Source organism: Kitasatospora sp. NPDC059646 (assembly GCF_042734615.1).
GTDB lineage: Bacteria > Actinomycetota > Actinomycetes > Streptomycetales > Streptomycetaceae > Kitasatospora.
In genome coordinates this window covers 111417-168204 of sequence record NZ_JBHWDS010000001.1, presented here as the reverse complement: position 1 = coordinate 168204, position 56788 = coordinate 111417, and the positions used below count along the sequence as shown (strand labels likewise).

The 56788-nt window shown below is 73.8% G+C and carries 54 protein-coding genes (2 of these 54 only partly in view); 43 read left to right on the top strand and 11 right to left on the bottom strand.

The window, feature by feature from the left end:
• The 3 genes from metH to ACFV1L_RS00780 all read left to right on the top strand — a co-directional run.
• Positions 1-3287, top strand: partial view of a methionine synthase gene (gene metH / locus ACFV1L_RS00790; protein WP_380361662.1) — the 3' portion only. 217 nt of this gene lie to the left of the window's left edge; only the last 3287 of its 3504 coding nucleotides appear in the window; its start codon lies off the left edge, out of view; its stop codon occupies positions 3285-3287.
• 180 nt (positions 3288-3467) lie between these two features.
• Complete coding sequence (locus tag ACFV1L_RS00785; RefSeq protein ID WP_380361660.1) at positions 3468-4172, top strand: HAD family hydrolase; 705 nt, start codon at positions 3468-3470, stop codon at positions 4170-4172.
• Positions 4173-4524: 352 nt separating this feature from the next.
• The gene (locus ACFV1L_RS00780) at positions 4525-6123 is read left to right on the top strand and encodes an ABC transporter substrate-binding protein (RefSeq protein ID WP_380361658.1); all 1599 of its coding nucleotides are present in this window, start codon (positions 4525-4527) and stop codon (positions 6121-6123) included.
• Between the two features lie 66 nt (positions 6124-6189).
• Here ACFV1L_RS00780 and ACFV1L_RS00775 read toward each other — a convergent pair whose 3' ends face one another.
• Entirely contained in the window at positions 6190-6861 is a 672-nt protein-coding gene (locus tag ACFV1L_RS00775; protein WP_035868805.1) for a response regulator transcription factor, read from the bottom strand.
• Positions 6862-7728 (bottom strand): RecB family exonuclease, encoded by an 867-nt coding sequence (locus tag ACFV1L_RS00770; protein WP_380361656.1) that lies wholly within the window; start codon positions 7726-7728, stop codon positions 6862-6864.
• A 152-nt stretch (positions 7729-7880) separates the two neighbouring features.
• Here ACFV1L_RS00770 and ACFV1L_RS00765 point away from each other — a divergent pair, with 152 nt between their 5' ends.
• The 3 genes from ACFV1L_RS00765 to ACFV1L_RS00755 all read left to right on the top strand — a co-directional run bounded on the left by ACFV1L_RS00765 (position 7881) and on the right by ACFV1L_RS00755 (position 10882).
• Positions 7881-9080, top strand: a complete 1200-nt coding sequence (locus tag ACFV1L_RS00765) for a site-2 protease family protein (RefSeq protein WP_380361654.1) — start codon at positions 7881-7883, stop codon at positions 9078-9080.
• Positions 9081-9129: 49 nt separating this feature from the next.
• Positions 9130-10092 carry a tRNA (adenine-N1)-methyltransferase gene (locus ACFV1L_RS00760; protein ID WP_380361653.1) on the top strand — a complete coding sequence of 321 codons (963 nt, stop codon included), beginning with the start codon at positions 9130-9132 and terminating at the stop codon, positions 10090-10092.
• A gap of 265 nt (positions 10093-10357) precedes the next feature.
• Positions 10358-10882: a hypothetical protein gene (locus ACFV1L_RS00755; RefSeq protein ID WP_380361651.1), complete on the top strand. Its 525-nt coding sequence runs from the start codon at positions 10358-10360 to the stop codon at positions 10880-10882.
• 7 nt (positions 10883-10889) lie between these two features.
• On the opposite strand, the gene ACFV1L_RS00750 is transcribed toward ACFV1L_RS00755, so the two are convergent.
• Positions 10890-11177 carry a ferredoxin gene (locus ACFV1L_RS00750; RefSeq protein WP_380361650.1) on the bottom strand — a complete coding sequence of 96 codons (288 nt, stop codon included), beginning with the start codon at positions 11175-11177 and terminating at the stop codon, positions 10890-10892.
• Positions 11178-11402: 225 nt separating this feature from the next.
• On the opposite strand from ACFV1L_RS00750, the gene arc reads away from it, so the two are divergent.
• From arc to ACFV1L_RS00630, 24 genes are all read left to right on the top strand, one after another.
• Positions 11403-13169: a proteasome ATPase gene (arc, locus tag ACFV1L_RS00745; protein ID WP_380361648.1), complete on the top strand. Its 1767-nt coding sequence runs from the start codon at positions 11403-11405 to the stop codon at positions 13167-13169.
• 96 nt (positions 13170-13265) lie between these two features.
• Positions 13266-14777, top strand: a complete 1512-nt coding sequence (dop, locus tag ACFV1L_RS00740; RefSeq protein ID WP_380361646.1) for a depupylase/deamidase Dop — start codon at positions 13266-13268, stop codon at positions 14775-14777.
• A 96-nt stretch (positions 14778-14873) separates the two neighbouring features.
• Positions 14874-15092 carry a ubiquitin-like protein Pup gene (locus ACFV1L_RS00735; protein ID WP_380361644.1) on the top strand — a complete coding sequence of 73 codons (219 nt, stop codon included), beginning with the start codon at positions 14874-14876 and terminating at the stop codon, positions 15090-15092.
• 199 nt (positions 15093-15291) lie between these two features.
• Positions 15292-16137, top strand: coding sequence for a proteasome subunit beta (gene prcB, locus ACFV1L_RS00730; protein ID WP_380361642.1), 846 nt, complete (start codon positions 15292-15294; stop codon positions 16135-16137).
• Between the two features lie 32 nt (positions 16138-16169).
• Positions 16170-16919, top strand: a complete 750-nt coding sequence (gene prcA, locus ACFV1L_RS00725; RefSeq protein WP_380361640.1) for a proteasome subunit alpha — start codon at positions 16170-16172, stop codon at positions 16917-16919.
• A gap of 98 nt (positions 16920-17017) precedes the next feature.
• A complete protein-coding gene (pafA, locus tag ACFV1L_RS00720) occupies positions 17018-18379 on the top strand; it encodes a Pup--protein ligase (protein ID WP_380361639.1) in 1362 nt (453 codons plus the stop codon).
• A gap of 78 nt (positions 18380-18457) precedes the next feature.
• Complete coding sequence (locus ACFV1L_RS00715) at positions 18458-19444, top strand: FKBP-type peptidyl-prolyl cis-trans isomerase (RefSeq protein WP_380361637.1); 987 nt, start codon at positions 18458-18460, stop codon at positions 19442-19444.
• A 113-nt stretch (positions 19445-19557) separates the two neighbouring features.
• Complete coding sequence (locus tag ACFV1L_RS00710) at positions 19558-20832, top strand: FKBP-type peptidyl-prolyl cis-trans isomerase (RefSeq protein ID WP_380361635.1); 1275 nt, start codon at positions 19558-19560, stop codon at positions 20830-20832.
• Between the two features lie 59 nt (positions 20833-20891).
• Positions 20892-21263, top strand: coding sequence for an FKBP-type peptidyl-prolyl cis-trans isomerase (locus ACFV1L_RS00705; RefSeq protein ID WP_380361634.1), 372 nt, complete (start codon positions 20892-20894; stop codon positions 21261-21263).
• A 117-nt stretch (positions 21264-21380) separates the two neighbouring features.
• Positions 21381-22358 (top strand): helix-turn-helix transcriptional regulator, encoded by a 978-nt coding sequence (locus ACFV1L_RS00700; protein WP_380361632.1) that lies wholly within the window; start codon positions 21381-21383, stop codon positions 22356-22358.
• 26 nt (positions 22359-22384) lie between these two features.
• Positions 22385-23311, top strand: a complete 927-nt coding sequence (locus ACFV1L_RS00695) for a helix-turn-helix transcriptional regulator (RefSeq protein WP_380361839.1) — start codon at positions 22385-22387, stop codon at positions 23309-23311.
• A gap of 5 nt (positions 23312-23316) precedes the next feature.
• On the top strand, positions 23317-23547 hold the full coding sequence (locus tag ACFV1L_RS00690; RefSeq protein WP_051653673.1) for a hypothetical protein: 231 nt from the start codon (positions 23317-23319) through the stop codon (positions 23545-23547).
• A 13-nt stretch (positions 23548-23560) separates the two neighbouring features.
• Positions 23561-23716, top strand: a complete 156-nt coding sequence (locus ACFV1L_RS00685; protein ID WP_380361630.1) for a hypothetical protein — start codon at positions 23561-23563, stop codon at positions 23714-23716.
• Between the two features lie 204 nt (positions 23717-23920).
• Positions 23921-24169 carry a twin-arginine translocase TatA/TatE family subunit gene (locus ACFV1L_RS00680; protein ID WP_380361629.1) on the top strand — a complete coding sequence of 83 codons (249 nt, stop codon included), beginning with the start codon at positions 23921-23923 and terminating at the stop codon, positions 24167-24169.
• Between the two features lie 97 nt (positions 24170-24266).
• Positions 24267-25142 (top strand): twin-arginine translocase subunit TatC, encoded by an 876-nt coding sequence (gene tatC / locus ACFV1L_RS00675; protein WP_380361837.1) that lies wholly within the window; start codon positions 24267-24269, stop codon positions 25140-25142.
• 118 nt (positions 25143-25260) lie between these two features.
• Positions 25261-26409 (top strand): NAD(P)/FAD-dependent oxidoreductase, encoded by a 1149-nt coding sequence (locus ACFV1L_RS00670; protein WP_380361627.1) that lies wholly within the window; start codon positions 25261-25263, stop codon positions 26407-26409.
• Between the two features lie 2 nt (positions 26410-26411).
• Complete coding sequence (locus ACFV1L_RS00665; protein ID WP_380361625.1) at positions 26412-26720, top strand: (2Fe-2S)-binding protein; 309 nt, start codon at positions 26412-26414, stop codon at positions 26718-26720.
• A complete protein-coding gene (locus tag ACFV1L_RS00660; protein WP_380361624.1) occupies positions 26701-28116 on the top strand; it encodes an NAD(P)/FAD-dependent oxidoreductase in 1416 nt (471 codons plus the stop codon). The genes ACFV1L_RS00665 and ACFV1L_RS00660 overlap by 20 nt, the downstream gene beginning before the upstream one ends.
• 90 nt (positions 28117-28206) lie before the next feature.
• Entirely contained in the window at positions 28207-29145 is a 939-nt protein-coding gene (locus ACFV1L_RS00655; RefSeq protein ID WP_380361622.1) for a dihydrodipicolinate synthase family protein, read from the top strand.
• Positions 29146-29307: 162 nt separating this feature from the next.
• Positions 29308-30315, top strand: coding sequence for a proline racemase family protein (locus ACFV1L_RS00650; RefSeq protein WP_380361620.1), 1008 nt, complete (start codon positions 29308-29310; stop codon positions 30313-30315).
• 175 nt (positions 30316-30490) lie between these two features.
• Positions 30491-31870, top strand: coding sequence for an aldehyde dehydrogenase family protein (locus ACFV1L_RS00645; RefSeq protein ID WP_380361618.1), 1380 nt, complete (start codon positions 30491-30493; stop codon positions 31868-31870).
• 367 nt (positions 31871-32237) lie between these two features.
• The gene (locus tag ACFV1L_RS00640; protein ID WP_380361616.1) at positions 32238-33245 is read left to right on the top strand and encodes a proline racemase family protein; all 1008 of its coding nucleotides are present in this window, start codon (positions 32238-32240) and stop codon (positions 33243-33245) included.
• Positions 33242-34183, top strand: coding sequence for an ornithine cyclodeaminase family protein (locus ACFV1L_RS00635; protein ID WP_380361615.1), 942 nt, complete (start codon positions 33242-33244; stop codon positions 34181-34183). The genes ACFV1L_RS00640 and ACFV1L_RS00635 overlap by 4 nt, the downstream gene beginning before the upstream one ends.
• Positions 34184-34225: 42 nt before the next feature.
• The gene (locus tag ACFV1L_RS00630) at positions 34226-34897 is read left to right on the top strand and encodes a GntR family transcriptional regulator (RefSeq protein WP_380361613.1); all 672 of its coding nucleotides are present in this window, start codon (positions 34226-34228) and stop codon (positions 34895-34897) included.
• Positions 34898-34904: 7 nt separating this feature from the next.
• On the opposite strand, the gene ACFV1L_RS00625 is transcribed toward ACFV1L_RS00630, so the two are convergent.
• Entirely contained in the window at positions 34905-35504 is a 600-nt protein-coding gene (locus tag ACFV1L_RS00625) for a flavin reductase family protein (protein ID WP_380361611.1), read from the bottom strand.
• 65 nt (positions 35505-35569) lie between these two features.
• Between ACFV1L_RS00625 and ACFV1L_RS00620 the strand changes: the two genes are divergently transcribed.
• The gene (locus ACFV1L_RS00620) at positions 35570-36268 is read left to right on the top strand and encodes an ArsR/SmtB family transcription factor (RefSeq protein WP_380361609.1); all 699 of its coding nucleotides are present in this window, start codon (positions 35570-35572) and stop codon (positions 36266-36268) included.
• On the opposite strand, the gene ACFV1L_RS00615 is transcribed toward ACFV1L_RS00620, so the two are convergent.
• A complete protein-coding gene (locus ACFV1L_RS00615; RefSeq protein ID WP_380361607.1) occupies positions 36265-36963 on the bottom strand; it encodes an ABC transporter ATP-binding protein in 699 nt (232 codons plus the stop codon). The genes ACFV1L_RS00620 and ACFV1L_RS00615 overlap by 4 nt on opposite strands.
• 32 nt (positions 36964-36995) lie before the next feature.
• A complete protein-coding gene (locus tag ACFV1L_RS00610; protein ID WP_380361606.1) occupies positions 36996-38051 on the bottom strand; it encodes an ABC transporter permease in 1056 nt (351 codons plus the stop codon).
• Between the two features lie 179 nt (positions 38052-38230).
• Here ACFV1L_RS00610 and ACFV1L_RS00605 point away from each other — a divergent pair, with 179 nt between their 5' ends.
• The 3 genes from ACFV1L_RS00605 to ACFV1L_RS00595 all read left to right on the top strand — a co-directional run bounded on the left by ACFV1L_RS00605 (position 38231) and on the right by ACFV1L_RS00595 (position 41656).
• Positions 38231-39562, top strand: coding sequence for a sensor histidine kinase (locus ACFV1L_RS00605; protein ID WP_380361604.1), 1332 nt, complete (start codon positions 38231-38233; stop codon positions 39560-39562).
• Positions 39559-40203: a response regulator gene (locus tag ACFV1L_RS00600; protein ID WP_380361602.1), complete on the top strand. Its 645-nt coding sequence runs from the start codon at positions 39559-39561 to the stop codon at positions 40201-40203. Before ACFV1L_RS00605 ends, ACFV1L_RS00600 begins: the two co-directional genes overlap by 4 nt.
• Positions 40204-40687: 484 nt before the next feature.
• Positions 40688-41656 carry an alpha/beta fold hydrolase gene (locus tag ACFV1L_RS00595; RefSeq protein WP_380361600.1) on the top strand — a complete coding sequence of 323 codons (969 nt, stop codon included), beginning with the start codon at positions 40688-40690 and terminating at the stop codon, positions 41654-41656.
• On the opposite strand, the gene ACFV1L_RS00590 is transcribed toward ACFV1L_RS00595, so the two are convergent.
• Positions 41653-42498, bottom strand: coding sequence for an NAD(P)H-binding protein (locus tag ACFV1L_RS00590; protein WP_380361598.1), 846 nt, complete (start codon positions 42496-42498; stop codon positions 41653-41655). The two genes, ACFV1L_RS00595 and ACFV1L_RS00590, sit on opposite strands and share 4 nt — an antisense overlap.
• A 122-nt stretch (positions 42499-42620) precedes the next feature.
• Between ACFV1L_RS00590 and ACFV1L_RS00585 the strand changes: the two genes are divergently transcribed.
• The gene (locus ACFV1L_RS00585; RefSeq protein WP_380361597.1) at positions 42621-43013 is read left to right on the top strand and encodes a winged helix-turn-helix transcriptional regulator; all 393 of its coding nucleotides are present in this window, start codon (positions 42621-42623) and stop codon (positions 43011-43013) included.
• A 7-nt stretch (positions 43014-43020) separates the two neighbouring features.
• Here ACFV1L_RS00585 and ACFV1L_RS00580 read toward each other — a convergent pair whose 3' ends face one another.
• Complete coding sequence (locus ACFV1L_RS00580) at positions 43021-45150, bottom strand: alpha-galactosidase (protein WP_380361595.1); 2130 nt, start codon at positions 45148-45150, stop codon at positions 43021-43023.
• A gap of 161 nt (positions 45151-45311) precedes the next feature.
• Here ACFV1L_RS00580 and ACFV1L_RS00575 point away from each other — a divergent pair, with 161 nt between their 5' ends.
• The 5 genes from ACFV1L_RS00575 to ACFV1L_RS00555 all read left to right on the top strand — a co-directional run bounded on the left by ACFV1L_RS00575 (position 45312) and on the right by ACFV1L_RS00555 (position 51719).
• Entirely contained in the window at positions 45312-46466 is a 1155-nt protein-coding gene (locus ACFV1L_RS00575; protein WP_380361593.1) for an ROK family protein, read from the top strand.
• A 131-nt stretch (positions 46467-46597) separates the two neighbouring features.
• On the top strand, positions 46598-47875 hold the full coding sequence (locus ACFV1L_RS00570; RefSeq protein ID WP_380361592.1) for an ABC transporter substrate-binding protein: 1278 nt from the start codon (positions 46598-46600) through the stop codon (positions 47873-47875).
• A 3-nt stretch (positions 47876-47878) separates the two neighbouring features.
• The gene (locus ACFV1L_RS00565; protein ID WP_380361590.1) at positions 47879-48856 is read left to right on the top strand and encodes a carbohydrate ABC transporter permease; all 978 of its coding nucleotides are present in this window, start codon (positions 47879-47881) and stop codon (positions 48854-48856) included.
• On the top strand, positions 48853-49698 hold the full coding sequence (locus ACFV1L_RS00560) for a carbohydrate ABC transporter permease (protein ID WP_380361588.1): 846 nt from the start codon (positions 48853-48855) through the stop codon (positions 49696-49698). The genes ACFV1L_RS00565 and ACFV1L_RS00560 overlap by 4 nt, the downstream gene beginning before the upstream one ends.
• Positions 49699-49733: 35 nt before the next feature.
• Positions 49734-51719 (top strand): glycoside hydrolase family 5 protein, encoded by a 1986-nt coding sequence (locus ACFV1L_RS00555; RefSeq protein WP_380361586.1) that lies wholly within the window; start codon positions 49734-49736, stop codon positions 51717-51719.
• Positions 51720-51778: 59 nt separating this feature from the next.
• Here ACFV1L_RS00555 and ACFV1L_RS00550 read toward each other — a convergent pair whose 3' ends face one another.
• The gene (locus tag ACFV1L_RS00550) at positions 51779-52213 is read right to left on the bottom strand and encodes a hypothetical protein (RefSeq protein WP_380361585.1); all 435 of its coding nucleotides are present in this window, start codon (positions 52211-52213) and stop codon (positions 51779-51781) included.
• Between the two features lie 81 nt (positions 52214-52294).
• Here ACFV1L_RS00550 and ACFV1L_RS00545 point away from each other — a divergent pair, with 81 nt between their 5' ends.
• Together ACFV1L_RS00545 and ACFV1L_RS00540 are read left to right on the top strand one after the other, a co-directional pair.
• Positions 52295-52666 carry a VOC family protein gene (locus tag ACFV1L_RS00545; RefSeq protein ID WP_380361583.1) on the top strand — a complete coding sequence of 124 codons (372 nt, stop codon included), beginning with the start codon at positions 52295-52297 and terminating at the stop codon, positions 52664-52666.
• Between the two features lie 67 nt (positions 52667-52733).
• Positions 52734-53654 carry a hypothetical protein gene (locus tag ACFV1L_RS00540; RefSeq protein ID WP_380361582.1) on the top strand — a complete coding sequence of 307 codons (921 nt, stop codon included), beginning with the start codon at positions 52734-52736 and terminating at the stop codon, positions 53652-53654.
• Positions 53655-53790: 136 nt separating this feature from the next.
• Here ACFV1L_RS00540 and ACFV1L_RS00535 read toward each other — a convergent pair whose 3' ends face one another.
• A complete protein-coding gene (locus ACFV1L_RS00535) occupies positions 53791-54264 on the bottom strand; it encodes a carboxymuconolactone decarboxylase family protein (RefSeq protein ID WP_380361580.1) in 474 nt (157 codons plus the stop codon).
• 218 nt (positions 54265-54482) lie between these two features.
• Between ACFV1L_RS00535 and ACFV1L_RS00530 the strand changes: the two genes are divergently transcribed.
• On the top strand, positions 54483-55499 hold the full coding sequence (locus ACFV1L_RS00530; protein ID WP_380361578.1) for a nitronate monooxygenase: 1017 nt from the start codon (positions 54483-54485) through the stop codon (positions 55497-55499).
• Between the two features lie 424 nt (positions 55500-55923).
• On the opposite strand, the gene ACFV1L_RS00525 is transcribed toward ACFV1L_RS00530, so the two are convergent.
• Positions 55924-56788, bottom strand: the 3' portion of a protein-coding gene (locus ACFV1L_RS00525) for a DUF6183 family protein (RefSeq protein WP_380361576.1). It continues 248 nt past the right edge of the window; the window shows 865 of its 1113 coding nt (coding positions 249-1113); its start codon lies beyond the right edge, outside the window; it ends in the stop codon at positions 55924-55926.

Sequence of the window (56788 nt, the reverse complement as noted above, 5' to 3'; positions counted from 1 at the left end):
CGGTCGGCGTGGACTGCGTGGAGACCAACACCTTCGGCGCCAACCACTCGGCGCTCGGCGAGTACGACATCTCCGACCGGATCCTCGAACTGTCCGAGGCCGGCGCCCGGATCGCCCGCGAGGCCGCCGACGAGTTCACCGCCGGGGACGGCCGCGCCCGCTGGGTGCTCGGCTCGATCGGCCCCGGCACCAAGCTGCCGACGCTCGGCCACATCGCGTTCGAGACCGTCCGCGAGGGCTTCCGGCAGAACGCGGCCGGCCTGATCGCGGGCGGCGCCGACGCGCTGCTGATCGAGACCAGCCAGGACCTGCTGCAGACCAAGGCCGCCGTGCTCGGCTGCAAGGACGCCCTCGCCGAGGCGGGCCTGAACCTGCCCGTCCTCGCCCAGGTGACGGTGGAGACCACCGGCACCATGCTGCTGGGCTCCGAGATCGGCGCGGCGCTGACGGCGCTGGAGCCGCTCGGCATCGACCTCGTCGGCATGAACTGCGCCACCGGCCCGGCCGAGATGAGCGAGCACCTGCGCTACCTGGCGAAGAACGCCCGGGTCGGCCTGTCCTGCATGCCGAACGCGGGCCTGCCGGTGCTCACCAAGGACGGCGCGCACTACCCGCTCAGCCCCGAGGAGCTCGCCGACGCGCACGAGGCGTTCGTCCGCGACTACGGCCTGGGCCTGGTCGGCGGCTGCTGCGGCACCACCCCCGAGCACCTGCGCCAGGTGGTCGAGCGGGTGCAGGGCCTGCCGGTCACCCCGCGCGACCCGCAGCCCGAGCCGGCCGCCGCCTCGCTGTACCAGAACGTGCCGTTCCGGCAGGACACCTCGTACCTGGCGATCGGCGAGCGCACCAACGCCAACGGGTCGAAGAAGTTCCGCGAGGCGATGCTCGCCGGCGACTGGCAGGCCTGCGTGGAGATCGCCCGCGAGCAGATCCGCGAGGGCGCCCACCTGCTCGACCTGTGCGTGGACTACGTGGGCCGCGACGGCGTCGCCGACATGCGCGAGATCGCCTCCCGGCTGGCCACCGCCTCCACCCTGCCGATCGTGCTGGACTCCACCGAGCCGCCGGTGCTGCGGGCCGGCCTGGAGGCGCTCGGCGGCCGCGCGGTGCTGAACTCCGTCAACTACGAGGACGGCGACGGCCCCGACACCCGGTTCGGGAAGATCGCCGCGCTGGCCCGCGAGCACGGCGCCGGCCTGATCGCGCTCACCATCGACGAGGAGGGCCAGGCCCGCACCGCCGACAAGAAGGTGGCGATCGCCGAGCGGCTGATCGAGCAGCTCACCACCGAGTACGGCGTCGAGGAGTCCTCGATCCTGGTGGACTGCCTGACCTTCACCCTGGCCACCGGCCAGGAGGAGTCCCGCCGCGACGGCATCGAGACCATCGAGGCGATCCGCGAGCTCAAGCGCCGCCGCCCGAACGTGCAGACCACCCTCGGCCTGTCGAACATCTCCTTCGGCCTCAACCCGGCCGCCCGACAGGTCGTCAACTCGGTGTTCCTGCACGAGTGCGTGGAGGCCGGCCTGGACTCGGCGATCGTGCACGCCGCGAAGATCCTGCCGATGAACCGGATCCCGGAGGAGCGGCGGCAGGCCGCCCTGGACCTGGTCTACGACCGGCGCGCCGAGGGCTACGACCCGCTGCAGAAGCTGCTCCAGCTGTTCGAGGGCGTCTCCGCCGCGTCCGCCGCCGCCTCCAAGGCCGAGGAGCTGGCCGCCCTCCCGCTGGAGGAGCGCCTGCAGCGCCGCATCATCGACGGCGAGCGGAACGGCCTGGAGGCCGACCTGGACGAGGCGCTGACGACCCGTCCGGCGCTGGAGATCATCAACGACACGCTGCTGTCCGGCATGAAGGTGGTCGGCGAGCTGTTCGGCTCCGGCGAGATGCAGCTGCCGTTCGTGCTGCAGTCCGCCGAGGTGATGAAGGCCGCGGTGGCCCACCTGGAGCCGCACATGGAGAAGTCCGACAGCGAGGGCAAGGGCACCATCGTCCTCGCCACCGTCAAGGGCGACGTCCACGACATCGGCAAGAACCTGGTCGACATCATCCTGTCCAACAACGGCTACAACGTCGTCAACCTCGGCATCAAGCAGCCGGTGTCGGCGATCGTCGAGGCCGCGCAGGAGCACAAGGCCGACGTGATCGGCATGTCCGGCCTGCTGGTCAAGTCCACGGTGATCATGAAGGAGAACCTGCAGGAGCTGAACCAGCGCGGCCTGGCCGCCGACTTCCCGGTGATCCTCGGCGGCGCCGCCCTCACCCGCGCCTACGTCGAGCAGGACCTGCACGAGATCTACGACGGCGAGGTCCGCTACGCCCGCGACGCGTTCGAGGGCCTGCGGCTGATGGACGCGCTGATCGGCGTCAAGCGCGGCGTCCCCGGCGCCGCCCTGCCGGAGCTGCGCAAGCGCCGGCACGCCCGGGTCGAGGTCGAGGAGCCGGAGGAGGCCAACCTCGGCCAGGTCCGCTCCGACGTGGCCGTCGACAACCCGGTGCCGGCCCCGCCGTTCTGGGGCGACCGGATCGTCAAGGGCGTCCCGTTCCAGGACTACGCGTCCTGGCTGGACGAGGACGCCCTGTTCAAGGGCCAGTGGGGCCTCAAGGGCGGCCGCTCCGGCGGCCCGACCTACGAGGAGCTGGTGGAGACCGAGGGCCGGCCGCGGCTGCGCGGCTGGCTGGACCGGCTGCAGACCGAGGGCTGGCTGGAGCCCGCCGTCGTGTACGGCTACTACCCGGCCAACTCCAAGGGCGACGACCTGATCCTCTACCGCGAGGACGGCTCCGAGCTGACCCGGTTCACCTTCCCCCGCCAGCGCCGCGGCCGCCGCCTCTGCCTGGCCGACTTCTTCCGCCCGGAGGAGAGCGGCGAGCGCGACGTGGTCGGCCTCCAGGTGGTCACCATGGGCAACCGGATCTCCGAGGCCGCCAACGAGCTGTTCGCCGGCAACTCCTACCGCGACTACCTCGAACTGCACGGCCTGTCCGTGCAGTTGGCCGAGGCGCTGGCCGAGTTCTGGCACGCCCGGGTCCGCTACGAGCTCGGCTTCGGCGACGAGGACCCGCAGGACGTGCGCGACATGTTCGCGCTCAAGTACCGCGGCGCGCGCTTCTCGCTCGGCTACGGCGCCTGCCCGAACCTGGAGGACCGCACCAAGATCGCCGAGCTGCTGAAGCCCGAGCGGGTCGGCGTGATCCTCTCCGAGGAGTACCAGCTGCACCCCGAGCAGTCCACCGACGCCATCGTGATCCACCACCCGGAGGCCAAGTACTTCAACGCCCGGTGACCGCCGCGCGGGAGAACTTCAACGGCAGATCATCCGTTCGCCTCGCCGGCGCCCGGTGCAATCCGCCCCGGCGGGCGTATTCTTGATGATCCTGAACGGGCCGGTCCGCTCACCAGCGGGCCGGCCTGTGCCATCCCCGGACGCAGTCGGTCCGGACGACCACCCGGAAGGACGGCGCGCATGACGACGGTCTCGACACCGGTCCGTGTCGGCGGAGACGGCGACGGCAGCGGCCTTCAGGCCGTCCTGCTCGACATGGACGGCACGCTGGTGGACACCGAGGACTTCTGGTGGCAGGCCGAGGTCGACCTGTTCGGAGAACTCGGCCACCGGCTCACCGCCGAGGACCGCACCCACGTGGTCGGCGGACCCATGACCCGCGTCATCGACTACCTGCTCACCCGCACCGGCGCGGCGATCCACCCCGACGACCTCGGCGCCCAGATCAACCGGCGCTTCATCGACCTGCTGGCCGGTGGCGTCCCGCTCATGCCGGGCGCCGAACGCCTGCTGAACACCCTTGCCGCGCACGGCATCCCGGCCGCCCTGGTGTCCGCCTCGCACCGGCACGTCATCGACATCGTGCTGCGCAGCCTGGGCGCGCAGAACTTCGCCTTCACGGTGGCCGGCGACGAGGTGCCGCGCACCAAGCCGTTCCCCGACCCGTACCTGGCCGCCGCCGCCCACCTGGGCGCCGACCCGGCCCGCTGCGTGGTCGTCGAGGACACCCCCACCGGCGTCGCCGCCGCGGAGGCGGCCGGCTGCCCGGTCATCGCCGTCCCGTCCATCGCCACCGTCGAACCCGGCCCCGGCCGCCTGGTGCTGCCCTCGCTCGAACACGTCGACCTGGACGTGCTGCGCACCCTCGCCGGCACCCGGGTGTGACCTTCGTCTCCTCCGTGCGGTTTCCCGGTCTCCCTCCGCGTCCAGTGGTATGCGGACGGTGGCCGACGCCAGGTGTGAAAACGGGCATTGGCTGACAACTCGTCGACTACCGGGGGGTAGCACTCCGCTCGCCGTTCACCCACCGTTCGAACGGTCGGTGATCGACCCGGTGCGATGTGGCACGCTACAGAGCGATCAGACGCCCTCCCGCGCCGCCGCCCACCGCCGTCGACCCCGGCAGGCGGGCGCCCGCGCGGTTGTACCGGCCCGTGCCCGGCCGCCCCATCCCGGCGGCCGGGCGGGGGCTCCTCCGGCGCGAGCCGGCCGCACGCACGAAGGAAGACCACCCCGCATGACTACGCCCAACCGCCTGGCCGTGCTCAGCTGCGCCGCGCTCGTCGTCACCACGGCGGCCGGCTGCGCGTCCGTGGAGAAGGTCGCCAACGGCGGCGACAGCGGCGCCGCGATCACCCTGGGCAGCACCAACGGGACCACCGTGCTGGACCCGGCCGGCGCGTACGACATCGGCTCCTGGCTGGTGCTCAACAACTCCTTCCAGTCGCTGATGGCCTTCCCGCCCGGCGCGACCGTGCCGCAGCCGGACGCCGCCGAGTCCTGCCAGTTCACCGGCAGCGACACGATGACGTACAAGTGCACGCTGAAGTCCGGCCTGAAGTTCACCAACGGGCACCCGGTGACCGCCGAGGACGTCAAGTTCTCGATCGAGCGCACCAAGAAGATCAACGACCCGAGCGGCCCGCTGCCGCTGCTCTCCACCATCAAGTCGGTGGAGGCCTCCGGCGACCTCGACGTCACCTTCCACCTGGAGACGCCCGACGCGGTCTTCCCGGCGAAGCTCGCCTCCCCGGCCGGCGCGATCGTCGACCACCAGGTCTTCCCCGCGGACAAGCTGCTCGCCAACGACAAGCTGGTCGGCTCCGGCCCCTACAAGGTCGACGCCATCGAGAACCGCGGCACCGCGCCCGCCAAGATCACCCTCTCGCCCAACCCGACCTACCGGGGCAGCGCGACCAAGCCCGAGAACAGCAAGTTCTCCGTCCGCTACTACGAGAAGCCCGACGACCTGAAGGCCGCCCTCGACAAGGGCGAGGTGGACATCGCCGACAACGGCCTCGACCCCGCCACCGCCGCCCAGGTCAAGTCCGACTCGCAGGCCGGCAGCGGCAGCCTGAAGGTCGCCGAGAGCGACAGCGCCGAGGCCTTCTACCTGGTCTTCAACACCAAGGACGAGACCGGCGGCAACCAGGCCGTCCGCCAGGCCGTCGCCCAGCTGGTGGACCGCAAGGCGCTCGCCCACGACGTGTACGCCGGCACCGTGCTGCCGCTGTACTCGGTCGTCCCGGCCGGCGTGGTCGGCCACAACACCGCCTTCTTCGACAAGTACGGCGAGCCGGACGTCGCCAAGGCCAAGCGCATCCTGACCGCCGCGCACATCACCACCCCGGTCAAGCTCACCCTGACCTGGTCGCGCTCCCGGGCCGGCGCCGCCGAGCTGGAGAACGTCAAGAAGCAGCTGGACGCCAGCGGCCTGTTCCAGGTGACGGTCCAGCAGGAGCCCGACTGGAAGTCCTTCCTGGCCGGCTGGTCGAACAACAGCTACCAGGCCTACCTGATCGGCTGGACCCCCGACTACGTCGACGCGGACGACTACATCAGCCCGCTGGTGGTCGGCGGCGGCGCGTTCCACAACAACTGGGACAACCCGCAGATCAGCACCAAGCTGGTGCCGGACTCGATCAAGCTCACCGACCGCACCGGCGGCGGCGCCTACGCCCAGATCCAGAACATCCTGGCCGACGCCGTCCCGATGGTCCCGCTGTACCAGAACAAGTCCTTCTACGTGTACAAGGCCGGCGTCACCGGCGTCGACGCCACCGTGGACAACACCAGCCGCTTCCGCTTCTGGCAGATCGGCCGCACCAAGAAGTGACGGCCGCCCGGCAGCCCGACGGCCCGCCACCCCACCGGGGGTGACGGGCCGTCGGCCGTTCCGCGCCTACAGCGCGCCGGGCCGCACCAGGCCGCTCTCGTACGCGTACACCGCCGCCTGCACCCGGTCGCGCAGCTGGAGCTTGGTCAGCACATGCCCGACGTGCGTCTTCACCGTCGTCTCGGAGACGAACAGCTCCGCCGCGATCTCCGCGTTCGACAGCCCGCGGGCCACCAGCCGCAGCACCTCCACCTCACGCTCCGTCAGCACCGTCAGCGCCTGCGGCGGCGCCTCCTCGCCGGACGGCAGCTTGGTGGCGTACATGTCCAGCAGGCGGCGGGTCACCGACGGGGCCAGCATCGCCGCGCCGTCCGCCACCACCCGGATCGCCTGCACCAGCTCCTCCGCCGGCACGTCCTTCAACAGGAAGCCGCTGGCGCCCGCGCGCAGCGCCTCCACCACGTACTCGTCCAGGTCGAAGGTGGTCAGCACCAGCACCTTCGCCGGGCCGCCGCGGTCCGGGCCGGCGATCCGGCGGGTCGCCTCCACGCCGTCCATCCGCGGCATCCGGATGTCCATCAGCACCACGTCCGGCTGCAGCGCGCGGACCTGGTCCAGCGCCTGCTGCCCGTCACCCGCCTCACCGACCACCACCAGATCGGACTCCGCCTCCAGGATCATCCGGAAACCGGTACGGAGCAGCGGCTGGTCGTCCACCAGCAGCACACGGATCGTCACCTACGACTCCTTGCGAGGATTGGTCAGAGAGGCCAGCGGCAGCGGGTACGGCGGGGGAGTGCCGCCGAACTCCGGGCAGCTGGACTTGTGGTCGCACCAGTCGCACAGCCGGTTGCGGGTCGCCGGGAACTCACCGGAGGCCACCGCCGCCGAGATCGCCTCCCACAGCGCCTCCAACTTCCGCTCCACGGCCAGCAGATCGGCCTCGTCCGGGTCGTACGTCACGACGTCCCCGCCGCCGCCTAGGTACACCAGCTGCAGCCGCTTGGGGACCACGCCCCGCCACCGCCACACCACCAGCGCGTAGAACTTCATCTGGAACATCGCCTTGCCCTCGAAGTCCCGCGAGGGCGCCCGGCCGGTCTTGTAGTCCACCAGCCGGACCTCGCCGGACGGCGCGACGTCGACCCGGTCGATGTAGCCGCGCAGCAGCAGGCCCGAGGCCAGCGCGGTCTCCACGTACAGCTCCCGCTCCACCGGGTGCAGCCGGGTCGGGTCCTCCAGCCGGAACCACTTCTCCACCAGCTTCTCGGCGTCGCCCAGCCAGCCCGCCAGCTTCTCCGGCTCGTCCGGGAACAGTTCGGCCAGCTCCGGCCGTTCCCCGAGCAGCCGGTCCCACTGCGGGGCCAGCAGCCCCCGGGCCCGCTCGGGAGTGCGCTCCGCCGGCGGATGGTCGAACAGCCGCTCCAGCACCGCGTGCACCAGCGTCCCCCGGGTCGCCGCCGCACTGGGCGGCTCCGGCAGCCGGTCGATCACCCGCAGCCGGTACAGCAGCGGGCAGGTCATGAAGTCGCCCGCCCGGGACGGCGACAGCCCGGTCGGCGCGGCGGCCGGACGGGCGGCGGGCGTGGGGTCGGTCTGCTGCATGCCCCGACCCTATTGCACCGCACGGACAGCACGGGCGAACGGGTCGAGAAGGTGGGTATGGGAAAGGCAGAGCGGGGTGCGCCGCCGATCCGGGGGAGAGATCACGTAGCGTACGAGGCACCAGAGGGTCGGCGGACGGTGAAGGGAGCACGGTGAACGACACCAAGGGGCGGGCACCCGGGAAGCCGGACTCGCCGAACGGGGCCGAACCGCCCCGGGGCGGCATCCTGATGGGCCGCCCGTTCGGCGTGCCCGTCTACGTCACCCCGTCCTGGTTCCTGGTCGCCGCCCTGATCACCTGGGTCTTCGGCAGCCGCCTCGACGAGGTGCTGCCCGGCCTCGGCGCCGCCCGCTACCTGCTGGCCTTCTCCTTCGCCGTCGCCTTCTACGGCTCCGTGCTGGTCCACGAGCTCGCCCACACCGTGGTGGGCCTGCGCTACAAGCTCGGCGTGCGGCGCATCCAGCTCCAGTTCCTCGGCGGCATCTCCGAGATCGAGAAGGAGGCCGACCGGCCCTGGCGCGAGTTCTGGCTCGCCCTCGTCGGCCCGCTGCTCTCGCTCGTCCTGGCCGGCGCCTTCTGGGCCGGCCTGCGCGCCGTCGAACCCGGCACCGTCCCCGCCGTGCTGCTCGCCGGCCTGATGATCTCCAACCTGGTGGTCGCCGCCTTCAACCTGCTGCCCGGCCTCCCGCTGGACGGCGGCCGGATGCTGCGCGCCGTCGTCTGGGCCGTCACCGGCAACCCCATGAAGGGCACCCTCGCCGCCGTCTGGACCGGCCGCGCCCTCGCCGTCGCCGTGGTCCTCGCCCTCCCCGTGCTCGGCTCCGCGCAGCAGCCGCAGCGCTCCACCGGCGAAGCCATGCTCGACGGCGTGCTCGCCGCCATCCTCGGCTTCATCATCTGGCAGGGCGCCGGCAACGCCCTGCGCAACGCCCGCCTCAAGGAGGTGCTGCCCGGCCTCAAGGTCCGCGACCTCGCCCGCCGCAGCATCGACGTCACCGCCGACACCCCGCTCGGCGAGGCCCTGCGCCGCGCCCACGAGGCGCACGCCGGCGCGATCGTGGTGGTCGACGGCCGCGGCGAGCCCGTCGCCCTGGTCAAGGAGTCCGCGGTCAGCGGCGTCCCCGAGCACCGCCGCCCCTGGATCGCCGTCTCCGCCGTCTCCCGCGACCTCGAACCCGGCCACACCCTCCCCGTCGACCTGGCCGGCGAACAGATCCTCGAAACCCTGCGCCGCGCCCCCGCCAGCGAATACCTGGTGGTGCGCGCCGACGGCACCGTCTACGGCGTGCTCTCCCTCGCCGACCTGGAGCGCCGCCTCGCGTCCGCCCTGCTCGGCCGGCCGACGGTCTGAACCGATCATGTGGTCGGGGCAGCCCTCCGGCTCCCGTAGGATGGCCCCCATGTCCGAACCGACCGGTGCTGCCCGCCGACGCGGGCCCTTCCAGGTCGGGGACCAGGTCCAGCTGACCGACCCCAAGGGCCGCCACTACACGTTCACGCTCCAGGCCGGGAACCAGTTCCACACCCACAAGGGTGCGTTCCCGCACGACGAGCTGATCGGCGCCCCCGAAGGCACGGTCGTCCGCACCACGGGAAACGTCCCGTACCTCGCGCTGCGCCCCCTGCTCCCCGACTACGTCCTCTCCATGCCCCGCGGCGCCGCCGTGATCTACCCCAAGGACGCGGGGCAGATCCTGGCCATGGCCGACATCTTCGCCGGTGCGAGGGTGGTGGAAGCGGGCGTCGGCTCCGGCGCACTCTCCACCTACCTGCTGCGCGCCGTCGGCGACACCGGCATGCTCGCCTCCTACGAGCGGCGCGAGGACTTCGCGGAGATCGCCCGCGGCAACGTCGAACGCTACTTCGGCGGCCCGCACCCCGCGTGGAAGCTCACCGTCGGCGACCTCCAGGACAACCTGGTCGAGACCGACGTCGACCGCGTCATCCTCGACATGCTCGCCCCCTGGGAGTGCCTGGACGTCGCCTCCAAGGCGCTCGTCCCCGGCGGCCTGATCTGCTGCTACGTGGCCACCACCACGCAGATGTCCCGCACCGTCGAGGCGCTGCGCGAACACGGCACCTTCACCGAGCCGCAGGCCTGGGAGACCATGGTCCGCACCTGGCACCTCGAAGGCCTCGCCGTCCGCCCCGACCACCGCATGATCGGCCACACCGGCTTCCTGCTGACGGCCCGTCGCCTGGCCGACGGCGTCGAGCCCCCGCTCCGCCGCCGCCGCCCCGCGAAGGGCGCCTACGGCGAGGACTACGACGCCGCGGAGCCCGAGCTGACGCTCGCCGAGCGGGCCGCGGTCCGCAAGGCCCAGCGAGAGGCTGCCGCGCACGACGGCAGGGACCTGGGCTAGAGCACGACTCGCGCGAGCGGTTGGGCGCGACGACAGGGGCGCGGGGAACCGCGCGAACGGCCGTGCACCGCCGGCAAGGCCGCGACCGGGGGCACGTCATTGCCCGCGGCGCGATCTTGCGGACGGGTGCCTTCCGCTTCGCGCAGCTCCCCGCGCCCCTGTCTTCGCGCCCGCCGGCATTCGCACCCCACCTGCTTCCCGGACCTGCCGTCCGGAGCGCCGCCCCCCGTGTGCGAAGATGCCCGGACGGAGAGGGGAGCGCGGGGTGCACGGACGGTCGGGGTTGAAGCACTGGGTGCTGGTCGCGGCGGGCTGCGCCGCCGTCGTGGGCGGGGCGCTGGGGGCGACCTCGGCGACCGGAGCCGTGGTGACGGCCCGTCAGGCGGACGCCGGGCCGCCGGAGGTGGACCTGGCGAAGGTCCAACTGCCCATGGAGTGCGGGCCCTTCCCGGTCGCGGTGAGCCTGAAGGCGGCCGCGGTGGTGGACGGCAGGGCGCTCGCGGTGCTCGCCGGGCACTGCCAGGCCGACATGGGCACCCCGCCGGACGAGGTGTTCGTGGTGGAGGGCGCCGCCGGCAAGCCGGTCCGGCTGCTCGCGGACCGGGACGGCTACACGCTGACCGAGCTGGCGATCCGCAGCGACGGCTCGATCCGCGGCGCGGCCCGCGGCTACTCCTCCGACGACGTGCCGCGCTTCGCGCCGGACGTCAAGGTCGAACTGGTGTGGACGAGGTCCGCGGCCGGCGGGTGGACGAAGGCGGAGACCCGCGCCCCCGCCCACACCGCCTGACGGGCGGTCAGTCCGCGTCGGGCCCGTAGACCTCGACGCCGTCCGAGGCCCGGCGGACGTGGATGCAGTCGCCCGGGCAGTCCTTCACCGAGTCGACCACGTCCTGAAGGAGCGTCAGCGGGACGGGCACCGTCTCGCCCGGCTGCTGCCGCAACTCGTCGTCCTCGCCCTTCACATACGCGAGTCCGTCGATGTCGAGTTCGAAGACCTCGGGCGCGTACTGCGCGCAGATCCCGTCGCCGGTGCACAGATCCTGGTCGATCCAGACTTCGAGTGCCTCGCCAGTCCCCGCCATTGCCCCTGCCGTTTCTGCTCCGGTTGCCCCGCATTCGGGGACATTCCTGTCACGATACATCCGCGCTGCTTTGAACCGTTGAGGGGTGGGCATCTCCTTGTCAGAGGGGAAGCATGCAGGGCGAACATCGGACACGCCCGATCCATCTTTCTGATCTAGGGGTTTACATGACCCTGGTCCCAGGTAGGTTTGGGTCGTCCAGCTCCCCAGGAGGAGGTGAGGACCGTGGCAGCCAACGATGACGACTACGACCGCAGCGCCGGCAGGCCCGCACGGGGGTCCGACGAGGCCGCGCAGGTCTCCTACCTCGAGCAGGAGATCGCCGTGCTGCGGCGCCGGCTCGCCGATTCTCCGCGCGGCTCAAGGGTGCTTGAGGAGCGGATCGTCGAGCTGCAGACCAACCTGGCCGGTGTGACCGCCCAGAACGAGAGGCTCGTCGCCACCCTGCGCGAGGCCCGCGACCAGATCGTGGCCCTCAAGGAGGAGGTGGACCGGCTCGCCCAGCCGCCCGCCGGATTCGGCGTCTTCCTCGAGCAGAACGAGGACGGCACGGCCGACATCTTCACCGGCGGCCGCAAGCTCCGGGTCAACGTCAGCCCCAGCGTCGAGCTGGACGAGCTGCGCCGCGGCCAGGAGGTGATGCTCAACGAGGCGCTGAACGTCGTCGAGGCGATGGAGTTCGAGCGGATCGGCGAGATCGTCACCCTCAAGGAGCTGCTGGAGGGCGGGGACCGGGCCCTGGTGGTCGGGCACACCGACGAGGAGCGGGTGGTGCGGCTCGCCGAGCCGCTGCGCGAACTGACGCTCCGGGCGGGCGACTCGCTGCTGCTGGAGCCGCGCTCCGGCTACGTGTACGAGGTGGTGCCGAAGTCCGAGGTCGAGGAGCTGGTCCTCGAGGAGGTCCCGGACATCGACTACCGGCAGATCGGCGGCCTGTCCAACCAGATCGAGCAGATCCGGGACGCGGTCGAGCTGCCGTACCTGCACGCCGACCTGTTCAAGGAGTTCGAGCTGCGGCCGCCGAAGGGCGTGCTGCTGTACGGCCCGCCCGGCTGCGGCAAGACGCTGATCGCCAAGGCGGTGGCCAACTCGCTGGCCAAGAAGGTCGCCGAGGTGACCGGCCGGCCGCAGGGCAAGAGCTACTTCCTGAACATCAAGGGCCCCGAGCTGCTCAACAAGTACGTCGGCGAGACCGAGCGGCAGATCCGCCTGGTCTTCCAGCGGGCCCGGGAGAAGGCGAGCGAGGGCACGCCCGTCATCGTCTTCTTCGACGAAATGGAGTCGCTGTTCCGCACCCGCGGCTCCGGCGTCAGCTCGGACGTGGAGAACACCATCGTCCCGCAGCTGCTGGCGGAGATCGACGGCGTGGAGGGCCTGGAGAACGTCATCGTCATCGGCGCCTCCAACCGCGAGGACATGATCGACCCGGCGATCCTGCGGCCCGGCCGCCTGGACGTCAAGATCAAGATCGAGCGGCCGGACGCCGAGGCGGCCAAGGACATCTTCTCCAAGTACCTCAAGGACTCGCTGCCGTTCCACCCCGACGACGTCAAGGAGCACGACGGCTCGGTGCCCGCCACCGTCGCCGCCATGATCCAGTCGGTGGTCGAGCGGATGTACTCGGAGACCGAGGAGAACCGCTTCCTGGAGGTCACCTACGCCAACGGTGACAAGGAAGTGCTGTACTTCAAGGACTTCAACTCCGGCGCGATGATCCAGAACATCGTCGACCGGGCGAAGAAGATGGCCATCAAGGACTTCCTCGACCACGGCCAGCGCGGGCTGCGCGTCTCCCACCTGCTCGCCGCCTGCGTGGACGAGTTCAAGGAGAACGAGGACCTGCCCAACACCACCAACCCGGACGACTGGGCCCGCATCTCCGGCAAGAAGGGCGAGCGGATCGTCTTCATCCGCACCCTCGTCACCGGCAAGCAGGGCGCCGAGTCCGGTCGATCCATCGACACTGTCGCCAACACGGGGCAGTACCTGTAGTACGCGAACCACCCCGTCCGGCTGCGGCGCTCGGCAGGGCTCCGCAGCCGGACGGCGCGTCTGCACCGGCAGTACCGACAGGGTCAGGAGGGCCGCATGACCGTACGGCGCGTGATGGGGATCGAGACCGAGTACGGCATCTCCGTGCCCGGCCACCCCAACGCCAACGCCATGCTCACCTCGTCCCAGATCGTCAACGCGTACGCGGCGGCGATGCACCGGGCGCGTCGCGCCCGCTGGGACTTCGAGGAGGAGAATCCGCTGCGCGACGCCCGGGGCTTCGACCTGGCCCGGGACGTGGCGGACGCCAGCCAGCTCACCGACGAGGACATCGGCCTGGCCAACGTCATCCTCACCAACGGCGCCCGGTTCTACGTCGACCACGCGCACCCCGAGTACTCCTCGCCCGAGGTCACCAACCCGCGGGACGCGGTGCTGTGGGACAAGGCCGGCGAGCGGATCATGGCCGAGGCCGCCGCCCGCGCACTGGAGCTGCCCAACGGGCAGCGGATCCTGCTCTACAAGAACAACACCGACAACAAGGGCGCCTCCTACGGCACCCACGAGAACTACCTGATGCAGCGGGCCACCCCGTTCGCCGACATCGTCCGCCACCTCACCCCGTTCTTCGTCTCCCGCCAGGTGGTGTGCGGGGCGGGCCGGGTCGGCCTCGGGCAGGAGGGCGGCGGGCACGGCTTCCAGATCAGCCAGCGCGCCGACTACTTCGAGGTCGAGGTCGGCCTGGAGACCACCCTCAAGCGCCCCATCATCAACACCCGCGACGAGCCGCACGCCGACGCCGAGAAGTACCGCCGGCTGCACGTCATCATCGGCGACGCGAACCTCTCCGAGATCTCCACCTACCTCAAGCTCGGCACCACCGCCCTGGTCCTGTCGATGATCGAGGACGGCTTCATCGCCGTCGACCTCGCCGTCGACCAGCCGGTGCGCACCCTGCACCGGGTCTCCCACGACCCGGAGCTGAAGCACCTGGTGTCGCTGCGCTCCGGGCGCAAGCTGACCGCGGTCCAGTTGCAGATGGAGTACTGCGAACTGGCCCGCAAGTACGTCGAGGACCGCTACGGGCAGGACGCCGACGACCAGACCATGGACGTGCTGGCCCGCTGGGAGGACGTGCTCGGCCGGCTGGAGCGCGACCCGATGAGCCTGTCCCGGCAGCTCGACTGGGTCGCCAAGAAGGAGATCCTGGAGGGCTACCGCCAGCGCGACGCGCTGAACTGGGACAGCTCCCGCCTGCAACTGGTCGACCTCCAGTACAGCGACGTGCGCGCCGACAAGGGCCTGTACAACCGCCTGGAGGCGCGCGGCCGGATGGAGCGCCTGCTCACCGAGGACGAGGTGCAGCGCGCCGTCTCCCAGCCGCCCGACGACACCCGCGCCTACTTCCGCGGCCGCTGCCTGGAGCAGTACGCCGACCACGTCGCGGCCGCGTCCTGGGACTCCGTCATCTTCGACCTGCCCGGCCACGACAGCCTCCAGCGGGTGCCCACCATGGAGCCGCTGCGCGGCACCCGGGCGCACGTCAAGGAGCTGCTCGACCGGTGCCGCACCGCGGAGGACCTGGTGCGGGTCCTCTCCGGCGGGTAACTTTTCGATCACCACGGGTGAACATTCCCGGACGGGGAATCATTCAGGTGAGCAGCGAGCGTTGAACGAGAACACCGAGCGAGCGGGGTGAGGAAAATGGCGGAGAAGGACACCGGCGGAGGCCAGCAGCGGGCCAGCCGCTCCTCCGAGGAGGTCGAGGAGCAGGCCGCGGAATCTCAGGCCTCGGACGACCTCAAGGAGCGTCAGGAAAAGCTCAGCGACGACGTCGACGCGGTACTCGACGAAATCGACGAAGTGCTGGAATCCAACGCCGAGGATTTCGTGCGCGGATTCGTGCAGAAGGGCGGCGAGTGAGAGGGGGCACCCCCCTTTCACCGGGAAAAGTGCACGGCGAGCGCCGCAGGTGTGCCCTGAGCGCGCCTGCGGCCTCGTCTTCTCCGCGGCCGGTCGCCGCCGGACGGGCCCGTCGCCGAAGGACGTGGATCGGGGCCCCGGAGCGGGTAGGGTCCGGGGCACAACTCCAACTTTGGATCTTCGATCTGGAAGGACACGTGTGGAAGCCAACCTCAGTGGCACCGGGCGTCTACCGGCTGCCTTCCTCACCCCCGGCTCCTCGTCGTTCATCGACTTCCTCGACAGCCACGCACCGCACCTGCTCCCCGGCCGGCGGACCCTCCCGGAGGGCCTGACCGTCGAGGCGCCGCACGGCACCACGATCGTGTCCGCCGTGTTCGACGGCGGTGTGGTGCTGGCCGGCGACCGCCGGGCCACCATGGGCAACGTCATCGCCCAGCGCGACATGGAGAAGGTCTTCCCGGCCGACGAGTACAGCGCGGTCGGCATCGCCGGCACCGCCGGCCTGGCCATCGAGATGGTGCGCCTGTTCCAGCTGGAGCTGGAGCACTACGAGAAGATCGAGGGCACCGTGCTCTCCTTCGAGGGCAAGGCCAACCGGCTCACCACCATGATCCGGTCCAACCTGGCGATGGCGATGCAGGGCCTCGCCGTGGTCCCGGTGTTCGCCGGCTACGACCTCGACCTCGGCCGCGGCCGGATCTTCACCTACGACGTCACCGGCGGCCGCTCCGAGGAGCGGGCGGGCTTCGCCGCCACCGGCTCCGGCTCGGTGTTCGCCCGCGGCGCGATGAAGAAGCTCTACCGGGAGGGGATGACCGCCGAGCAGGCCGCCACCCTCACCGTCCAGGCGCTGTACGACGCCGCCGACGACGACTCGGCGACCGGCGGCCCCGACCTGGCCCGCAAGATCTTCCCGATCGTCACGCTGATCACCGAGGACGGCTTCCGCCGCCTCAGCGAGGAGGAGGTCACCGCGATCGCGGTGTCCATCACCGACCAGCGGCGCGAGCACCCCAACGGCCCGCAGGCCCCGCTTCTCTGAGTCCGCCTCAACCATCCGAAGGGAGACCGGCGGTGTCCACGCCGTTCTACGTCTCGCCCCAGCAGGCCATGGCGGACCGCGCGGAGTACGCCCGCAAGGGCATCGCCCGCGGACGCAGCGTGGTCGTGCTCACCTACGCCGACGGCATCGTCTTCGTCGCGGAGAACACCTCGCGCGCCCTGCACAAGGTCTCCGAGATCTACGACAAGATCGCGTTCGCCGCGGTCGGCCGCTACAACGAGTTCGAGAACCTGCGGATCGGCGGCGTGCGCTACGCCGACCTGCGCGGCTACTCCTACGACCGGGCCGACGTCACCGCCCGCGGCCTGGCCAACGTGTACGCCCAGACCCTCGGCACCATCTTCTCCTCGGTCGGGGAGAAGCCCTACGAGGTCGAGCTGATCGTCGCCGAGGTCGGCCGCACCGGCGACGACGACCAGATCTACCGGCTCACCCCCGACGGCTCGGTGGTGGACGAGAAGAACGCCGTCGTGGTCGGCGGCAACGCCGACTCCATCGGCAACTACCTCGGCCAGCGCCACCGCACCGGCATGACGCTCACCGAGGCGCTCAAGCTCGCCGTCGACGGCCTGGCCCGCGACCCCAACGGCGGCAGCCCGCGCACCCTGACGCCCGAACAGCTGGAGGTCGCGGTCCTCGACCGGCAGCGGACCCAGCAGCGCAAGTTCAAGCGCATCCTGGGCAGCCAGCTGTCCCGGCTGCTCAGCGGCGACGAGAGCGCCGCCGGCGACGAGGACGAAGGCGCCGCCGACACCGAATGACCGCCCCCGGCGGCCCGCCCCCTGCCGGGCGGGCCGCCTGACGACCCATCACCGCACCGAGGGGTTTCACGGAGCTTCCCACAGAGAAGAGTCGCCATATGGACCGCCGAATTTTCGGGCTCGAGAACGAGTACGGCGTCACCTGCACGTTCCGGGGGCAGCGCCGCCTGTCGCCGGACGAGGTCGCCCGCTACCTCTTCCGCCGTGTCGTCTCCTGGGGCCGCAGCAGCAACGTCTTCCTGAAGAACGGCGCCCGCCTCTACCTCGACGTCGGCTCCCACCCCGAGTACGCGACCCCCGAGTGCGACGACGTGGTCGAACTGGTCACCCACGACAAGTCCGGCGAGCGGATCCTCGAGGGCCTGCTGGTGGACGCCGAGCGGCGGCTGCACGAGGAGGGCATCGCCGGCGACGTCTACCTGTTCAAGAACAACACCGACTCGGCCGGCAACTCCTACGGCTGCCACGAGAACTACCTGGTGGCCCGGCACGGCGAGTTCTCCCGGCTGGCGGACGTGCTGATCCCGTTCCTGGTGACGCGTCAGCTGATCTGCGGAGCCGGCAAGGTGCTGCAGACCCCGCGCGGCGCGGTCTACTGCGTCAGCCAGCGCGCCGAGCACATCTGGGAGGGCGTCAGCTCCGCCACCACCCGCTCCCGTCCGATCATCAACACCCGCGACGAGCCGCACGCCGACGCCGAGCGCTACCGGCGGCTGCACGTCATCGTGGGCGACTCCAACATGTCGGAGACCACCACGCTGCTCAAGGTCGGCGCCACCGACCTGGTGCTGCGCCTGATCGAGGCCGGCGTGGTGATGCGCGACCTGACGCTGGAGAACCCGATCCGGGCGATCCGCGAGGTCAGCCACGACCTGACCGGCACCCACCAGGTCCGGCTGGCCAACGGCCGGGAGGCCAGCGCCCTGGAGATCCAGGAGGAGTACTACACCAAGGCGCTGGAGTTCGCCGACCGCAAGGGCCTCAACGAGGGCACCGTGGCCCGGGTCCTCGACCTGTGGGGCCGCACCCTGGAGGCGGTGCGCACCGAGGACCTCGGCAAGGTCGGCACCGAGATCGACTGGATCATGAAGTACCAGCTGATCGAGAAGTACCGGGCCAAGCACCAGATGACCATGTCCAACCCGCGGGTCGCGCAGATCGACCTCGCCTACCACGACATCCACCGCCGCCGCGGCCTGTTCTACCTGCTGCAGAAGAACGGCCAGGCGGAGCGCGTCACCACCGACCTGCTGACCTTCCAGGGCAAGTCGGTGCCCCCGCAGACCACCCGGGCCCGGCTGCGCGGCGACTTCATCCGGCGCGCCCAGGAGCAGCGCCGCGACTTCACCGTCGACTGGGTGCACCTGAAGCTGAACGACCAGGCGCAGCGCACCGTGCTGTGCAAGGACCCGTTCCGCTCGGTCGACGAGCGGGTGGAGAAGCTGATCGCCGGCATGTGACCGGGTCGTCGACGGTCCGTCGGGGGCACGCCCGAGTGCCTCCGACGGACCGGACGAATCGGGCCATACGCTGACCCCATGCGTCGAATCGCCTGCCTGCTCTCCGTCCCCCTCGCCGCCGTGCTGCTGACCGCGTGCGGCAGCGACTCCGGCAAGTCCGCCGGGGCGACGCCCTCGGCGACCGCCTCGCCGGTGGAGGTGCCGAGCCCGGTGGCCTCCGCCTCGCCGATGCCGACGGTCAGCGGCGACTTCGGGTCGAAGGCGACGATCACGCTGCCCGCCGAGAAGCCGAGCGGGCAGTTCGTGGTGAGCACCGAGAGCGAGGGCTCCGGCGCGACGGTCAACAAGAACGACTGGGTGACCGTCAACTACACCGCCAAGGACTGGACCAGCGGCAAGGACCTGACCAGCTCCTACGACTCCGGCGGCAAGCCGCAGCTGTACCAGGCGGGCAGCGGGCAGCTGGTGCCGGCGTTCGACGTCAGCGTGCAGGGCAAGAAGGTCGGCAGCCGGCTGCTGGTGGTGGCCCCGCCGTCCGCCGGGTTCGGCACCCAGGGGTCGACGGCGCTGGGCGTCGGCAAGGACGACACGGTGGTGTTCGTACTGGACATCGTGCAGGCGGTGCCGCAGGACTCCACCGTCTCCGGGCAGGTCACCGCGCCGCCCGCGAACGCCCCCCAGGTGAAGGACAACGGCAAGGCCGCGCCGACCATCACGATCCCCTCCGGCGAGCAGCCGCCCACCGACCTCCAGCAGTACGTGCTGATCAAGGGCGACGGGCCGGAGGTGAAGTCCGGTCAGACCCTGGTGGTCCAGTACACCGGCGTGACCTGGGCCGACGGCAAGCAGTTCGACTCGTCCTGGAGCCACGGCGGGGCGCAGGCGCTGCAGGTCGGCACCGGCAGCCTGATCAAGGGCTGGGACATGGGCCTGGTCGGCAAGAGCGTCGGCAGCCGGGTGATGCTGGTCGTCCCGCCGTCGCTGGGCTACGGCGACAAGGCCAGCGGATCGATCCCGGCCAACTCCACCCTGGTGTTCGTGATCGACATCCTGGAAGCTGTCTGACCGCCGCCTGGCAACGGGGCCAGGACCGGACTGACCCGCTCTCATTCCGACCTGACATACTGCTGCCCCGCACCAGTGGTTCACGCGTCGTCGGGCGAGATGAATGGGGAGTCATGTCTGAGAAAACGTCTGGCCCGGACGAGGCCGGCACGACCGGGCAGCAGCGTCCGGGAGAGCGCGAGTCGATCGTCGTCCCCGCCGAGATGCTGACCCAGGCCGGCTGGGCCGCGCCGTCCGACTCGGTGAGGCCGGCCGGCGAGAAGGGCGACGAGGCACCGCAGGTCTTCGCCTCCACGCAGCGCAAGGTCGACCTGTCGGAGGCCGGGTACGACGAGGACCCGGGCAGCTCGGGCCGGCTCGGCGCGATCCTCGGCACCGTCCTCGCGGTGCTGCTGATCGGCTCCGCGGTCACCATGTACGTGGTCAACAAGGACGACAGCAAGCCCGCCGCCAAGTCCGACGCGGCGAAGCCCGCCGCCACCGACACGCCCAGCCAGGAGCCGGTGCCGCCGATCAAGGACAGCGCCAAGGCGCTGCCCACCGTCACCGGCGACTTCGGCTCCAAGGCGACCATCACCGTCCCGCAGGACAAGCCCGACGGCACCTTCGTCGTCAAGGAGCTGTCCGCCGGCACCGGCCCGAAGGTCGAGAAGGGCAACTGGGTGTCCGTCGACTACACGGCGATGGACTGGAACACCGGCAAGGAGATCCCCGGGTCGTACGGCGAGCAGAACAGCAAGCCGCAGCTGTACCAGGCCGACGCCGGCAAGCTGATCCCCGCCCTCGACAAGGCCGTCACCGGCCACAAGGCCGGCAGCCGCCTGCTGGTGGTCGCCCCGCCCGGCGCCGCGTTCGGCTCCCAGGGCAACACCCAGCTCGGCGTCGGCGCGACCGACAGCCTGGTCTTCGTGCTCGACATCCGGCAGGCCACCGCGCCCGACGCGGTGCTCAGCGGCGAGATGACCCCGCCGCCGGCCGGCATGCCGCAGGTCAAGGACAACGGCAAGAAGCCGTTCGACATCACCCCGGTCCCCGGCGCCGCCGACCCGACCGAGCTGAAGTCGCACGTCCTGATCCAGGGCAAGGGCCGCAAGGTCGAGAGCGGCGAGAAGGTCGTCGTCCAGTACACCGGCGCGCTGTACAAGGACGGCAAGAAGTTCGACTCCTCGCTCGACCGCGGCCAGGCGTTCACCTTCGCCACCGGTGCCGGCAGCGTCATCGAGGGCTGGGACAAGGGCGTCGTCGGCCAGAACATCGGCAGCCGCATCGAACTGGTCATCCCCGCCTCGCTGGCGTACAAGGACCAGGCCTCCGGCTCGATCCCGGCCAACTCCACCCTGGTGTTCGTCATCGACATCCTGGACGCCGGCGTCGGCGGCGAGGACTGACCCGCCCGCCGCTCGCCTAGGATGAACCCCGTTCACGCAACCGAACGAGAAGAGCAACAGTGAGCCTGACCAAGCCGGAGATCGACTTCCCGGGCGGCGACGCCCCGACCGAGCTCCAGATCCGCGACATCGTGGTCGGCGAGGGCGCCGAGGCCAAGGCCGGTGCCAACGTCGAGGTCCACTACGTCGGTGTCACCTTCGCCTCCGGCGAGGAGTTCGACGCGTCCTGGAACCGCGGCCAGACCTTCAAGTTCCCGCTGGGCAAGGGCCGGGTCATCAAGGGCTGGGACCAGGGCGTCGAGGGCATGCGCGTCGGCGGCCGCCGCGAGCTGATCATCCCGCCGCACCTGGCGTACGGGAACCAGTCCCCGAGCCCGCTGATCCCGGCCGGCTCCACCCTGATCTTCGTGGTGGACCTGCTGGGCGTCTGACCTCGGACGCACCACCGAACCCCCGGTTCCGCCAGGAGCCGGGGGTTCGGCTTTCGCGGAGCGTGTCCGTACCGGTACGGTCGGCGGGTCACCCCCCGATCGGAGGAAAGGTCAGCGATGGCGATCGCCAAGGCAGAGCGGCTGATGAACCTCGCCCTGTGCCTGATGAACACCCGGCGTCCGCTCTCCAAGAAAGAGCTGCGCGAATCCGTCGAGGCGTACCGGGAGGCCTGGCAACAGGGCTCCGAGGACGCCTTCAACCGGATGTTCGAGCGCGACAAGGACGACCTGCGCGAACTCGGCCTGATCATCGACGTGGACGAGAACGCGCTCGACGGCGAAGTGGGCTACCTGGCCCGCCGCGACCGCAACCGCCTCCCCGAGATCGCCCTGGACGCCGAGGAGGCCGCCGCGCTCGCCCTCGCCGCCCGGGTCTGGCAGCAGGCCAAGATGTCCGGCGCGGCCAGCGGAGCCCTGCAGAAGCTGCGCGCCGCCGGCGTCCCGTTCGCCGAGGAGCGCGAGCACGGCGCACTGGAGCCGCGGATCCCCGGCCGGGAGGCCGCGTTCGAACCGCTGCTGGTCGCCGCCCGCGACCGGCGGCCGGTCACCTTCGAGTACCGCAAGGCCGGCGCCGCCACCGCCGAGCCGCGCTCGGTCGAGCCGTGGGCGCTGGAGTGCTGGCGCGGCCACTGGTACCTGGCCGGATGGGACCGCGACCGGGGCTCCGCCCGGGTGTTCCGGCTGTCCCGGATCACCGGCAAGGTCCGCTCCCGGGCCGGCGCGTTCACCGGCGACGTCCCCGAGCACGTCGACGTGCGCGCCGTGGTCGCCCGGTTCGCCGGCGAGGGCGCGACCGCCACCGCCGTGGTCCGGATCCGCCGCGGCGCCGCCTACCCGCTGCGCCAGCGCGCCCTGGACGACGCCCGGCCGGTGGACGCCGACTGGGACGAGCTGCACATCCCGTACGGCAACGGCCTGGGCGCCGACCTCGCCGAGTACGGACCCGACGTCATCGTGATCGGCCCCGAGGACCTGCGGGCCGACGTCATCGACCGGCTGCGCGCCGTCGCCGGTCTCGCGGAGGTTCAGTCGTGAGCAACGCCATCGACCAGACGCGGCGGATGCTGTCGCTGGTCACCTACCTGCGCGAGCGCCCCGGCGCCGAGGTCGCCGAGGTGGCCCGGGCGTTCGGGATCACCGAGCGCGAACTGATCGGCGACCTGAACGTGCTGCCGATGTGCGGCACGTCCTTCCGCGGCGGCGACCTGCTCGACATCGACACCGACGGCGAGCGGATCTGGTGGCACAACGTCGACGACGTCGCCCAGCCGCTGCGGCTGGCCGCGGACGAGGCCACCGCGCTGCTGGTCGCCGCCCGCGCCGTGGCCGGCCTGCCCGGCCTGCGCGAACGCGACCGGCAGGCGCTCACCCGGGCCGTCGCCAAGATCGAGGACGCGGCCGGCGAGAGCGCCGAGTCCGCCGCCCGGATCGGCGTCACCTTCGAGGCCGAGGGCACCGTCTTCGCCGACATCGACCGGGCGCTCAGCGAGGGCCGGCTGATCTGGCTGCGCTACTGGTCGCACGGCCGCGGCGAGCTCACCGAGCGCGAGGTCGACCCGATCCGCCTGGTCACCGAGGGGCACACCTACCTGGAAGGCTGGTGCCGCACCTCCGAGGACCGGCGCACCTTCCGGCTCGACCGGATCGCCGAGATCAAGGTCCTCGACGAGCCCGCCAACCCGCCCCGCCTGCAGCCCCGCGACCTGTCCGCGGGCCTGGTCGCGCCGGACGCCGACGACCCGCAGGTGGTCGTCGAGGTCGGCCCCGGCGGCCGCTGGGTCGCCGAGTACTACACCCACGACAGCGCCGAGGAGCTCCCCGACGGCGGCCTGCGGATCACCCTGCGCTCCGCCGAGCCGTCCGGGCTGCGCACGCTCGCCCTGCGGCTCGGCCGGGACGGCCGGATCACCGCCCCGCCGCAGCTCGCCGAGCAGGCCCGCACCGCCGCGCTGGCGGCACTGGAGCACTACCGGGACGGACAGGTCTGAACCACGTGACCGAGGGCACCAGATTCAAGGTGTACTGCTCGCAGTGCCGGGAGAAGGTCGAGCTCCCGGCGCCCGAGTTCCGGCTGGCGCTCGGCGCCAGCCGGGAACGCACCTTCTACAGCTTCACCTGCCCGGCCTGCGGAGCGTCCGTCCGCAAGATCGCCGGGGAGAAGATCGTCGCCGCGCTCACCGCGGCCGGCGTGCACACCATGCGGCTGCTGCCGGTGGACGGATAGGAAGGTCCCGCAGATGAACTGGACCCTGGTCGGCGCGGTCCTGCTGTCCACCGCGGGCCTGCTGGTGCTCGGCGTGCTCGCCGCCCGGCTCTGGCTGGACGCGCGGGCGCTGACCCGCGAGGTGGACGGGGCGGTCGCCGCGCTCCGACGGGCCGCCGAGAAGGGCTGAGCGCCGAGCGCCCCGACGGGCCGGGCACCGTGAAGCGGCGGGCGCCGGGAAGGGCCGGGCACCGGGACCGGGCGGGCGTCGTCGCGGCGGACCGGGCCCGGTCGCCGATCGTTGGGGACCGGGTTCCCGCCGCGACACCCCGAGCGACTACCATCGCCCGCAGAGGGGGAGCCCTGCCTCCCGGACGAGGAAGGCGGTGCTCCGATGCGGATCCTGTCACCTGCCGCGCTGCTGCTGGTCGTGGTGTTCGCCGTGCTGCTGTTCGGCGGCAAGCGCCTGCCCGACGCCGCTCGGGCGCTCGGACGCTCGCTGCGGATCCTCAAGGCCGAGGGCAAGGCGCTGCGCGGCGAGTTCGCGGCCGGCGCCCAGGTGCCCGCCGCGCCGCCGGCCGCCGAGCCGGAGCGGGTGGTCAAGCCCGCCCCGGGCGCCTCCCGCACCGACCGGGCCGCCTGAACGGCACCGCCCGCACCACTCCGACCACCGACGAGCGCACGATTCGAGGACCGGGTTGAGCAAGACGACCAAAGCGCCCAAGGACCCTGAGGGGCGGATGGCGCTGGCCGACCATCTGCGCGAACTGCGCAACCGGCTGGTCAAGTCGCTGCTGGCGATCATCGTGTTCACGATCGTCGCCGCGTTCTACCACAAGCGGCTGCTGGACTTCCTGATCGCCCCGCTGCCCGCCTGCGGCCCGGACGGGAAGCCGCCGTCCGGTATGGACCACTGCGCGGAGATCTCCAACATCGGTCTGACCACGCCGTTCACGGTCATGCTGAAGGTCAGCCTCACCGCCGGCGTGGTCGCCGCCACCCCGGTCTGGCTGTACCAGTTGTGGCGGTTCGTCGCGCCGGGCCTGCACCAGCACGAGAAGCGCTACTCGGTGGCGTTCCTGACCATCGGCACCCCGCTGTTCCTGGCGGGCGCGGTGCTCGCGTACGTGGTCATGCCGGTCACCGCGCAGATGCTGATCAGCTTCATCGCGGACGGCGTCACCTCGATCGTGCCGGTCGAGGACTACCTGGACCTGATCACCCGCATGGTGCTGGTGTTCGGTGCGGGCTTCGAACTGCCGCTGTTCCTGGTGATGCTGAACCTGGTCGGGGTGCTCTCCGGCAAGCGGCTGCTCGGCTGGTGGCGCGGCTTCGTGATGGGCATCACCGTGTTCGCGGCGTTCGCCACGCCGTCCGCTGACCCGCTGTCGATGCTGGCGCTGGCCGCGCCGATCTGGGCCCTGTACTTCCTGGCGGTGGGCGTCTCGCTGCTGAACGACAAGCGCAAGCTGGCCCGCAACCCGGACGCGCTGCTGGACGACGAGGAGGCCTCCGAGGTCGACCTGACGGTGGACGCCGTCGAGGACGCGGAGGCGGTCGGCGCCGTCGAGCCGGTGCAGGCCGGACGCCGGGACCAGATCGACGACATCACCTGACCTGCGGGCGACCGCGCGTGAACGGCCCCGGACCCGACGGTCCGGGGCCGTTCGGCGTTTCCGGGACCGGCCGCAAGGGGGCTTGTCGGTACTTCTGGACATGTGACATATTACTGGCGTGTTGAAGCGAACCTCCTACGACGCGGTGGTGGTCGGGGCCGGCGTGGTCGGCGCCGCCTGCGCGTACTACGCGGCGAAGGCCGGACTCCGGGTCGCCGTGGTCGACCGCGGGCCGGTGGCCGGCGGAACCACCGGCGCCGGCGAGGGCAACCTGCTGGTCTCCGACAAGGAACCCGGCCCCGAACTCGACCTCGCCCTGCTCTCCACCGCGCTCTGGCGCGAACTCGCCGAGGACTTCGGCGACCGCGTCGAGTACGAGCCCAAGGGCGGCCTGGTGGTCGCCACCGCCCCCGCCGGCCTCGACGCCCTGCACGGCTTCGCCGCCGGCCAGCGGACCGCCGGCGTGGACGCCGTCCCGGTCGCCGCCGACGAGCTGCGCGGGCTGGAGCCGCACCTCGCCGAGGACCTGCCCGGCGGCGTGCTCTACCCCCAGGACGCCCAGGTCCAGCCCGCCCTCGCGGCCGCCCACCTGCTGCGCGCCTCCGGCGCCGACCGCTACCTCGGCGAGGCCGTCACCGCGCTGCGCCGCGGCCCCGACGGCGCGATCGCCGGCGTCGTCACCGAGCGCCGCGAACTGGCCGCGCCCGCGGTCGTCAACGCCGCCGGGACGTGGGGCGGCGCGGTCGCCGAACTCGCCGGCGTCCGGCTCCCGGTGCTGCCCCGGCGGGGCTTCGTGCTGGTCACCGAGCCGCTGCCGCGGATCGTCCGCCGCAAGGTGTACGCCGCCGACTACGTCGCCGACGTCGCCTCCGGCTCGGCCGACCTGCAGTCCTCCGCCGTCGTCGAGGGCACGCCCGCCGGGCCGGTGCTGATCGGCGCCAGCCGGGAGCGCGTCGGCTTCGACCGGACGCTGAGCCCCGAGGTGCTGCGCCGGCTGGCCGGGCAGGCCGCGGCGCTGTTCCCGGTGCTCCGCACCGTCGCCGTGCAGCGCGCCTACCGGGGCTTCCGGCCCTACCTGCCCGACCACCTCCCGGCGATCGGCCGGGACGCCCGGGTGCCCGGCCTGTACCAGGCGTGCGGCCACGAAGGCGCGGGCATCGGGCTCGCCCCCGCCACCGGACTGCTGATCAGCCGTCAACTCGTCGAGGAGAAGCCCGAGTTCGACCTGAGCCCGTTCCGCCCCGAGCGGTTCGACGAGGAGGAGTGAGCGTGGATCCGCTCGATCTGGTGGGCGCCGAGCCGGGGCCGGCCCGGACCATCCTGTTCGACGGGCGGCCGGTCCCCGCGCTGCCCGGGCAGACCCTGGCGGCCGCGCTGTGGGCCGACGGCGTGCTGGCCTGGCGCACCACCCGGGTGGGCGGCCGGCCGCGCGGCGCGTTCTGCGGCATCGGCCAGTGCTACGACTGCCTGGCCACCGTCAACGGCCGCCCCAACCAGCGGCTGTGCCTGCTGCCCGCCGAGCACGGCGACGCCGTCACCACCCAGGAAGGACACGGTCATGGCGACCTCGCGGTCTGAGGCCGACCGACGGCCCCGGTACGACCTCGCGGTGATCGGCGCGGGCCCCGCCGGGCTGGCCGCCGCCGACGCCGCCGCGGCCCTCGGCCTGCGGGTCGCGCTGCTCGACGCGGGCGCCCGGCTCGGCGGCCAGTACTACCGGCACCCCGCGCCCGAACTCGGCGCTGCCCGGCCGGAGAAACTGCACCACGGCTGGCGGACCTTCGACCGGCTGCGCGAGCGCCTGGCGTCCGCCCCGCTGGTCGACCACCTGCCCGGCCACCACGTGTGGGCCGCCGAACGCGGCGAGGACTGGACGCTGCACGCCACCCGCGGGCCGGAGAGCGCCGAGCGCGCCACCGTCACGGCCCGCAGCCTGCTGCTGGCGACCGGCGCGTACGAACGCCAACTGCCGTTCCCCGGCTGGACGCTGCCCGGGGTGGTGACGGCCGGCGGGGCGCAGGCGATGCTGAAGTCCGGGCTGGTGCTGCCGGGCCGGCGGATCGTGGTCGCGGGCAGCGGTCCGCTGCTGCTGGCCGTCGCGTCCTCGCTGGCCGCGGCCGGGGCGCGGGTCCCGGCGATCGTGGAGGCGACGGGCTACCTCGGCTACGGGCGCGGCCTGCCCGTGCTGGCGGGCAACCCCGCCAAGCTCGCCGAGGGCGCCGAGCACGCGGCCCGGCTGCTCCGGCACGGCGTCCGGCTGCGCCGCACCGCCGCCGTCGTCGAGGCGCACGGCACCGACCGGGTCACCGCCGTCACGGTGGCCCGGCTGGACGCCCGCTGGAAGCCGGTGCCCGGCACCGGGCGGCGGATCGCCTGCGACGCGCTCGCGGTCGGCCACGGGCTCGTCCCGCAGATCGACCTGGCCGTCGAGCTCGGCGCCGCCACCGTCACCACCGCCGACGGCACCGCCGCGCTGCGGGTGGACGCCCAGCAGCGCACCAGCGTGCCCGGGCTGTGGGCGGCGGGGGAGACCTGCGGGGTCGGCGGCGCCGACCTGGCGCTCGCCGAAGGCGTGCTGGCCGCCCACTCGGTCGCCGGAAGGCCCGCTCCCGCCCGCGAGCTGACGATCCGTCGTCGGCGGCGGGCGTTCGCCGCACTGATGGCCGCCGCGCACGCGCCCGGGCCGGACTGGACGGGCTGGGTCACCGACGACACCGACGTCTGCCGGTGCGAGGAGGTCCCGGCGCGGGCCGTCCGGGAGGCCGTCACCGAACTGGGTGCGGCCGACGCCCGGACCGTCAAGCTGCTCACCCGGGCCGGCATGGGCTGGTGCCAGGGCCGGATGTGCGGGCCCGCCGTGGCCTGCCTGTCGGGCGGGCCGCTCGGCCGGCCCGACAGCCGGCCGCTGTCCTGCCCCGTCCCGCTGGCGCAGCTCGCGCAACCCGCACCGCCGGACGAGCCGGCGGCGCAGTAGCGCCCGTCCGGGCCGCCGGGTGTCCGGGCCGCCGGGCGGACCCGGCTGCCCGGCGGGGCCCCTTGTGCGCCCCACTCGACCACCTATAAAATGTCACACATCATATCGAGGGAGACCCCCGTGACTCGCACCGCCCACGACCCCGCCCGCCCCTGGCGGGGCATCATGGTTGCCACCACGCTGCCGTTCCACGAGGACGGCACCGTGGACTACGACGCCTACGCCGAGCACGTCCGCTGGCTGATCGACAACGGCTGCGACGGCGTCGTCCCCAACGGCTCGCTCGGCGAGTACCAGACCCTCACCGCCGAGGAGCGCGCCAGGGTCGTCACCACCGCCGTCGAGGCCGCCGGCGACGGCGCCCGCGTGATGCCCGGCGTCGCCGCCTACGGCAGCGCCGAGTCCCGCCGCTGGGCCGAGCAGGCCGCCGAGGCCGGGGCCGGCTCCGTGCTGCTGCTCCCGCCGAACGCCTACCGCGCCGACCACGACGCCGTCCGCGCCCACTACGCCGAGGTCGCCCGGGCCGGCCTGCCGATCGTCGCCTACAACAACCCGATCGACACCAAGGTCGACCTCGTCCCCGCGCTGCTCGCCGACCTGCACGCGGCCGGCCACATCGTCGCCGTCAAGGAGTTCTCCGGCGACGTCCGCCGCGCCTACGAGATCGCCGAACTCGCCCCCGGCCTGGACCTGCTGATCGGCGCCGACGACGTCCTGCTGGAACTCGCCCTCGCCGGCGCGGTCGGCTGGATCGCCGGCTACCCCAACGCCCTGCCCGCCACCAGCGCCGAGCTGTACCACGCCGCCGTCGCCGGCGACCTGGAGACCGCGCTGCCGCTCTACAAGTCGCTGCACCCGCTGCTGCGCTGGGACTCCAAGACCGAGTTCGTCCAGGCCATCAAGCTCTCCATGGACCTGGCCGGCCGCACCGGCGGACCCACCCGCGCCCCGCGGCTGCCGCTGCGCCCCGAGATCGAGAGCGCCGTGCGCGCCGCCACCGAGAAGGCGCTCGCCGAGGGCCACAAGTAACGCCCGCGGCGGCCCACCCGCCCCGGCCCGGACCGGCGACCTCGGGGGAGCCCGGTCCGGGCCGGACCACCGGCCGCCGGGCCGGACCACCGGCCGCCGGGCCGGCCGGGTCACGGGCCGCCGGGCCGACCGGACCACCAGCAGCCAGGAGGGAACACCGCGATGCGGACCCGTCACGTCTTCCACGCCGTCGACTCGCACACCGAGGGCATGCCCACCCGGGTGATCACCGGCGGCTTCGGCACCGTGCCCGGCGCCACCATGGCCGAGCGGCGCGCCCACTTCCAGCAGCACCTGGACCACTTCCGGACCCTGCTGATGTACGAGCCGCGCGGCCACGCCGCGATGAGCGGCGCGATCCTGCAGCCGCCGACCCGGCCGGACGCCGACTTCGGCGTGCTCTACATCGAGGTCTCCGGCCTGCTGCCGATGTGCGGCCACGGCACCATCGGCGTCGCCACCGTGCTGGTCGAGACCGGCATGGTCCCGGTGGTCGAGCCCGTCACCACCGTCCGCCTCGACACCCCCGCCGGCCTGGTCGTCGCCGACGTCCGGGTCCGCGACGGCGCGGCCGTCGGCGTCACCATCCGCAACGTCGCGTCCTACTCGGTGGCGCTCGACCGCAAGCTCGACGTGCCCGGGTACGGGACGGTGACCTACGACCTGGCGTACGGCGGCAACTTCTACGCGATCCTGCCGCTCGAACAGTTCGGCCTGCCGTTCGAGCGCGAGCGCAAGGACGACATCCTTGCGGCCGGGCTGGCCATGATGGACGCGATCAACGCCTCCGACGAGCACCGGCCCGTGCACCCCGAGGACCCGACCATCCACGGCTGCCACCACGTCCAGCTGCTCGCCCCCGGCTCGGACGCCGTGCACTCCCGGCACGCGATGGCCATCCACCCCGGCTGGTTCGACCGCTCGCCGTGCGGCACCGGCACCTCGGCGCGGATGGCGCAGCTGCACGCCCGGGGCGAGCTGGCGCTCGGGGCGGACTTCCGCAACGACTCCTTCCTCGGCACCACCTTCATCGGCCGCCTGGTCGAGGAGACCACGGTGGCCGGCCGGCCCGCCGTGGTGCCGACCGTCACCGGCCGCGCCTGGGTGACGGGCACCGCGCAGTACTTCCTGGACCCGACCGACCCGTTCCCGGCCGGCTTCCTGCTCTAGGGCCTGTCTTCCCACCCCCGCGCGCGGTGCGGGAGGAACGGGTGGGCGCGACCGGGGCGCGGGCCGCCGGGCGCGCCACGCCCGGTTCGGCGGAACCGGGCGCGCCGCCCGCGGTCCGTGCCCCGATCCGGCCCACCCGGCCCCGAATTCCCTTGCAACGAAAGGTGTTTCGATCGTGACCACTGTCGACTCGTACAACCCCGCCGACCCCGGCGACCTGGTCGTCTCCGCACCTGCCGTGGGGGCGGCCGGAGTCGAGGAGGCGATCGGGCGGGCGCGGGCCGCCCAGCGGGAGTGGTGGGCGCTCGGGGCGGCGGGACGGTCGGCGGCGCTCGGCCGCGCCGCGGCGGCCGTGGAGGCGGCCACCGAGGAACTGGTCGCGCTGACGGTCCGCGAGGTCGGCAAGCCGGTCGCCGAGGCCCGCGGCGAGGTCGCCCGGACGGTGGCGATCTGGCGCTACTACGCGCAGGCCCCGTTCGCCGCCGCCGGCGAGGTCCACGAGCCCGCCGCCGGGTCCGGCCTGCTGCTGACCCGCCGTCGGCCGTACGGCGTGGCCGGACTGGTGACGCCGTGGAACTTCCCGCTGGCCATCCCGACCTGGAAGGCCGCGCCCGCGCTGGCCGTCGGCAACACCGTCGTGCTGAAGCCCGCCCCGGAGGCGACGGCCTGCGCGCTGCGCCTCGCCGAGCTGGCCGGCCTGCCGGACGGCGTGCTGACGGTGGTGCCCGGCGGAGGCGAGGAGGGCGCGGCGCTGGTCGCCGGCGCCGACGTCGTCTCGTTCACCGGCTCGACCGCCGTCGGCCGCCAGGTCGTCGCGACGGCCGCCGGGCGGGGCGTCCCGGTGCAGGCCGAGATGGGCGGGTTGAACGCCGCCCTGGTCCTGCCGGACGCCGACTTCGCGCAGGCCGCCGCGCACCTCGCCTCGGCGATCGCCGGCTACGCGGGCCAGAAGTGCACCGCCACCAGCCGGGTGATCGCCGTCGGCGACGCGTACGGGCCGCTGGCGGAGGCGCTCGCCAAGGCGCTCGCGCAGCTCCCGGCCGCGGACCCGGCGGCGGCGTCCACCGCGTGCGGGCCGGTGATCAACCGCCAGGCGCTGGAGCGGCTGCTCACCGCGATCGACAGCGCGAAGGCGGCCGGGGCGACGGTGCTCGCCGGCGGCGTCCGCGCGGACCGGGCCGGCTGGTACCTGGAGCCGACCCTGCTGGCCGACGTCCCCGCCGAACACCCGCTGGCGAACGAGGAGTTCTTCGGCCCCGTCGCGGTGCTGCTGCCCGCCGCCGACCTCGACGAGGCGATCGCCCTGGCCAACGGGACCCGGCACACCCTCGCCACCTCCGTCCACTCGCGCAGCCTGGACACCGCCCTGGCCGCCGCGGACCGGCTCGACGCCGGCATGATCCGGATCAACGCCCCCTCCAGCGGCGTCGACTTCCACCTTCCGTTCGGCGGCGCGAAGGCCGCGTCCTACGGCGCCCGCGAACAGGGCACGGCCGCGGCGGACTTCTACACCGCCTCCCGCACCGTCAGCCTGCTGCCGGCGGGCGGGAACTGACGACCCGCGCCACGACACCCGGCCGCGCCGCGGCACCGCGGTGCGGCGCGCGGTGTCGTGGCGCGGCGAGGTCCGGGGCCGGGGGCGGCGGTGCGGCGGGTCGGCCGGGTCCGGTGGCGCGTCGCTGCGGCGCGGCGCGGTCGGGTGCGCCGTGGGGGTGCGGCACCGGTGGAGGCACCGGATCGTGCCGTGCCCGGCGGTGCTTCCGGTCGCCGGGGTTCGCCGTCCGGCCGTTGCGTGTCGGCTGCGGCGCGGGCCGCGCCGGTGCGGTCGGCGGGGCGCGCCGCGTTCCTCCGGTCCGGGGGCGGGGCCGCCGGGTCGTTTCTGCTCTGTCCATCGTCAATGTGCGTACTGCCGTGGAGAATTGATGAACATCACCACCACTGACTATCACACCGCCGGGGAGCCGTTCCGGATCGTCACCGGGGGCCTGCCGCCGGTGCCCGGCGACAGTGTGGCCGAGCGGCGGGCGATCGCGATCGGGGCCGGCGGGACGGCGACGTCGCCGCGGGCGAGTGCGCTGGACGACGTGCGGCGGCTGCTGACCCGGGAGCCGCGCGGGCACGCGGGGATGTACGGCGGGTTCGTGGTGGCGGCGGACGACGGGGAGGCCGACTTCGGGGTGCTGTTCTGGCACAAGGACGGCTACTCCACGGCATGCGGGCACGGGACGATGGCGCTCGGGGTGTGGGCGGTGGACACCGGCCGGGTGGCCGCGCCGGACGACGGCACCGCGCTGGTGCGGATCGACGTGCCCTCGGGGCGGGTGACCGCCACCGTGCACCGGCGCGGCGGGCGCAGCACGGCGGTGACCTTCCGCAACGTGCCGACCCGGGTGCTCGCCCGGAAGGTCGAACTCGCCACCTCCCGCGGCGCGGTGACGGTGGACCTGGCGCACTCCGGAGCGGTGTACGCCTCGCTGCCGGCGGCCGCGCTCGGCCTGTCCGTCGTCCCGGAACGGCTGCCCGAACTGACCGCCGCCGGGCGGGAGATCAGGGCCGCGCTGGACGGGCACCCGGCGCTCGCGGCGTACCGGGACGGGGTGTACGGCGTCATCCTGTACGACGAGCTGCCCGACACGCCGTCGGGGCCGCACCAGCGCAACGTCACGGTGTTCGCGGACGGGCAGATCGACCGCTCGCCGTGCGGCTCGGGGACGTCCGCCCGACTGGCGCTGCTCGCCGACGAGGGCGTGCTCGGGCCGGCGCAGACGCTGCGCCACGACTCGGTCATCGGGACGGTGTTCACCGGCCGGGTCCGCGAGCGGGTCGGCGACGGCGTGGTCACCGAGGTCACCGGCACCGCGCACCGCACCGGCGAGCACCGCTTCGTGCTGGACGGCGACGACACCCTCGGCGCGGGGTTCCTGCTGTGAACCAGGGCCTGGAACCGACGCTGGACCTGACGCTCGACCACGCGGCCGCCGTCGAGGCGCTGGAGCGCGCGCTGCTGGACGGGCTGGACGTGGAGCACTGCCCGCAGCGCTCCGCGGTGCCGGTGCCGGCGGGGGAGCTGCTGCTGATGCCCGCCGCGGTCGGCGCCTTCGCCGGGGTGAAGGTCGCGGGGGTGGCGCCGGCCAACCCGGCGGCGGGGCTGCCCCGGATCACCGGCAGCTACCTGCTGCTGGACGGCCCGACGCTGCAGCCGCTCGCCCTGCTGGACGGCGCGGCGCTCACCGCGCTGCGCACGCCGGCCGTCACCGCGCTCGCGCTGCGCGCGCTCGCCGGGCCGGACGCCGCGCACCTGGTGGTGTTCGGCGCCGGCCCGCAGGCGTTCGGGCACGTGGCGGCGGTGCGCGCGGTGCTGCCGCTGGAGCGGGTGACGGTGGTGGCGCGGCGGCCCGGCCCGGCGGCCGAGCTGGTGCGGTACGCGGCAGGGCTGGGCCTGGACGCGGCGGTGGGCGGCCCGGCGGCGGTGGCGGAGGCGGACCTGGTGGTGTGCTGCACCACGGCGCGCACCCCGCTGTTCGACGGGCGGCTGGTGCCGGACGGCGCCGCGGTCGCGGCGGTCGGCTCGCACGAGCCGGACGCCCGCGAGGTGGACGCCGAACTGGTGGGCCGCGCCCAGCTGTTCGTGGAGGCGCGGGCGGTGGCCCGGCGGGAGGCCGGGGACCTGCTGATGGCCGGGGCGGCGGAGGAACGGCAGATCAATCTGTCGGAACTGGTGACCGGAGGGGCGGTTGTCCGCCATGATCGGCCGAGGCTGTTCAAGAGCGTCGGCATGGCCTGGCAGGATCTGGCGGTGGCGGCGGCCCAGTACGCTTCCGTCCGGCCGGACGGAAGCGGATCAAGGCGTTCACTCTCCGCAACGTGACATTGTACAATGGCGGTTCTGTTGAAGCCCCGGAGGAACGCCATGTCGGACCTGAAGCCCCGCAACCTCATCTCCGTCCAGGAGCGGCTGCGCGACCAGGTCGCCCACGCCCTGCGCGCCGCCCTGATCTCCGGCGAACTGCGCCCGGGCGTGGTCTACTCGGCGCCCGCGCTGGCCGCCGACTTCGGGGTCTCCGCGACGCCCGTCCGCGAGGCGATGCTCGACCTGGCCCGCGAGGGCCTGGTCGAGGCCGTCCGCAACAAGGGCTTCCGGGTCACCGAGCTCAGCGAGCGGGACCTCGACGAGTTCACCGAGATCCGCGCCCTGATCGAGGTCCCCACCGTCGGCCGGGTCGCCCGCACCGCCACCGCCGACCAGCTGGAGGCGCTGCGCCCGCAGGCCGAGGCGATCGTCGCGGCCGCCCGCAAGCACGACCTGATCGGCTACCTGGAGGCCGACCGCCAGTTCCACCTGGACCTGCTGGCCCTCGCCGGCAACGCCCGCCTGGTGGAGACCGTCGGCGACCTGCGCAAGCGCTCCCGCCTGTACGGCCTCAACCGGCTCGACCAGCGCGGCGAGCTGGTCTCCTCCGCCGAGGAGCACCTCGAACTGCTGGACGTGCTGCTCACCGGCGACGCCAAGGCCGCCGAGGAGTGCATGACCCGCCACCTCGGCCACATCCGCCACCTGTGGGCGGCCGACGACCTGTCCTGACGGCCCGTCAGGAGCGGGGCGTGCGGCTGCGCGCGGAGTGGCCGAGCTCCGCGCCCAGCCCGAAGTAGTGCCGGAAGTTGTACACCAGCGGGCTCCACGCGGCCGGCTCCACGTAATCGGTGCCCGGCACGGTGATCGACTCCGCCGCGTGCACCCGCAGCACCTGCACCTCGACGACCAGGAACTCCCCGGTGGCGTCCGCCCGCAGGTCCGCCACCCGGGCCTCCAGCTGCAGCGGGCACTCGGCGACCCGGGGCGGCGCGACCAGCTCCGCGGGCTGCGCGGTCAGGCCGGCGTGCCCGAACTTGTCGCGGACGAAGTGCGGCGCGTCCGCCCGGCCGGTGGTGCCGCCCAGCCGCTCCACCTGCCGCCACAGGCCCGGCCCCGGCACGTTCACCACCAGTTCGGGCCGGGCGGCGAGGTTGCGGGAGGTCTGCCCGTCCGGGCCGAGACCCAGCACCACGGTGCGGTCCAGCGCCCACGCGGAGGAGATCGGCGCGAGATTGACCGCGCCGTCCGGGTCGATCGTGCTCAGCAGCACCACCGGCGTGCCGAAGTACAGGATGTGCGGCTCCACCACGCGGTGGGAGGTCTGGTCGTCGTGCATGCCGCCGACCGTAGGCCCGGAACCCTTCGGCCCCCGCCGAAGTGTCGGCACGGCACCATGGACGGGTGGACACCCCGCTCAGCGCCCGCCGGCTCGCCGACACCGCGGCCCTGCTCGCCGACCCGACCAGGGCCGCGATCTGCCTCGCCCTGCTCGACGGCCGGGCCTGGACGGCCGGCGAACTCGCCCGCCACGCGAAGGTCGCCGCCTCCACCGCCACCGGCCACCTCAACCGGCTGGCCGCCGCCGGGCTGCTCGCCGAGGAACGCCAGGGCCGCCACCGCTACCTGCGGCTCGCCGGGCCCGTCGCCGCCGAACTCGTCGAGGCGCTCGCCCAGTTCGCCGGCGGTCCGGCGGCCCCCGCGACCTCGCTGCGGGCCGCCCGCCGGGACGGCGAACTCGCCCGCGCCCGCACCTGCTACGACCACCTCGCCGGGGCGCTCGGCGTCGCCGTCGCCGACGCAATGACCGCCCGCGGCCTGCTCGACGACCGGCACGGACTCGCCCTCACCCCCGCCGGCGCCCGCTGGCTGGCCGACCAGGGCGTCGCGGTCGCGCCCGGTCGGCGCGCCGCCGTCCGGGCCTGCCTGGACTTCACCGAACGCCGCCCGCACCTGGCCGGCGCCGTCGGCGCCGCCCTGTGCGGGCACGCGCTGACGGCGGGCTGGGTGGAGCGGCGGCCCGACAGCCGGGCGGTACGGGTGACGGCCGCCGGGGAGCGGGCCCTGCACGAGCTGCTCGGCGTCCGGTGGGCCGCCGCCTAACGGGCCGTCAGGCGGCCGTCCTGCATCTCCAGCACCCGGTCGGTGCGGGCGAGCAGATCACGGTCGTGGGTGACCATCACCGTCGCCGTGCCGTGCGTGCGGGTGACCTCGGCGAGCAGTTCGACCACCTGCGCGCCGCGCTCGTGGTCCAGCGCCGAGGTCGGCTCGTCGACCAGCAGCACCGACGGGCTGCCGAACAGGGCGCGGGCGATGTTCACCCGCTGGCGCTCGCCGCCGGACAGCTGGTGCGGGCGGCGCAGCTGCTTCGGGCCGGCCAGGCCGACCGACGCCAGCAGCTCCTCGGCCCGCTGCCGGGCGGCCGCCGGCCGGCGGCCGCGGACCGACTCCAGCACCAGCAGCTGCTCCACGGCCGTCAGCGAGGCCAGCAGGTTCGACTGCTGGAAGACGATGCCGAGGCGCTCGCGGCGCAGCGACGTCCGCTCCCGGTCGCCGAGCGCGCCCGCGTCCACGCCGTCGATCAGCACCTGGCCGCGGTCGGGGCGCAGCAGCGTCGCCGCGACCGCCAGCAGGCTGGACTTGCCGCAGCCCGACGGGCCCACCACGGCCACGAACTCGCCCGGTGCGACCGACAGTTCGACGTCGTCCAGGGCGGTCAGGCGGCTCTCGCCGTCCGGGTAGGTGAGGGTGACGCCGCTCAGCGCGAGGCCGGTGCGGACGGCGGTGGTGGTGGTCATGGCAGAGTCCTTCCGGGAGTCGGGTGCGGCGGTCATCGGTTGGCGCCGAGCGCGGCGAGCGGGTCCACGGCGGTGATCCGGCGCACCGCGAGGGCCGCGCCGAGCAGGCCGAGCACCACCATCGCGCCGACCGGCACCGCGACCGTCAGCACGCCCACGTCGAACGGCACCGCGGAGGAGGCGAACGCCCCGCCGGCCGCGCCGATCGCCCCGCCCAGCAGCGCGCCCGCCAGCAGCACGGCCGCGGCCTGGGCGAGCGCGTCGCGCACCAGGTAGCCGCTGGACGCGCCGACGGCCTTCAGCACCGCGATGTCCGGCCGGCGCTGCACCGTCCACACCGTGAAGAACGCGCCGACCACCAGGGCGCTGACCGCGAACAGGAAGCCCTGGATCATCTGCAGGCTGCCCCGCTCCGCCGAGTACCCGTTGATGCCCGCCAGCGCGTCGCCGCGGGGGACCGCCTTCAGGTCGGAGGGCAGGTCCTTCGGGGAGCCGTGCACCGCGACCGCGGTCGCCTGCTTCTGGCCGGACACCTGCTGCCACGTCGCGGGAGTCGTCCACACGCTCGGCGCGTGCGAGAGCGAGCGCTCGGCGGTGACGCCGCTGACGGTCAGCTTCTCCGCGCCCAGGGTGACCTGGCTGCCGGGGGACAGCCGGTACTCCTTCGCCGTGTCGGCGCCGACCGCGACCTCGCCGTCCTTCGGCGCCGAGCCGGCCGACACCGGCGGCAGCAGCGCCGCGTCGGTGCCCAGCACGCTCACCGAGGCCGCGCCGCCCGGCGCCGTCAGCCTGGTCATCGCCACCCCCAGCGGGTGGGCGTCCTCGGTGCCCCGGGCCGCCGCCACCTTCGCCTGCTGATCGGCCGTCACCGTGCTGGACGCGAACGACACCTCCGGCTCCGCGCCCGCCGGCGCGCCGAACACCACGCCGTCCACCGGGAGTTCGGCGATCGTCGAGGACGCCGCCGAGGACAGCCCGCCGGTCAGGCCGTACAGGAACACCACCAGGGTCGTGATCAGGGTGACCACCGCGCCCATCAGGGCGAACCGCCCCTTGGCGAAACGGATGTCACGCAATGCGACGAACACGGGAAACCTTCCGAAGGACAAGCCGGACGAGACCACTCCACCTTCGCGTCTCCGCGCCGTCCTGCCATCGGAGAGACGGGCGGACTGCGCACCCACCGGGCGGTGCACCCGAAAATCCATCGAACGGTTGATGCCGCGCCGCACCGACCCGCGTCCCGCGCCCCGTACCCTCGGAAAGCGTGCCCCGTACCGAACCACCCGCCCCCGAGCCGCACCGCTCGCCCGCAGGCCCGACACCCGCCCTGCGGCTGGCCAACCTCGCCGTGCACGGCCTGTTCTTCACGCTGCTCGCCGTGCTGCTGATCCGCGCCGCCGCCGACGGCGCGCTCGGCGCGGCCGGCTGGGCCCTCGCCGGGGCGCTCACCGTCGTGTACGCCGCCGGCGGCGCGCTGCGGCAGATCCGCGAATCACGCGTCCTGGGCACCGCCTGGCTCGCCGCCGTCGCCCTGCTGTGGATCGAACTCACCCTCCAGCACCCCGAGTTCAGCTACCTCGCGTTCCCGCTGTACTTCGTCTGCCTGCACGTCCTGCCGGTGCGCTGGGCCCTGCCCGCCGTCGCCGTCATGACCGTCGCCGTGGTCGCGGCCCAGGCCACCACCCCCGGCGGGCTCACCACCGCCAAGATCATCGGCCCGCTCGCCGGAACCGCCGTCGCCCTGCTCACCGCCTACGGCTGGGCCGCCCTCTACCGGGAGAGCCGGGCCCGCCAGCAGCTCATCGACGACCTGGTCCGCACCCGCGGCGAACTCGCCGCCAGCCAGCGCGAGGCCGGCCGCCTCGCCGAACGCCAGCGTCTCGCCCGCGAGATCCACGACACCCTCGCCCAGGGCCTGGCCGGCATCGTGCTGCTCGCCCGCGACGCCGCCGCCGAACTCCCCGACGAGCCGTCGGCCGCCGCCCCGCTGCTGCGCGAGATCGAGCAGACCGCCTCCGCCAACCTCGCCGAGGCCCGCCGCTTCGTCCACGCCCTCACCCCGCCCGCCCTCGACGACACCACCCTCACCGACGCACTGCGCCGCCTCGCCGACGGCGCCGACGCCGCCTTCCACCTCGACGGCGAGCCCTACCCGCTGCCCGTCGAGGCCGAGGTCGCCCTGCTGCGCCTCACCCAGGAAGCCCTGGCCAACGCCGTCCGGCACGCAGCCGCCCAGCACATCGCCGTCACCCTCGCCTACCTCGACGACACCGTCACCCTCGACGTCTACGACGACGGCACCGGCTTCGACCCCGCCACCGCACCCGCCCCCGGCTCCTTCGGCCTGCACGGCATGCACGAACGCATCGCCGCCCTCGGCGGCACCCTCACCGTCGAATCCACCCCCGGCGAAGGCACCGCCGTCGCCGCGACGCTGCCGCTGCGCGCCATCGACCCGCCGGCCGCCGCCGACACCCCCGCACCCGGGGCCCGCCCGCAGACCCCGCCCGGCGCCGCGCTGCGGCTGCGTCGCGCGGGGGCACGCCTCACGGGGACACGCCTCACGGGGGCACGCCTCGCGGGGGTGCGCCGGTGATCCGGGTCCTGGTGGTGGACGACCACCCCGTGGTGCGGCGCGGCCTGCGCGCCATGGTCGACGACCTCGACGACGTCACCGCCGTCGGCGAGGCCGCCGACGGCGCGGCCGCGCTCGACCTGCTCGACACGCTCCCCGCCGGGCAGCGCCCCGACGTCGTCCTGATGGACCTTCAGATGGGCGCCGGCATGCACGGCGTCGAAGCCACCCGGCGGATCACCGCACTGCCCGACCCGCCCGCCGTCCTCGTCCTCACCACCTACTCCACCGACGCCGACATCCTCGCCGCCGTCGAAGCCGGCGCCACCGGCTACCTGCTCAAGGACGCCCCGCCGGAGGACCTCGCCGCCGCCATCCACGCCACCGCCCGCGGCGAGACCGTCCTCGCCCCGCCGGTCGCCGCCCGCCTGCTCGGCCGGGTCCGGGCCGGCCGCCCCACGCTCTCCCCGCGCGAGGCCGAGATCCTCCAACTCCTCGCCGAGGGCCTCCCCAACCGGCAGATCTCCAAGCGCCTGTTCATCAGCGAAGCGACCGTCAAGACCCACCTCGTCCACATCTACGACAAGCTCGGCGTCGACTCCCGCACCTCCGCCGTCGCCGCCGGCCTCGCCGCCGGAATCGTCCGACCCGCCGACCGCTGAGCCGCCCGGCGGACCCGGCCGGGCGGCGGGCCCGCGCTGCGCCGGATCGCCGAACGCGGCATCGGGGACGTCACGACGGGCGAGGCCGCCCGGGCCGCCGTGGGACGCGTCGTCTGCGGCCGACCCGCCGGGGACGCCGCCGCCACGCCCTCGCCGACGTCCTCGGTGCGGAACGCGGCGGAGCACCTGGCCCCCCTGACGGCCACTCGGACCGCCGCCTCGCCGGCCGTCCTCCGCGAACGCTCCTTCGCCCGCCCGGTCACCGGCCCCGCCGACCTCACTGCCCCGGCCTTCGCCGACGACCTCGAACCCGCCTTCGGCCTGCTGTCGGCCCCGGCGGGGTTCGAACGGATCGGCAGCCCGGACGAGAGGGCCGGCGCGGCGGGCCCGGGAACCGGGTCCGGGGCCCGGAACTCCCGGGCCCGGCGCGGACGTTTCCGCAGGGAGGGGCCGGAAGGCCCGCTGCCCGGACGAGGAGCTGGAGTTGAGCGACAGCATCGAGCACGGCCAGGTCGAGGTGAACGGGGTGCGGCTGCACCTCGCGGAGCAGGGCGAAGGGCCGCTGGTCCTGCTGCTGCACGGGTTCCCGGAGAGCTGGTACTCGTGGCGGCACCAGTTCGGCCCGCTGGCCGCAGCCGGATACCGGGTGGTCGCGCCGGACCAGCGCGGGTACGCCCGCAGCTCACGGCCGGAGGCGATCGACGCGTACACCCTGCTGCACCTGGTGGGCGACGTGACGGCACTGATCGGGGAGCTGGGCGCGCGACGGGCGGTGGTGGTCGGGCACGACTGGGGCGCTCTGGTCGCCTGGGCCACGGCGGCGCTGCGGCCGGACCTGGTGCGCGGGGTGGCCGGGCTGAGCGTGCCGCCGCTGCCGATGGGCGGACCGCCGCCGCTGCGTTCGCTCCAGGAGGCGTACGGGGAGGGCTTCTACCAGGTCTACTTCCAGGAACCGGGCCGGGCCGACGCCGAGTTGGCCACGGACGTCCGGACGAGCCTGCGACGCATCCTGTGCGGCGTGCAGCCCGACGGCGTACCGCGCCCGTGGATCGTCCCCGAGGGCGGCAAGCTCCTCGACACCCTCCCCGAGCCCGAGCGGCTCCCGCACTGGCTCACCGAGGCCGACCTCGACGCCTTCACCGCCGACTACGCCCGGCACGGCCGGCACGCGTTCACCGGCGGGCTCAACTGGTACCGCAACCTGGACCGGAACGCCGAACTCCTGGCCCCTTTCGCCGACCTGACGATCGACGTCCCGGCGCTGTACGCCGCGGGCGAGCAGGACCTGGTCAACGCGCTGGTCCCGCCGGAGGCGCTGGCCCATCTGCTGGGCCGACTGCCCCGACTGCACGGCCACCTCCGCCTCCCGGAGACCGGCCACTGGACCCAGCAGGAACGCCCCGCCGAGGTGAACGCGGCCCTGCTGGACTTCCTCGCCCACCTGGACGACTAGCGGAACGCCCCGACGTGGCGCCGCGCCCAGTCGGCGAAGCTGCGCGGGGCGCGGCCGAGGACCCGCTCGACGTCCGGGCTGACGCGCTGCTCGGCGGGCACGGGCGCGCCGAGGATGTCCAGCGTGGTGTCCGCGACGGGCTCCGGCAGGAACCGCAGCAGCTGCGCCCGCGCCTCCTCGCGGGTCTGCTCGACGAACCGGACGGGCTCGCCGAGCGCGGCGGCGAGCGACCCCGCCTGCTGACGGGGCGTCACGGCGGCCGGGCCGGTCAGCTCGTAGGCCTGCCCGCCGTGGCCGTCCGTGAGCAGCGCGGCGGCCGCGACCCCGGCGATGTCCTCCGGGTCGACGGACGGCAGGGCGACGTCCGCGAACGGGGCGGCGACGGTCCGGTGGGCGCGGACCGGCTCCGCCCAGGCGTACGCGTTGGAGTGGAAGCCGCCCGGTCGCAGGATCGTCCACTCCAGGCCCGACTGCCGCACGGCGTCCTCGAAGGCCCGGCCGATCACCCCGTGGGACTGCGACCCGGGCCGGGTCACCACGCCCAGCGAGGACAGCAGGACGACGCGGCCGATGCCGGCTGCCTTTGCCGCGCCCAGCACGGCGTTCGGGTCCACCAGGTGGGCGCTCGGCCCGCCGTTCTGCAGGAACAGGGCGTCGGCGCCGTCGAACACCGGTCGCAGGCTCTCCGGATCGGCCAGGTCGGCGCGGTGGTGGGCCACGTGCGCGGGGACGTCCGCCGCCGAGACGTTCCGGGACGTGGCGGTGGTCCGCGCACCGGACCCGGCCAGGGCCCGCACCAGCGCGCCGCCCACGTTGCCGGTCCCGCCGGTCACTACGATCATGTCAACTCCCGTTGTCCGCATGGCTGGTGCCGCAGCCGGGGCGGCGCCCCGGGCGGTGGGAGGACGCTAACAAGGCCGATACAGTAGGTACCTAGAGGAAAGCGACTACCCGTGGAGTGCCCGTGGCCGCCGACACCGGAGCAGGCCGGGCCCCGGCCCCCGGGACCGACCCCGAACTCGCCTGCCCCACCAGCGCCGTGGTCGACATCGTGTTCAGCCGCTGGACCACGCCGATCCTGTGGACCCTGCACACCCGGGGCCGGCAGCGCTTCGTCGAACTGGAACGCGCGATCGGCGCGATCACCCCGAAGGTGCTGACCCAGCGCCTGCGCCAACTCGAACGCGACGGCATGGTCCGCCGCACCTACCACCCCGAGGTCCCGCCCCGCGTCGAGTACGAGATCACCGACCTCGGCCGCACCCTGGCCCCGCTCTTCGCCGACCTCGCCCGGTGGGCCGCCACCCACCTCGACCAGGTCGAACAGGCCCGGCACGCCTACGACCAGGCACCCTGACGCCCCGTCAGGACGGCTCGCGGCGGAGGTGGACGAGGCGGCTGGCGTAGTCGCCCGGAGGGAGGTGGAGGTCGAGGCCGCGGTGGTGGAGGAGGGCGCCCGGGTGGGGGCGGCCGGTGTCGAGGTCGAGGTAGTGGGCGCGGGGGTCGAGGGCGGGGAGGCGCAGTGGGGGCGGCTGGTGGCCGAAGCGGGTGGTGGGGCGCCAGACGAGGACGGCGTGTTCGGTGTCGTCGGGGGCGGCGTAGTGGACGGCGGTGACGCCGTCGGGCGTGGGCGGGCGGTGCTGGCGGCCGTGCTGGACCAGCGGGCGGATGCGCTTGTAGCGGGCCACCAGGTCGGCGCACTCGGCGAGTTCGTCCTCGGTCCAGGCGGTCAGGTCGCCGCCGAGCCCGAGCACGCCGGCCATCGCGACGTGGGCGCGGAAGCGCAGCGGGGTGCTGCGGCCGGTGGCGGGGTTCGGGGAGTCGGTGATCCAGGAGGCCATGGTGGCGGCGGGCAGCAGTTGGCCGTAGCCGTGCTGGATCGCGATCCGGTCGACCGGGTCGGTGTTGTCGGAGGGCCAGGTCTGGTCGGTGCGGGCCAGGATGCCGAGGTCGACCCGGCCGCCGCCGCCGGCGCAGGCCTCGATCCGCAGGTGCGGGTGGGCGTCGCGGAGCCGGTCCATGATCCGGTGGACGGCGCGGACGTGGTCGATCCACAGCCGGTCGGGGTCGTCCTGCCCGGGTCGGCCGGCTTCGGTGAAGGGCCGGTTGGCGTCCCATTTGAGCCAGTCGACGTCGTTGTCGCGGACGAGCCGGTCCAGCGTGTCCAGCGCCCACGCCTCCACCTCGGGCCGTGAGAAGTCCAGCACCAGCTGGTTGCGCAGCTCGGATGCGGTGCGGGTGGGGGAGTGGACGACCCAGTCGGGGTGGGCGCGGTACAGGTCGCTGTCGCGGTTGACCATCTCGGGTTCGACCCACAGGCCGAAGGCCATGCCGAGGCGGTGCACCTGTTCGGCGAACGGGCGCAGGCCGTCGGGGAAGGCGGCGGGGCGGGGCGTCCAGTCGCCGAGGCCGGCGCGGTCGTCGCGGCGGGCGCCGAACCATCCGTCGTCGAGGACGAAGAGTTCGGCGCCGAGTGCGGCCGCGCGTTCGGCGAGGCGCAGCTGTCCGGGGTGGGAGACGTCGAAGTGGGTGGCCTCCCAGGAGTTGTAGACCACGGGCCGGTCGGACGCGGCGTCGGGCAGCACGTGGGCGCGGACGTGGTCGTGCCAGGCGCGGCTGGCGGCGCCGAAGCCGCCGCGGGTGTACAGGCCGGCGAAGACGGGGGTGGTGAGCCGTTCGCCCGGCCGGAGCGTCCAGCCGATGCCCTCGTGGCCGAAGCCGCCGGTCCACGTGGTCCGGCCGACCGGGTCGCGGTGCACGGTGATGCGCCAACTGCCGCTCCAGGCGAGGGCGGTGGACCAGACTTCGCCGTGCTCCTCGGTGGCGGTGCCGTCGTCGAGGGCGAGCCAGGGGGAGGCGTGGTGGCCGGTGAGGCCGCGGCGGCCGGTCAGGACGGTCTCGGCGACGGGCAGGCGTTCGCGCCGGAGCTGGAACTCGCTGTTCCAGCCGCCGACCAGGTGCCCGATCCGGTAGTCGGGCAGTGGCGGCAGGGTCCAGGAGGCGGAGTCCAGCCGGTCGACGGTGATCGGCCCGTCGCCCGGGGAGCCGGTGTGGTGCAGTTCCGTCCAGCGTTCGACGACGTCGCCGTCGGGGCGGACGCGGTAGCAGAGTTCGGCGGTGAGCGGGAAGTGACGGTCGGTCAGCAGGATCCGCAGGCCGTCGCCGGTGACCCGGGGTTCGGCGGGCCCCCACTGGGCGCCGCGGGTGCCGTCGGCGAACCGGACCTGGAGTCCGGCGGGGCCGAACCGGGCGCCGGTCTGCGGGGCGAGTTCGTCGGCGGCGGCCCAGGCCTCGAAGCTGCTGTCCGCGGGGGAGCGCGGCGCGGCGAGCGCGTCGAGGGCGGCCGGGTCGATCGGCGGCCCCCAGTACAGGTGACGGGGGCTGCCGTCGGCGTCCAGGCGCAGGGCGTAGAGGCTGCCCGGCGTGCGGAGTTCGGCGACACCGCGGGCCGGGTCGAAGGAGACGGGCGGGAGCGTGACGGGCACGGTGGTCACCAGGGGTTGCGGAGGCCGAGGAGCGGGACAGGTGCCCGGAGCGGTCGGGCCCGGGGGCTCAACTGGCGTGCCGGACAAGGAAATCGGGGCCGAGCGTAGGGCCGTCCGGTGACCGAAATCAATACTGGACGAAGTTATTTAATCGGCGCTAGGTTGCCGCCGTGTTCCCGAATCCATCACGTCCGCTGGTTTCTGCGCCGGCCGAAACGGCCGTCCTCGCCCTGCTGTTGGCCGAAGGGCCGCTCAGCCGGGTCGAGCTGGCGCGGCGCACCGGCCTGTCCTCCACCGCGGTCACCAAGGCCGCGAAGCCGCTGATCGAGGACGGCTACCTGTTCGAACTGCCCCCGGAGCGCACCGCGCCGGGCGCCGGCCGCCCGGTGAACCCGCTGGCGGTCAGCCCCGACCGGGAGTTCTTCGTCGGCGTCAAGATCAGCGCGGACACCCTGTACGGCGCGGTCTGCGACCTGCGCGCCCAGGTCCGGACCACCGCCGGCCGCCCGCTCGGCGACCGCGGCCCCGAGGCCGTGTGCGCCCTGCTGGCCGAGCTGGTCACCGAACTGCTCGCCGCCGACCCGGCCTACCGCCCGCGCACCCGGCACCTCGGGATCGCGGTCTCCGGGGACGTCGACCGCCCCGCCGGACGGGTCCGCTACTCCGTCCTGCCCGGCTGGCGCGACGTCCCGTTCGCCGACATGGCCGCCGCCGCAACAGGCCTGACGGTCACTCTGGAGAACGACGTCAAGGCCCTCACCGCCGCCGAGCACTGGTTCGGCGAGGGCATCGGCACCGAGTACTTCGCGCTGGTCACCATCGGCGCGGGCATCGGCTCCGGACTCGTCGTCAACGGCCGGCCGATCGCCGGCGCCCACGGCGTGGCCGGCGAACTGGGACACATCGGCGTCGATCCGAACGGGCCGCGCTGCCACTGCGGATCGGTCGGCTGCGTCGAGGCGATCGCCTCCACCGACGCCGTCCTCGGCGCGATCCGCCGCGCCAGCGACCGGCCCGACCTGGACTTCGCCGCCGCCGTGCGAGCCGCGCGGGCCGGCGACCGGATCGCCCGGGACGCCTTCGCCCGGGCCGGGCGGGCGATCGGCGTCGGCATCGCGAACCTGGTGAACCTGATCGGCCCCGAACGGGTCGTGGTCACCGGCGAAGGACTCGACACCTACGACCTGCTCGACACCCACATCCTGCACTCCTACGCCGCGCACTGCTTCGGCGCCGCCCAGTGCCCGCTGATCCTCCGCCCGCTCCCGTGGGAGGAATGGGCCCGCGGCGCCGCCGTCGTGGGCATCCAGGCCCTCCTGCCCTGACGGCCCCCGACCGGCCACCCCGCTCCGCAGCGTCATGACGGCTCGTCAACCCTCCACCGCCGTCCGGTCCCCCGGCGCACCGACAGCACCGTCACCCCCCACCCTCACCCCACCCTCCAGGAGGATGCGCGATGAGCGCAGCCCACTCGCAGCTCGGCCGCCGGAGCTTCCTCACCGGCTCCCTGCTCCTCGTCGCCGGCGCCGCCGTCGCCTGCACCACCGACCCGGTCGGCGGCGACGGCTCCCACGGCGCCGCCACCACCCTGAACGTCTGGTACCACGCCTACGGCGAGGCCGGCACCCAACAGGCCGTCACCCGCTACGCCGCCGCGTTCACCAAGGCCAACCCCGACATCGCCGTCAAGGTCACCTGGGTCCCCGGCGACTACGCGAGCAAGCTCAACGCGACCCTGCTCACCGACGCCGCGCCCGACGTCTTCGAGATCGGCGACTTCGCCGCCGGCCTCGCCGCCCGCGGACAGATCGCCGCGCTCGACGACCTGTACGGCGACGCCAAGGCCGACTTCGACCGGGGCGACCTCGACCAGGAGACCGTCGGCGGCAAGGTCCACGGCGTCAAGATGATCGACGACGTGATGATGCTCTACTACCGCAAGAGCGCCCTCGCCAAGGCCGGAATCGCCCCGCCCGACACCTTCGACGCCCTCGCCTCCGCCGCCAAGGCCCTGACCGGCGGCGGCACCAAGGGCCTGTTCGTCGGCAACGACGGCGTCGGCGACAGCCCGCTGCTCGCCGTCCTCGCGGCCGGCGGCGAACTCGTCGGCGCCGACGGCAGGGCCGCGTTCGACTCCCCGCAGGGCGTCGAGGCGATCACCGCCCTGAAGCGCCTGCACGACGACAAGTCCCTGCTGCTCGGCTACACCACCGACTGGTGGGACCCGTCCGCGCTGGTCCAGGGCGCCGCCCCGATGCAGTGGTGCGGCCTGTGGGCGATGCCCGCCGTCCAGAGCGCCCTCGGCGACGACTTCGGCGTGCTGCCCTGGCCCGCCCTCAAGGCCGGCGGCCGGCCCGCGGTCCGCGTCGGCGGCTGGACCTCCTGCGTCAACGCCAAGGGCCGGCACGTCGACGCCGCCAAGCGGTACGTCCAGTGGCTGTGGATCCAACAGACCGACCTGCAGCGGGACTTCGCCCAGTCCTACGGCCTCCACGTGCCGGCCCGCAGCTCGCTCGCCGCGCACGCCGACAAGCTCTCCACCGGCCCCGCCAAGCAGACCGTCGAACTCGCCGCCGCTCACGGCCGGCGCAACCCCGGCACCTGGAACACCGCCGTCTCCACCGTGTTCACCGCCGCCGCCACCAAAGCCCTCAACGGCCAGGGCGACGTCGCCACGCTGCTCCGGGACGCCGCCGCCCAGGCCCAGGCCGAGATCGACAAGCAGCGCGGCTGACCCATGACCACCGCACCGGACACCACCGCGCCCCGCCGCCCCGCCGTGCCGCGGCGGGGCGCGGCCCCGCCCCGCCGGCGCCGCCCGAACGCCGCCGCCCTGGGCGCCTTCGCCCTGCTCACCGCGCCGCTGCTGATCGGACTCGGCATCTTCAAGTACGTCGCCATCGGCTGGAGCTTCCTGCTCAGCCTCAGCGACGCCCGCGGCACCATCGAACTCGGCCACTGGGTCGGACTCGACAACTACCGCACCCTGCTCGCCGACCGGGCGTTCCGCGACTCGCTCGGCCAGATCCTGCTGTTCACCCTGTTCATCGTCCCCGCCACCTTCGCCGCCTCCCTCGGCCTCGCCCTGCTGGTGCACCGCGTCCGCCGCGGCCGGGCCCTGCTGCGCACCGCGTTCCTGATCCCCGCCGCGGTCTCGTACGTCGCCGGTGCGCTGCTGTGGAAGATGTGCCTGTTCAACTCGCTGCCCGCGGGCATCGCCAACACCGTCGGCGGCTGGTTCGGCGCGGAGCCGACGGCGTGGCTGCAGACCACCTCGCCGCCGCTGTACTGGGTGGCCCTGGTCACCCTCCGGCTGTGGCTGCAGGTCGGCTTCTACATGGTGCTGTTCCTGGCCGGGCTGCAGGCCGTCCCCCGGGACGTCCACGAGGCCGCCGCACTGGACGGGGCGAGCGGGCTGCGGCTGCTGCGCACCATCACCCTGCCGATGCTGCGCAACACCTCGGTCGCCGTGCTGATGCTCCAGTTCATCGCCGCGTTCCAGGCCTTCGACGAGTTCTACAACCTGTTCAACAGCGGACAGTCCGGCCTCGGCTCGGCACCCGTCCGCACGCCGCTGATGCACCTCTACTCGACGGCGATGAGCGACCAGAACTACGGGCTCGGCTCGGCCGGGGCGTTCCTGCTCACCGCGCTGATCGTCGGCGTGACACTCCTCCAGGGCCGGATCACCGGCTTCGGCAGGGCCGACGGGTGAGCGCCACGACAACGGTGCTGCGACCCGTCCGGCCGGTGCTGCGCGGCGCACTGGTGGGCGTGCTCACCGCCCTGTTCCTGCTGCCCTTCTACCTGCTGCTGCGCAACTCGCTGATGGACAGCCGGAGTCTGACCTCCCCGCACTGGACGTGGTGGCCGGCGCACGCGCACTGGGAGAACTACTCCGCCCTGTTCGGCGACCCGAACGTCCACCTGGCGCGGGCGCTCGGCAACTCGCTGCTGATCGCCGGGATCACCGCGCCGCTCTCCACACTGCTGGCGTCCGCCGCCGGCTGGGCACTGGCCCGCATCCCGGTGCCGGGGCGCCGGCTGCTGCTCGGCCTGGTGGTGGCGACGCTGATGATCCCGGGCTCGGCGACGTTCGTCCCGACCTTCGTGGTGGTCGGCTCGATGGGCGGGGTGAACACCCTGTGGGGGCTGATCGCGCCGGGACTGTTCAACCCGTTCGCGGTGCTGCTGTTCCGCAACTTCTACCTGCAGTTCCCCACCGAGATCGAGGACGCCGGCCGGCTCGACGGTCTCGGCTGGCTCGGCCTGTACCGGCGGATCGCGCTGCCCGCCTCCGGGGCGATGCTCGCCTCGCTCGGGGCGCTCGCCTTCATCGACAGCTGGAACGCCTTCCTGTGGCCGCTGGTGATCGGACAGGACCCGTCGTCCTGGACCGCGCAGATCGCCCTGTCGACGTTCCTCACCTCGCAGACCGTCAACCTGCCCGGGCTGTTCGCGGGCGCCGTGGTGACCATCGCTCCGCTGGTCGCGATGTTCCTGGTGGCCCAGCGCCACATCGTCGAGGGCATCGCCACCAGCGGCCTCAAAGGCTGAACCGACCGCTCTGCCGACCCGTTGGGAGAACACGCGTGAGAACCGAACGAACCCGCCCCCGGCGGGCGGCCGCCCGCCGCCTGCTGCCGCTCGTCCTGCCGCCGGTGCTGGCCGCGTCCGGCCTGCTCGCCGGCGGCACGCCCGTCACCGCCGCCCCCGCGGCCGCCGCCGGCTCCACCGCCCCCGCCGCCCCGGCGGGGACGGTGCTGACGGGGCCTCAACTCGCCGCGTCGTGGACCGGGCCGCTGAGCACCCGCGGCCGGTACGTCGTCGACGCCGGCGGCAACCGGTTCAAGCTGAAGGCCGGCAACTGGGCCGGCGCGCAGGGCACCTGGGAGGGCAGCGGGTCGACCACCGACCCCGCCGACAACCAGGCCGGACAGGTGTCGTACAACATTCCGCTGGGGCTCGACCGGGTCCCGATCGCGGACATCCTCGCCGGGTTCCACACCCTGGGCCTGAACGCCGTCCGGCTGCCGTTCGCGAACGCGCTGGTGCACGACACGGCGCCCGTCCCGGACGCGGCGGTCACCGCGAACCCCCAGCTCAAGGGCCGGACACCCCTGCAGGTGATGGACGCCGTGGTGGCCGCGCTGACCGCCGACGGCTTCGCGGTGATCCTCAACAACCACACCACCAGCTACCGGTTCTGCTGCGGCCTGGACGGCAACGAACGCTGGAACAGCGGCCAGAGCACCCAGCAGTGGGAGAACGACTGGCTGTTCCTGGTCGGCCGCTACAAGGACAACAAGCGGGTGGTCGGCGCCGACCTGCGCAACGAGGTCCGCCGCGACACCTGGAACGACGCCAACTGGGGCTGGGGCGACGACCACGACGAGTACGCCGCGTTCGAGGAGGCCGGCAACCGCATCCTGCAGGCCGACCCGGACATGCTCGTCGTGATGGAAGGCATCAACTGGCAGGGCATCCCGACCGACATCACCCCGCACGGCCGACCGATGCTCACCCCCGTCGCGAACCTCTCCAACACCCTGATCCGGTCCGACAAACTGGTCTACGCCGCCCACTTCTACGCCTACACCGGCCCCGCCAACACCGGCGCCGGCTCCGGCCCCGGCTCCACCAGCGACCCGCGCTACCAGGACCTCACCCCCGCCCAACTCGCCCAGGTCGTCGACCAGGAAGCCCTGTTCGTCACCCGGGCCGGCCAGCACTTCACCGCACCCGTGTGGGTCAGCGAGTTCGGCGCCGCCGGCCGCGACGGGAGCAGCGCCAAGGAACAGGCCTGGTGGGCGGCGTTCACCGACATCCTGGTGCGGAACGACACCGACTTCGCGGTGTGGCCGCTGGTCGGCTGGGCCGACAACAGCGGAAAACCGCAGGACAGTTGGGCGCTGCTCTCGTACGCCCCCACGGGCGCCCGCACCGGCCTCCCGGACGGCGGCGACTGGCGCGCCACCGACTGGAACAAGCTGGTGAACGCGCCCGGCCTGACCGGCCCGGTCGCCCGCACCGCACGCTGGAACATGCTCGACCTCGACTTCGGCGACCAGATCACCTCCGCCAGGATGCTCGCCCAGCCCGACTGGAGCGTCGGCAACCGCAAGGGCGTCTGCCCCGACACCCAGCGGCTGATCGGCCTCGGCCGCGGCAACGGCCGGGGCCTGTGCACCGACGCCGGCCAGCCCGCCCAGGCCCCCGGCGCCTACGTCACCGTCACCGGCTGGACCAGCACCGGACAGGGCGACTGGGCGCCCGGCTACGACAAACTCCAGTGCCCCGACCGGTACTACGCGATCGGCTACAGCCAACGGAACAACGCGATGTCCGCCCTGCTGTGCGCCCCCGCCGCCACCCCGCTGCCGACCGCCGGCCACGTCACCTGGTTCGACCACGGCGACAACCGCCCCGCCGGCGCCGGCTCCACCGGCAGCGACTGGGCCCCCGGCCACTACAAGGGCCAGTGCGCCGACAATGAGTACGTCGCCGGCGTCGCCGACACCTGGCGCTACCTCGAGTACGGCGTCCCCGACGCCCTCCTCTGCCGCCCGCTGAGCTGAGGCAGCCGCTTGCCGCACCGCTGCGCGCCCGTGCGGGCGGCGGTGCCGGGAAGAACCGGTCAGGCGATCCAGCAGTAGACGCTGCTGCCGCCCTCGCCGCTGCGGGCGGCGAGGGCGGCGACCTCGGAGAGGATCTCGCCGGCGACGTCCTCCCCGACGGCCCGGCCGTCCTCGGCGAGCAGCCGCGACCAGGCGACGGCGGCGTCCCGCAGTGCGGCGGGCCCGGCGGCGGCGAGGGCGGCGGACAGCCGGGGCGAGAGCGCGAGGACGAGGCACCCGCCGTCGTCCTCCTCGGCGACGGTGCGGGGCTCGCCCGCGTCCGCGAGGGCCTCGGCGCTGCCGCCCGCGAGCAGGCACTCCCACTGGACCACGGCTTCCTCGGGGTCGAAGGAGCCGAAGTCCACCGAGTCGCACGCCGGCTCCGGGCCGGCCACGAGGGCTGCGGCGGCCGACGCGTCGTCGGGTGCCGCGAAGAAGGTGACGATGACGCTCACCCGGTCATTCTGCCGCCCCGCCCGGCCGCGCCTGCGGGGCAGTCGGCGCGCGGCGGTTGAGGATGGGCGAGAATCGGCGCCATGGTGCGGATCGGGTCGGTGGTGCTGGGTGTGTCGGACGTGTCGCGGGCGGCCGCGTTCTGGGCGGCGGCGCTCGGGTACGCACCGCGGGAGGAGGCGACCGAGGACTGGGTGGTGCTGGTGCCCCGGGACGGGGGCGGCGGCGTGCAGGTCGCGCTCGGGCGGAGCGAGACGCCCGTGCAGGAGGAGCCGCGGGTGCACCTCGACCTGTACGCCGGCAGCGCCGCCGAACAGTCCGCGGAGATCGACCGGTTGGTGGGCCTCGGCGCGCAGCGGGTCGCCTGGGAGCGCTACCCCGAGGACCCGGACTTCGTGGTCCTCGCCGACACCGAGGGCAACCGCTTCTGCGTGATCGACACCGCGCACTCCTGACGGCCCGTCGGGCGGCGGTGGGAAAACCGCTGGCCGGGCGGGTGCCCGGGGCGGCAGGCTGCACGCCATGGAGACGGTGCGGGTGGCGGCCTTCCGCCGGGCGGTCGGATGGCTGACGCCCGAACAACTGCCGATGACGGCAGCGGAGTCGCTGGCATCGGGCCACGACTCGCCGGCGCTGCGCGAGCTGGCCGGGTGGAGCGGGCGCGAGCCGGCCGCCGAGCTGGACGGGCTCTGGCACCGGGCGCTCGACGAGCTGGGCGCGGGGCGCCCGGACCAGGAGGCCGCGGAGCGGTGGGCGCTGCGCGACGTCGCGGCCCGGCTGGACGCCGGCGCCCTCGGCTCGGCCCGGGAGGCGCTGGCGGCGGTCGACGGGCTGGACAGCGCCCACGGCGAACGGGAGGTGAGGTTCCGCCGAGCAGTGGCCCGGGGCTGCTGCGAGGACTGCCTCGCCGACGGCGGCGAGGCGTCCCGCAGGTGGGACGCCGAGGTGCGGGCCGCGGCGGCCGCCCTCGTCGCGGAGCGCGAGCAGCTGCGCCTGCTGGCCCTGCGGTACCTCGCGGACGCCCTGCCCACCGCCGAACTTCCCACGGCCGCCGCCGAGTTGCTGGCCGCCGGCCACGACTCGCCGGCCCTGTGCGACCTGGCCGGCCGGGGGAGGGGAGAGCCGGCGTCGGAACTGGAGCCGCTGCTGCGGCGGGCGCTGGACGACGCCGGGGCGCCCTGCCCCGGCCGGGCCGAGGCCGAACGGTGGCTGCTGCACGACCTCGCCGCGCAGGCCGCCGACGGCCGGCTCACGGCCGTGGGGTTCGCCGCGGCGGTGGTGCACCGGGAACTGCGCGGCGCGGACGCGGCCGAGGAGGCGCTGCTCGTCCTCCTCGGCCAGTACTGCCCGTGCTGCTGCCCGGACCGCTGGAGCGCGAAGGAGTTCCGCACCTGGGAGTCGGACGTCCGCGCCGCCGCCGCGCTCGTCGGTGGGCGGGGGTGAGACGGCGCGCCGCGCCGCTGCCCGGACGGTTGGAGCACGCCCGCCAGCCGGAGGTCCGCGCCGCTGCCGCCGGCCCCGGCGGGAGGGCGGGGCGGCGGCAGCGGGTGGCCGGGTCGGACGGCAGCGGGTGGGCGGGTCAGGCGAACTGGCCGGGAACGTAGTCGCCCGCGGGCTGGCGGATGAGCACGTTGATCCGGTTGTAGGTGTTGATCAGGCCGATCAGGCCGACCAGCGCGACCAACTGGTCCTCGTCGTAGTGCTTGGCGGCCTCCGCCCACGCCTCGTCGCTGACGCCGCCGGACGCGTCGGCGATCCGGGTGCCCTGCTCGGTGAGCTCCAGGGCGGCCCGCTCGGCCTCGGTGAAGACGGTGGCCTCCCGCCAGGCGGCGACCAGGTGCAGGCGCTGCGCGCTCTCGCCGGCGTGCGCGGCGTCCTTGGTGTGCATGTCGGTGCAGAAACCGCAGCCGTTGATCTGGCTGGCGCGGATCTTCACCAGCTCCTGGGTGGCCGCCGGCAGCGTCGAGTGGCCGAGGACCGCGCCGGCCGAGTTCAGGTGCTTGAAGAACTTCTGGGAGAGCGGGTTGGCGAAGATGTTGAGACGTGCGTCCACGGTCGGGCTCCTTGTCGTGTCGAGCTTCTGCAAGGACTGACCCCGGTGCTCCCCCAGATGTGACAGCCCCGGCTGTGATGCCGGTCACAGTACCGGTCCAAGCGCCCGCTGCCGCGGAGGCGGCCCCGCGTCGCGCTCCGGAGGCGGCCCGGCCGCGGCCGCCGGGGACTAGGGTGGGGGCGGACCTGACAGCGGCGCGCGAGAGCGAGGGAGCGGCAATGGAGTTCGACTGGGAGGTGCCGCTGATCGCGGCCCCGATGGCGGGCGGACCGACCACCCCGGAACTCGTCGCGGCCGTCAACGGTGCGGGCGGCCTCGGCTTCCTCGCCGCCGGGTACCGGACGGTCGACGACACGCTCGAACAGATCCGCCGCACCCGCGAGCTGACGAACCGTCCGTTCGGCGTCAACCTGTTCGTCCCCGCCGCGCCCTCCGACCCCGGGCCGGTCGCCGCCTACCGCGAACGGCTGCTGCCGGAGGCCGAACGGTGGGGCGTCGACCTGCCCGCCGGGACCAGGGTCGACCGCGACGACTGGGAAGCCAAGATCGAGGCGCTGCTGCGCGAGCCCGTCGCGCACGTCTCCTACACCTTCGGGCTGCCCGGCCAGGACGAGGCCGACGCCCTCCGCGCCGCCGGGATCCGCCAGGTCGGCACCGTCACGAGCCCGGACGAGGCCCGCGCCGCCACCGCGCTCGGCCTGGACGCCCTGGTCGTGCAGGGCCCGGAGGCCGGCGGCCACCGCGGCACGCACCGCGCCGAGGACACCCCCGGCACCCTCCCGCTGCTGGAACTGCTCGCCGCCGTACGGGAGGTGACCCCGCTGCCGCTGATCGCCGCCGGCGGCCTCGGCACCGGAGCGGCCGTCGCCGCCGCGCTGCGGGCGGGCGCGAGCGGCGCCCAGCTCGGCACCGCCTACCTGCGCACCGACGAGTCCGGCGCCTCGCCCGCGCACCGCCGCGCCCTGGTGGAGCTCCCCGACACCACCGTCACCCGGGCCTTCACCGGCCGTCCCGCCCGCGCGCTGCGCAACGCCTTCGTGGCCCGGCACGACGCCCATGCCCCGGCGGCGTACCCCGAGGTCCACCACCTCACCCAGCCGCTGCGCGCCGCTGCCGCCCGCCGCGGGGACACCGACGGGATGCACCTGTGGGCGGGCACCGCGCACGCCCTGGCCCGCGAGGGCGGCGCGGCGGACGTGACCCGCGCCCTGTGGGAGGACGCGCAGCGGGCGTGACGGCCCGTCAGTCGGCCCTGGTGGAGCTTCTCGGCGCCGGCGTGTCCCGGTCCTTCGCCGGCCGTCCCGCTCGCGGGCTGCGCGACGCTTTCGTGGCCCGGCACGATGCCCGTGCCCCGGCGGCGTACCCCGAGGTTTCGCCACCTCACCCAGCCGCTGCCGCCCGCCGCGGGGGTTCCGACGGGATGCCCCTGTGGGAGGACGCGCAGCGGGCGTGACGGCCCGTCAGTCGGCCCTGGTGGAGCTTCTCGGTGCCGGTGTGTCCCGGTCCTTCGCCGGCCGTCCCGCTCGCGGGCTGCGCAGCGCCTTTGTGGCCCGGCACGACGTCCGTGCCCCGGCGGCGTATCCCGAGGTTTCGCCACCTCACCCAGTTGCTGCCGCCCGCCCGGGGGGCGATGGGACGCGCAGCGGCCGTGACGGTCCGTCAGTCGGTGTCGGTGGCCGCGAGGACGGCGAGGCGGCGGCCGTCGGGGGAGAGGGCGGCCAGGCCGAGGTCCCAGGCGACGTGGTCGAACCAGGGGGTGGCGGCGTCGAAGGCGAACCAGTGGCAGGCGTCGGCGCGCGGTTCGAGACCGGCGCCAGCGTCGGCGCCGGCCAGCGCGCCGAGGGACTGCCGGGCGGCGAGGCGGCCGTAGGCGCCGTGCGCGCCGTGGTTGTAGGCGCCGCCGGTCGCGGCCGCGGCGAAGAGGAGGCTCCAGGCCTCGGCCGGTCCGCAGGTGGTGACGGTCAGCGCCCGGGGGCCGGCGCCGGCGAGGGAGTCCAGGCCCAGGGCGAGCAGCGCGGCGGCGACGGCGCCGGCCGGCAGCGGGGCGGCGAACTCGAACACCCGGGCCTCGATCCGGCCGTTGGACTCCTCGGCCCAGTTCGCGACCGCCCGGCCGAGTTCGGCGGCCGTCTCCGGGGCGGTGCACTCGGTGGCGGCCGGCAGCTCCCCGTCGTGGCGGGCCGTCAGCTTCCGCCCCCAGGACTGCCCGTACGGCAGCGGCCGGCTGCTGCCCCCGGTGCTGTGGCCGGGCAGGTCGGCGAGCGCCTCCAGCGGAGACGGCGTCAGGGGCAGTGCGCCCAGCGGGTGGTGGGCGACGTGCGGGCCGGTCGCCCAGGCGGCGAGGCCGGGGACCGCGGCGGTGTCCACGCCGCGCAGCAGCAGCTCGTGGACCAGGCAGGCCCGCAGTTCGTCCGGGGCCGGGCCGCTGAACACCGCTGCCAGCTCGGCCGGTCGGCGGCTGCCGGCCAGCAGAGAGGCGGTGAGGCGTTCGGCCCGGCGCCCGGCGGACGGTTCGGCGGCCAGC

Excerpts from the sequence above, each read along its gene's own strand:
- ACFV1L_RS00785 (WP_380361660.1), top strand. The coding sequence starts at position 3,468 with ATGACGACGGTCTCGACACCGGTCCGTGTCGGCGGAGACGGCGACGGC.
- ACFV1L_RS00780 (WP_380361658.1), top strand. The coding sequence starts at position 4,525 with ATGACTACGCCCAACCGCCTGGCCGTGCTCAGCTGCGCCGCGCTCGTC.
- ACFV1L_RS00770 (WP_380361656.1), bottom strand. The coding sequence starts at position 7,728 with ATGCAGCAGACCGACCCCACGCCCGCCGCCCGTCCGGCCGCCGCGCCG.
- ACFV1L_RS00760 (WP_380361653.1), top strand. The coding sequence starts at position 9,130 with ATGTCCGAACCGACCGGTGCTGCCCGCCGACGCGGGCCCTTCCAGGTC.
- ACFV1L_RS00750 (WP_380361650.1), bottom strand. The coding sequence starts at position 11,177 with ATGGCGGGGACTGGCGAGGCACTCGAAGTCTGGATCGACCAGGATCTG.
- dop (WP_380361646.1), top strand. The coding sequence starts at position 13,266 with ATGACCGTACGGCGCGTGATGGGGATCGAGACCGAGTACGGCATCTCC.
- ACFV1L_RS00735 (WP_380361644.1), top strand. The coding sequence starts at position 14,874 with ATGGCGGAGAAGGACACCGGCGGAGGCCAGCAGCGGGCCAGCCGCTCC.
- pafA (WP_380361639.1), top strand. The coding sequence starts at position 17,018 with ATGGACCGCCGAATTTTCGGGCTCGAGAACGAGTACGGCGTCACCTGC.
- ACFV1L_RS00715 (WP_380361637.1), top strand. The coding sequence starts at position 18,458 with ATGCGTCGAATCGCCTGCCTGCTCTCCGTCCCCCTCGCCGCCGTGCTG.
- ACFV1L_RS00710 (WP_380361635.1), top strand. The coding sequence starts at position 19,558 with ATGTCTGAGAAAACGTCTGGCCCGGACGAGGCCGGCACGACCGGGCAG.
- ACFV1L_RS00700 (WP_380361632.1), top strand. The coding sequence starts at position 21,381 with ATGGCGATCGCCAAGGCAGAGCGGCTGATGAACCTCGCCCTGTGCCTG.
- ACFV1L_RS00695 (WP_380361839.1), top strand. The coding sequence starts at position 22,385 with ATGCTGTCGCTGGTCACCTACCTGCGCGAGCGCCCCGGCGCCGAGGTC.
- ACFV1L_RS00685 (WP_380361630.1), top strand. The coding sequence starts at position 23,561 with ATGAACTGGACCCTGGTCGGCGCGGTCCTGCTGTCCACCGCGGGCCTG.
- ACFV1L_RS00680 (WP_380361629.1), top strand. The coding sequence starts at position 23,921 with ATGCGGATCCTGTCACCTGCCGCGCTGCTGCTGGTCGTGGTGTTCGCC.
- tatC (WP_380361837.1), top strand. The coding sequence starts at position 24,267 with ATGGCGCTGGCCGACCATCTGCGCGAACTGCGCAACCGGCTGGTCAAG.
- ACFV1L_RS00660 (WP_380361624.1), top strand. The coding sequence starts at position 26,701 with ATGGCGACCTCGCGGTCTGAGGCCGACCGACGGCCCCGGTACGACCTC.
- ACFV1L_RS00655 (WP_380361622.1), top strand. The coding sequence starts at position 28,207 with ATGTCACACATCATATCGAGGGAGACCCCCGTGACTCGCACCGCCCAC.
- ACFV1L_RS00650 (WP_380361620.1), top strand. The coding sequence starts at position 29,308 with ATGCGGACCCGTCACGTCTTCCACGCCGTCGACTCGCACACCGAGGGC.
- ACFV1L_RS00640 (WP_380361616.1), top strand. The coding sequence starts at position 32,238 with ATGAACATCACCACCACTGACTATCACACCGCCGGGGAGCCGTTCCGG.
- ACFV1L_RS00630 (WP_380361613.1), top strand. The coding sequence starts at position 34,226 with ATGTCGGACCTGAAGCCCCGCAACCTCATCTCCGTCCAGGAGCGGCTG.
- ACFV1L_RS00625 (WP_380361611.1), bottom strand. The coding sequence starts at position 35,504 with ATGCACGACGACCAGACCTCCCACCGCGTGGTGGAGCCGCACATCCTG.
- ACFV1L_RS00615 (WP_380361607.1), bottom strand. The coding sequence starts at position 36,963 with ATGACCACCACCACCGCCGTCCGCACCGGCCTCGCGCTGAGCGGCGTC.
- ACFV1L_RS00590 (WP_380361598.1), bottom strand. The coding sequence starts at position 42,498 with ATGATCGTAGTGACCGGCGGGACCGGCAACGTGGGCGGCGCGCTGGTG.
- ACFV1L_RS00570 (WP_380361592.1), top strand. The coding sequence starts at position 46,598 with ATGAGCGCAGCCCACTCGCAGCTCGGCCGCCGGAGCTTCCTCACCGGC.
- ACFV1L_RS00565 (WP_380361590.1), top strand. The coding sequence starts at position 47,879 with ATGACCACCGCACCGGACACCACCGCGCCCCGCCGCCCCGCCGTGCCG.
- ACFV1L_RS00545 (WP_380361583.1), top strand. The coding sequence starts at position 52,295 with ATGGTGCGGATCGGGTCGGTGGTGCTGGGTGTGTCGGACGTGTCGCGG.
- ACFV1L_RS00540 (WP_380361582.1), top strand. The coding sequence starts at position 52,734 with ATGGAGACGGTGCGGGTGGCGGCCTTCCGCCGGGCGGTCGGATGGCTG.
- ACFV1L_RS00530 (WP_380361578.1), top strand. The coding sequence starts at position 54,483 with ATGGAGTTCGACTGGGAGGTGCCGCTGATCGCGGCCCCGATGGCGGGC.